The 57,671-nt window shown below is 34.8% G+C and carries 44 protein-coding genes (1 of these 44 running past the window's edge); 34 read left to right on the top strand and 10 right to left on the bottom strand.

The window, feature by feature from the left end; all coding sequences use genetic code 11:
* On the bottom strand, positions 1–1,157 hold the 5' portion of the coding sequence (locus tag IRZ80_RS08395; RefSeq protein ID WP_194641112.1) for a rhamnogalacturonan acetylesterase. The gene continues 205 nt to the left of window position 1, outside the view; only the first 1,157 of its 1,362 coding nucleotides appear in the window; it begins with the start codon at positions 1,155–1,157; its stop codon lies beyond the left edge, outside the window.
* Between the two features lie 294 nt (positions 1,158–1,451).
* On the opposite strand from IRZ80_RS08395, the gene IRZ80_RS08390 reads away from it, so the two are divergent.
* The 6 genes from IRZ80_RS08390 to IRZ80_RS08365 all read left to right on the top strand — a co-directional run bounded on the left by IRZ80_RS08390 (position 1,452) and on the right by IRZ80_RS08365 (position 12,560).
* Positions 1,452–5,087, top strand: coding sequence for a DUF4450 domain-containing protein (locus IRZ80_RS08390; RefSeq protein WP_194641111.1), 3,636 nt, complete (start codon positions 1,452–1,454; stop codon positions 5,085–5,087).
* A gap of 84 nt (positions 5,088–5,171) precedes the next feature.
* Complete coding sequence (locus IRZ80_RS08385) at positions 5,172–7,367, top strand: hypothetical protein (RefSeq protein ID WP_194641110.1); 2,196 nt, start codon at positions 5,172–5,174, stop codon at positions 7,365–7,367.
* A 105-nt stretch (positions 7,368–7,472) separates the two neighbouring features.
* Positions 7,473–9,332: a rhamnogalacturonan lyase gene (locus IRZ80_RS08380; RefSeq protein WP_194641109.1), complete on the top strand. Its 1,860-nt coding sequence runs from the start codon at positions 7,473–7,475 to the stop codon at positions 9,330–9,332.
* 132 nt (positions 9,333–9,464) lie between these two features.
* Positions 9,465–9,845, top strand: coding sequence for a hypothetical protein (locus IRZ80_RS08375; RefSeq protein WP_194641108.1), 381 nt, complete (start codon positions 9,465–9,467; stop codon positions 9,843–9,845).
* Between the two features lie 164 nt (positions 9,846–10,009).
* The gene (locus IRZ80_RS08370) at positions 10,010–11,341 is read left to right on the top strand and encodes a BNR repeat-containing protein (RefSeq protein ID WP_194641107.1); all 1,332 of its coding nucleotides are present in this window, start codon (positions 10,010–10,012) and stop codon (positions 11,339–11,341) included.
* 4 nt (positions 11,342–11,345) lie between these two features.
* On the top strand, positions 11,346–12,560 hold the full coding sequence (locus tag IRZ80_RS08365; RefSeq protein ID WP_194641106.1) for a glycoside hydrolase family 88 protein: 1,215 nt from the start codon (positions 11,346–11,348) through the stop codon (positions 12,558–12,560).
* Between the two features lie 45 nt (positions 12,561–12,605).
* Here IRZ80_RS08365 and IRZ80_RS08360 read toward each other — a convergent pair whose 3' ends face one another.
* The 5 genes from IRZ80_RS08360 to IRZ80_RS08340 all read right to left on the bottom strand — a co-directional run bounded on the left by IRZ80_RS08360 (position 12,606) and on the right by IRZ80_RS08340 (position 17,799).
* Positions 12,606–13,163, bottom strand: coding sequence for a hypothetical protein (locus IRZ80_RS08360; protein WP_194641105.1), 558 nt, complete (start codon positions 13,161–13,163; stop codon positions 12,606–12,608).
* Positions 13,164–13,202: 39 nt separating this feature from the next.
* Positions 13,203–13,574 (bottom strand): DUF2809 domain-containing protein, encoded by a 372-nt coding sequence (locus tag IRZ80_RS08355; protein ID WP_194641104.1) that lies wholly within the window; start codon positions 13,572–13,574, stop codon positions 13,203–13,205.
* 320 nt (positions 13,575–13,894) lie between these two features.
* Positions 13,895–14,782: a hypothetical protein gene (locus tag IRZ80_RS08350; protein ID WP_194641103.1), complete on the bottom strand. Its 888-nt coding sequence runs from the start codon at positions 14,780–14,782 to the stop codon at positions 13,895–13,897.
* Between the two features lie 255 nt (positions 14,783–15,037).
* The gene (locus tag IRZ80_RS08345; RefSeq protein ID WP_194641102.1) at positions 15,038–16,729 is read right to left on the bottom strand and encodes a glycoside hydrolase family 28 protein; all 1,692 of its coding nucleotides are present in this window, start codon (positions 16,727–16,729) and stop codon (positions 15,038–15,040) included.
* A 29-nt stretch (positions 16,730–16,758) separates the two neighbouring features.
* Complete coding sequence (locus tag IRZ80_RS08340) at positions 16,759–17,799, bottom strand: GntR family transcriptional regulator (protein WP_194641101.1); 1,041 nt, start codon at positions 17,797–17,799, stop codon at positions 16,759–16,761.
* A 522-nt stretch (positions 17,800–18,321) separates the two neighbouring features.
* Here IRZ80_RS08340 and rhaT point away from each other — a divergent pair.
* From rhaT to kynU, 17 genes are all read left to right on the top strand, one after another.
* Positions 18,322–19,371 (top strand): L-rhamnose/proton symporter RhaT, encoded by a 1,050-nt coding sequence (gene rhaT, locus IRZ80_RS08335; protein ID WP_194641100.1) that lies wholly within the window; start codon positions 18,322–18,324, stop codon positions 19,369–19,371.
* Positions 19,372–19,406: 35 nt separating this feature from the next.
* Positions 19,407–21,548, top strand: coding sequence for a bifunctional aldolase/short-chain dehydrogenase (locus tag IRZ80_RS08330; protein WP_194641099.1), 2,142 nt, complete (start codon positions 19,407–19,409; stop codon positions 21,546–21,548).
* Positions 21,549–21,663: 115 nt separating this feature from the next.
* Positions 21,664–22,938 carry a TIM barrel protein gene (locus tag IRZ80_RS08325; RefSeq protein ID WP_194641098.1) on the top strand — a complete coding sequence of 425 codons (1,275 nt, stop codon included), beginning with the start codon at positions 21,664–21,666 and terminating at the stop codon, positions 22,936–22,938.
* A gap of 6 nt (positions 22,939–22,944) precedes the next feature.
* Positions 22,945–24,318 (top strand): FGGY-family carbohydrate kinase, encoded by a 1,374-nt coding sequence (locus IRZ80_RS08320; RefSeq protein WP_194641206.1) that lies wholly within the window; start codon positions 22,945–22,947, stop codon positions 24,316–24,318.
* Between the two features lie 172 nt (positions 24,319–24,490).
* Entirely contained in the window at positions 24,491–25,231 is a 741-nt protein-coding gene (locus IRZ80_RS08315; protein WP_194641097.1) for a (Fe-S)-binding protein, read from the top strand.
* 5 nt (positions 25,232–25,236) lie between these two features.
* Positions 25,237–26,607, top strand: coding sequence for a glycoside hydrolase family 28 protein (locus IRZ80_RS08310; protein ID WP_194641096.1), 1,371 nt, complete (start codon positions 25,237–25,239; stop codon positions 26,605–26,607).
* Positions 26,608–26,617: 10 nt separating this feature from the next.
* Entirely contained in the window at positions 26,618–28,021 is a 1,404-nt protein-coding gene (locus IRZ80_RS08305; RefSeq protein ID WP_194641095.1) for a lactate utilization protein B, read from the top strand.
* Complete coding sequence (locus tag IRZ80_RS08300) at positions 28,008–28,598, top strand: lactate utilization protein C (RefSeq protein WP_228520842.1); 591 nt, start codon at positions 28,008–28,010, stop codon at positions 28,596–28,598. The genes IRZ80_RS08305 and IRZ80_RS08300 overlap by 14 nt, the downstream gene beginning before the upstream one ends.
* A 373-nt stretch (positions 28,599–28,971) precedes the next feature.
* Entirely contained in the window at positions 28,972–29,790 is an 819-nt protein-coding gene (locus IRZ80_RS08295; protein ID WP_194641094.1) for an SDR family oxidoreductase, read from the top strand.
* Between the two features lie 30 nt (positions 29,791–29,820).
* Complete coding sequence (gene uxuA, locus IRZ80_RS08290) at positions 29,821–30,975, top strand: mannonate dehydratase (protein ID WP_228520847.1); 1,155 nt, start codon at positions 29,821–29,823, stop codon at positions 30,973–30,975.
* A 178-nt stretch (positions 30,976–31,153) separates the two neighbouring features.
* Positions 31,154–33,070, top strand: a complete 1,917-nt coding sequence (locus IRZ80_RS08285; RefSeq protein WP_228520841.1) for a DUF3857 domain-containing protein — start codon at positions 31,154–31,156, stop codon at positions 33,068–33,070.
* Positions 33,071–33,077: 7 nt separating this feature from the next.
* Positions 33,078–35,096: a DUF3857 domain-containing protein gene (locus IRZ80_RS08280; protein WP_194641092.1), complete on the top strand. Its 2,019-nt coding sequence runs from the start codon at positions 33,078–33,080 to the stop codon at positions 35,094–35,096.
* Positions 35,097–35,099: 3 nt separating this feature from the next.
* A complete protein-coding gene (locus IRZ80_RS08275) occupies positions 35,100–37,091 on the top strand; it encodes a DUF3857 domain-containing protein (RefSeq protein ID WP_194641091.1) in 1,992 nt (663 codons plus the stop codon).
* Positions 37,092–37,133: 42 nt separating this feature from the next.
* Positions 37,134–37,460, top strand: a complete 327-nt coding sequence (locus IRZ80_RS08270) for a nucleotide pyrophosphohydrolase (RefSeq protein WP_012022600.1) — start codon at positions 37,134–37,136, stop codon at positions 37,458–37,460.
* 81 nt (positions 37,461–37,541) lie between these two features.
* Positions 37,542–38,777, top strand: a complete 1,236-nt coding sequence (gene aroA, locus IRZ80_RS08265; RefSeq protein WP_194641090.1) for a 3-phosphoshikimate 1-carboxyvinyltransferase — start codon at positions 37,542–37,544, stop codon at positions 38,775–38,777.
* Between the two features lie 175 nt (positions 38,778–38,952).
* The gene (gene queA, locus IRZ80_RS08260) at positions 38,953–40,002 is read left to right on the top strand and encodes a tRNA preQ1(34) S-adenosylmethionine ribosyltransferase-isomerase QueA (protein ID WP_194641089.1); all 1,050 of its coding nucleotides are present in this window, start codon (positions 38,953–38,955) and stop codon (positions 40,000–40,002) included.
* A 278-nt stretch (positions 40,003–40,280) separates the two neighbouring features.
* Positions 40,281–41,558: a kynureninase gene (kynU, locus tag IRZ80_RS08255; RefSeq protein ID WP_194641088.1), complete on the top strand. Its 1,278-nt coding sequence runs from the start codon at positions 40,281–40,283 to the stop codon at positions 41,556–41,558.
* 50 nt (positions 41,559–41,608) lie between these two features.
* Here the strand turns inward: kynU and IRZ80_RS08250 are convergent, their stop codons facing one another.
* Entirely contained in the window at positions 41,609–42,256 is a 648-nt protein-coding gene (locus IRZ80_RS08250) for a flavin reductase family protein (protein ID WP_194641087.1), read from the bottom strand.
* 179 nt (positions 42,257–42,435) lie between these two features.
* Here IRZ80_RS08250 and IRZ80_RS08245 point away from each other — a divergent pair, with 179 nt between their 5' ends.
* The gene (locus tag IRZ80_RS08245; protein WP_194641086.1) at positions 42,436–44,826 is read left to right on the top strand and encodes a penicillin acylase family protein; all 2,391 of its coding nucleotides are present in this window, start codon (positions 42,436–42,438) and stop codon (positions 44,824–44,826) included.
* Between the two features lie 2 nt (positions 44,827–44,828).
* Here IRZ80_RS08245 and IRZ80_RS08240 read toward each other — a convergent pair whose 3' ends face one another.
* Together IRZ80_RS08240 and IRZ80_RS08235 are read right to left on the bottom strand one after the other, a co-directional pair.
* Entirely contained in the window at positions 44,829–45,287 is a 459-nt protein-coding gene (locus tag IRZ80_RS08240) for a YybH family protein (protein WP_194641085.1), read from the bottom strand.
* Positions 45,288–45,294: 7 nt separating this feature from the next.
* Positions 45,295–46,803, bottom strand: a complete 1,509-nt coding sequence (locus IRZ80_RS08235) for a helicase HerA-like domain-containing protein (protein WP_194641084.1) — start codon at positions 46,801–46,803, stop codon at positions 45,295–45,297.
* Between the two features lie 363 nt (positions 46,804–47,166).
* On the opposite strand from IRZ80_RS08235, the gene IRZ80_RS08230 reads away from it, so the two are divergent.
* The 8 genes from IRZ80_RS08230 (at position 47,167) to IRZ80_RS08195 (ending at position 54,585) form a co-directional block, all read left to right on the top strand.
* Entirely contained in the window at positions 47,167–47,991 is an 825-nt protein-coding gene (locus IRZ80_RS08230; RefSeq protein WP_194641083.1) for a MotA/TolQ/ExbB proton channel family protein, read from the top strand.
* Positions 47,992–48,037: 46 nt separating this feature from the next.
* Positions 48,038–48,661, top strand: a complete 624-nt coding sequence (locus IRZ80_RS08225) for an ExbD/TolR family protein (protein ID WP_194641082.1) — start codon at positions 48,038–48,040, stop codon at positions 48,659–48,661.
* Between the two features lie 19 nt (positions 48,662–48,680).
* A complete protein-coding gene (locus IRZ80_RS08220; protein WP_194641081.1) occupies positions 48,681–49,250 on the top strand; it encodes an ExbD/TolR family protein in 570 nt (189 codons plus the stop codon).
* A 31-nt stretch (positions 49,251–49,281) separates the two neighbouring features.
* Positions 49,282–50,079, top strand: a complete 798-nt coding sequence (locus IRZ80_RS08215) for an energy transducer TonB (protein WP_194641080.1) — start codon at positions 49,282–49,284, stop codon at positions 50,077–50,079.
* Positions 50,080–50,311: 232 nt separating this feature from the next.
* Positions 50,312–51,235 carry a PstS family phosphate ABC transporter substrate-binding protein gene (locus IRZ80_RS08210; protein WP_194641079.1) on the top strand — a complete coding sequence of 308 codons (924 nt, stop codon included), beginning with the start codon at positions 50,312–50,314 and terminating at the stop codon, positions 51,233–51,235.
* A 25-nt stretch (positions 51,236–51,260) separates the two neighbouring features.
* Positions 51,261–52,931 carry a tetratricopeptide repeat protein gene (locus IRZ80_RS08205; protein WP_194641078.1) on the top strand — a complete coding sequence of 557 codons (1,671 nt, stop codon included), beginning with the start codon at positions 51,261–51,263 and terminating at the stop codon, positions 52,929–52,931.
* A 329-nt stretch (positions 52,932–53,260) separates the two neighbouring features.
* A complete protein-coding gene (locus tag IRZ80_RS08200; protein ID WP_194641077.1) occupies positions 53,261–53,893 on the top strand; it encodes a 7-carboxy-7-deazaguanine synthase QueE in 633 nt (210 codons plus the stop codon).
* 293 nt (positions 53,894–54,186) lie between these two features.
* The gene (locus tag IRZ80_RS08195) at positions 54,187–54,585 is read left to right on the top strand and encodes an energy transducer TonB (protein ID WP_194641076.1); all 399 of its coding nucleotides are present in this window, start codon (positions 54,187–54,189) and stop codon (positions 54,583–54,585) included.
* 69 nt (positions 54,586–54,654) lie between these two features.
* Here the strand turns inward: IRZ80_RS08195 and IRZ80_RS08190 are convergent, their stop codons facing one another.
* Positions 54,655–55,362, bottom strand: coding sequence for a class I SAM-dependent methyltransferase (locus tag IRZ80_RS08190; RefSeq protein ID WP_194641075.1), 708 nt, complete (start codon positions 55,360–55,362; stop codon positions 54,655–54,657).
* A gap of 73 nt (positions 55,363–55,435) precedes the next feature.
* Between IRZ80_RS08190 and IRZ80_RS08185 the strand changes: the two genes are divergently transcribed.
* Together IRZ80_RS08185 and IRZ80_RS08180 are read left to right on the top strand one after the other, a co-directional pair.
* Positions 55,436–55,930, top strand: coding sequence for a YkgJ family cysteine cluster protein (locus IRZ80_RS08185; protein WP_194641074.1), 495 nt, complete (start codon positions 55,436–55,438; stop codon positions 55,928–55,930).
* A gap of 105 nt (positions 55,931–56,035) precedes the next feature.
* Positions 56,036–57,271 carry an ABC transporter permease gene (locus IRZ80_RS08180; RefSeq protein ID WP_194641073.1) on the top strand — a complete coding sequence of 412 codons (1,236 nt, stop codon included), beginning with the start codon at positions 56,036–56,038 and terminating at the stop codon, positions 57,269–57,271.
* Positions 57,272–57,671: the final 400 nt, after the last annotated feature.

The following is a 57,671-nucleotide window of genomic DNA, read 5'->3' as shown; positions in this document are numbered from 1 at the left end:
AATGCTTTTGTCTGCCCTGGAAAAGTATTGGCCGGATATTGTACAAAAGCTTTTCTGGAAACATCATCTCCCCATTTTTCATACAGCACAGTTGTGATTTTAGTTACATCGATAAGGGGCACATTCATTTTTTTTGCAACGGCACGCATAGCATCAGGAAAATCACCGTGTGTTTCTTTTAATGTACCATCAGAATTAAAGGCACGGCGCTGTGTAGGCGTAACCAAAACAGGAAATGCACCTTTGTCCTTTGCTGTCTGAATAAATTCGGCTAATAAATCGGAGTAGGATTTCCAGGCAGTATTTTCAGGCCCTTTTATTTTTTCATCATTGTGGCCAAATTCAATAAACAAATAATCGCCGGCTTTAATCTGAGAACTTATTTTTAACAGACGGTTACTGCTTTTAAAAGAGCTTAAAGCAAGGCCAGAGCAGGCATAATTGGTAATAACAATATTGGTGTCAAAATATTGAGGAATCATCTGCCCCCAGGAAGCCCAAGGCTCTACATCCTGATCGGTTACAGTAGAATCGCCGGCCAGAAAAATGCTGGTTACTTTTTCAAGAGGAATAATTTCAATTTTTTGAACACAGGCAGATCCTAAAAATTCTAAGGTTAGTTTGTTATCCCAATTAAGGTCTCCTTTTTCGCGGTCTTTTAATTTTATCGAATTGGATTCATCAATGTAGCTGCTGCGTACGTTTACATTGAATTCCTGTACAGCAGATTTACCTTTTTTTATAGGAAGCTGGTCAATCATTATTCTTCGGGATTCAGCTTTTACAGTAATATTGGAGTCATTACTATTATTGGCCAAAGTGATTTTTACTTTGTAATTTCCTTCAGGAATTTTTACCGAAAAATAAGTGCTTTTGCTGATGTTTAATCCAGTTGCTGTAAAGACTGCATTCGCATCTGTTTCAAAATCAAAACCATATCCGGTACTTTCTTCATATTTTGATGCAGTAAGTACATTAGTGAATTTGTTATTTTTTTTAGAAGATTCAAAATTAAAAACCTTTGGTTCAACGGGAACAGCTGTGCTTTTTGTATTGTTATTTTTTACAGTTTCAACATCATTTTTACCCATTGATAAAAGAATATTTGAAGAACACAAAACCAATACAAGCAGTGTAAAGATTCTAAAAGGTTTCATTTAATATAAATTTGGTTAATAGATTTTCAAAACTAACTTTTCGCTTTATAAATACTATCCTGTACTATTAGGTTAGCCGAAAACGTTAAAAAAGTGCTGATTTTATATAAATTGCGGGTAGGTACAGGATAGAATTGTGTTTGAAAAACAGCAATATTGCGTTATTAATTATTACTTAAAGTGCGTTTTTTTTACTTTTTAGTAATTAGAAAGCTGATTTTAGTCTCTATTTAAAGAGATATTTAATAGGAATAAAAAAATGTAGAAAAGTTTAATATTGCCTATACACATTTTATGAAAATTAAAGCTGTTTTACTGTTTTGCCTGTTTTTTATTATGCTTTCGACAGTCTTTTTTGGACAGGAAAAAGGCGAAAAGAAAACTGCACCGCGCAAAATTCATTATGTGCCGGATGGTGATGGCTTTCTATTAAAAAATGGCAGCCGAAAATTCAATCGTGCTTTATATGGCTCTAATACTGCTTTCAGAGTGGAAACTGGTGATTTACCGGAATTTGCTATGTATATGCCCGGAATGGGAGGCAATTTAAAATTTGGTTTATCCAATGGAAAGAGCAGTAAATGGATTACCGAAGCCAGTTCTATTACCGCACGATATGCCAATGGAAAAATGTATTATGAAATTCAGGATGCTGTTTTAGGCAGAGGAAAACTGAAACTTGAAATCGCCGCACTGAAAGACGGAGAAGGTTTTGTATTGAAAGTTTCAGGTTTAGATATTGATAAAAACACTTCGCTAATATGGGCTTTTGGCGGAGCGAGCGGAAAGAAATTCAGCCGTGACGGCGATATTGGTGCCGATCCGGAATCTGGTTTTTACTTAAAACCCGAGTATTGTACCAATAATCAATACACGATAAATAAGGATTCTTTTGTATTGGAATATGGTTCCGAAGTGAATAAACAAAAGACAGGAAATGATAAAAGCCTGCTGGGAATGTTTCCGTCATCTGAAGTTCATTTAGCCAATGCAGAAAAGCAAAATTCGCCTTTAGAATTATTTGCATCTGCACCTGACAAACAAAATCTGATTGTGGGTAAAATCAGTTCGATTTCAAAAACAGATTTATATTGGTCGCTGAATGCGAATGCAAAATCTAAAATAAATAATCAGGCAGATTTGGCCAAGCTGTTTACCAAAGCATCACAGGATATGCAGGAATTAGCAAGCCGGGTAAAAGTAACAACACCCGATCCTTACATCAACACATTAGGCTCGGCACTAGCCATTGCAGCCGATGGAATTTGGGAAAGTCCCGCTTATCTGCATGGTGCAGTGGCCTGGCGCATGCAGTTAAATGCTTGGCGCGGAGCGTATACAGCCGATCCTCTGGGCTGGCACGACAGAGCAAAAACTCATTTTATAAGTTATAGCAAATCTCAAGTCACAGAACCCGTTTCTGGGCCTGTCGTTTTTGATGCCGAACGGAATATGGCGCGTCAAAAAGAAGAAATGGGAACATCGATGTTCAGCAGCGGTTACATCAGCCGTAAGCCGGATAATAATACAATTGCCCATCATTACGATATGAATCTGGTTTTCTTTGATCAGATGCTGCGTCATTTTAAATGGACCGGCGATACTGAATTCATGAAAGAAATGTGGCCTGTTCTACAAAGACATCTCGATTGGGAAAAACGAAATTTCGATGTGGATAATGACGGTTTATATGATGCGTATGCATCCATTTGGGCAAGTGATGCTTTGCAATACAGTGGCGGAGGCGTGATTCATTCGTCAGCATATAATTATTATTCGAATAAAACTGCAGCAACAATTGCATCCGCTTTACAGCAAAATCCAAATTCATTTACAAGCGAAGCAGACAAAATTGCCAAAGCCACAGCCAATAAATTATGGCTTCCCGAGAAAGGTATTTTTGCCGAATACAAAGATGCCATGGGCAGGCAGTTATTGCACGAAAACCTGGGAGTTTGGAGTATTTATCACACCATTGATTCCGAATTAGCAGATCCTTTTCAGAATTATCAGATGCTTCGCTATGTTGACACCCAGATTCCGCATATCCCGATTCAGGCAGAAGGTTTGGATAAAAATGATTTGTATGTTATTGGAACAACCAATTGGCAGCCTTATACATGGTCCATCAATAATGTGGCTTTGGCAGAACAATTACACACTTCGCTGGCGTACTGGCAGGGAGGCAATTCTGAAAAAGCGTTTAAAATGTGGGAAAGCGCCTTGGTAGAAAGCATGTACTTAAGTCCTTCACCGGGCGGGTTTGAACAATTGATGTATCAGGATGCCATACGCGGCGAATTGTACCGTGATTTTGCCGATCCAATCGGGATGGCTTCAAGAACATTAGTCGAAGGCCTTTTCGGTATTCAGCCGGATGCATTGGCGCGCCAGCTTACTATTAAACCCGGATTTCCAGAAAAATGGGATTCGGCTTCTTTAGAAATTCCAGACATTTCTTTTTCATTCAAAAGAGAGAAAAATACTGATTCTTATGAAATTACGAATCGTTTAGCGTCAAAAATGGATTTGAAATTCATTGTGAATAGTGCTTTTGAAAAAATAAACAGCGTAACCATTAATGGAAATAAAGCCAATTATACCATTACAAAAAACGGAATCGGCAAACCTGAAATTATAATTGAAACACCATTTTCCGAAAAATATAGCATTGTAATAAATTGGGATACCAAGGCTTTAGAAGAAATAAAAACAAAAGAAATTTTCAATCCGAAGGATGCTTTTGTATTGGAAACTAAAAATGCCAAAATCATTGAAATTTATGATCCGCAAAAAGTTTTAAATTCTATTTCCAAAATCGAAAATAAAGTCAGTGGCATTATAAACAGCATCGGAAATAAAACGTTATTTGTACAATTACAGCAAGGCGAAATGATTTGGTGGAAACCTATCGCTATTAATTGTAAGCTAAGATTTGAAGTAACTGTAAAAGAAGTGAATTCGAATGATTTACTGCTTTCTGTTCAAAATAATTCAGATAAAAATGGTGACGGAAAATTGATTTTTAATCCTATTGAAAAAGAAATTCCGCAGGCAGTTTCAATTAAAGCCAGCAGCACTGAAACTATCGCAGTTCCATTAAAAAATCTGATTACAGGAACTAATAATTTCCAATTGAAAACTGCTGATGGCGAAGTTTATCCGTTATCATTTATCAGCTGGGACATTCCTGAAAACAAAATTGTAACAGCAGAAACAGTTTCATTGACACCTTATTTTAATGCAAAAGTGACGGATATTTTTAAACAAAAATATGAATCACCTCGTCCAAAAACGCCTACGCTGCAACTGCCTTTGCAGGGAATTGGGAATTGGTGTTATCCGATGATTAATCCAGAAATTGATGATTCCGGGCTGCGTGCTAAAGCCAAAGCAACAGAGAAAATTACGACTCCGGAAGGCATCGTTTTTGAAACACCGTCAGATGCTGCTAAAAATAATATTGTCTTTACTTCGATGTGGGACAATTATCCTGAAAAGACTGTAATTCCGCTAAAAGGAAAAGCCTCACATTTGTATCTGATGTTGGCGGGTTCGACCAATCCGATGCAGAGCCGAATGACCAATGGTAAAATAATCGTTAATTATACCGATGGTTCTTCAGAAGAATTGGAACTGAAAAATCCGGAAAACTGGTGGCCGATTGAGCAGGATTATTTTGTTGACGGACTGGCTTTTACTACCAATGCCCCGAAACCACCGCGCGTTTATCTGAAGTCAGGAATTATTTCCCGCACTTTCAACGATTATAAAGCCATAAAAGGATTTGCTAATAATGGTATTGACGGCGGGACAGGAACGATTTTGGATCTTCCTTTGAATACGTCTAAAACACTGAAAAGTCTTTCGATACAAACCATCGCCAATGATGTAGTTATTGGCCTGATGAGCGCGACATTAATTAGATAAATTAAATAAAAAAGAAATACACGGATTTAAAAAAAAACTGCTGAATCTGCGAAATCTGCGTGCTATTTTAAAAATAAAAAAGTTATGAAAAAATATTCGATTATTTACATTTTATTGTTTTCTGTTGGGATGATCGCTCAAGAAAAAATTGACCGTAAGGCAGTGGTAACGAGACACGATGTCAAGATTACCCAAGTCGATACTCTGGCTTCCCTGAGTGTGGGGAACGGTACTTTTGCTTATACTGCTGATGTAACAGGAATGCAGACTTTTCCAGAAAAATATCAAAGGGGAATTCCATTAGGAACTCAGGCTGAATGGGGCTGGGACAGTTATAAAAATGTAAACGGATATAAGTTTTCGGAAACTTTGAAAGAGGTCGATCAGTACGGAAGAAAAGTTTCGTATTCGACACAGATTAAAGAACCTGCACACAAAAAAGAAGCTGTCGAATGGTTTCGTCAGAATCCGCATTTACTACAATTGGGAAATATTGGTTTTGAAATCACCAAAAAAGACGGCAGTTTAGTTCAGCCAGATGACATCAAAGCGATCAATCAGAAACTGAATTTATGGACAGGAAAAATTGAAAGTTATTTTGAAATCGAAGGAACTTCGGTAAAAGTAATTACAGCCTGCGATCAGAAAAAAGATGCTTTGGGTTTTAAAGTTGAATCGGATTTAATCAAACAAGGCCGTTTGAAAATTCGTGTCCGCATCCCGTTTCCAACAGGACTCTGGGGCGATATGGGGACAAAATGGGAAGAAAAACAAGAGGTAAATAATTCGGCGGTTGCTATTGCAGGAACTGATATGGGGGAAAAATGGCGGGGAAAACAGGATTATAAAAGCAATCTGAAAATCAAAAACAAATCGGAAGCCACTATTACTCACTTGATGGACAGCATTTCGTATGATATTAATCTGAAATGGAAAGGAACAGCATCAGTGAAAGAAAAAGCAAAACATTATTTTTTACTGGAGCCATCAAACAGCAGCAGTTTAGAATTGAGCTGTTCGTTTATTCAGACCGAGAAAAATAAAGAATCCATTCCAGATTTTACAGCTATTGAAAAAAGCAGTATTGCCGGCTGGGAAAAATTTTGGACAAGCGGTGCCGCAGTTGATTTTGCAGGAAGCACCGATAAACGCGCTAATGAATTGGAGCGCAGAATTGTACTTTCGCAATACCTGACCAAAATACAATGTGCCGGTTCTCTGCCTCCGCAGGAAACAGGACTGACTTACAACAGCTGGTACGGAAAACCGCACTTAGAAATGCATTGGTGGCACGGGGTTCATTTTCCGCTTTGGAACAGACCGGAATATTTAGAAAATACTTTAGGCTGGTACCAAAATGCATTTGATAAAGCTAAAAAAATAGCACAAAGACAAGGCTTTGAAGGAGCAAGATGGCAGAAAATGACCGATCCTGACGGAAACGAAAGTCCGTCGTCTGTAGGGGCGTTTTTAATTTGGCAGCAGCCACATTTTATTACTTATGCTGAGTTATTGTACGAATCATCTAAGTCGGAAACTACATTGAAAAAATACAGCGAACGTGTTTTTGCTACTGCTGATTTTATGGCTTCATTTGCTTTTTATGACAAAGAAAAAAAGCGTTTTATGTTAGGGCCAGGAGTAATTCCGGCGCAGGAACGTTTTGTTGCGATGCAGACTTTTAACCCAACGTATGAATTGGCCTATTGGAACTGGGCATTAAAAACCGCTATTGCGTGGAAAAAGAAAATGAATCAAGCTGTTCCTGAAAAATGGGAAGCAGTATTGCGTGATTTGTCTCCGCTGCCTGTTCAAAACGATGTGTATCTGGCGGCTGAAAGTGCTCCCGATTCGTATACTAATCCAGAATTCAAAACAGATCATCCGTCGGTTTTGGGAACTTTCGGAATGCTTCCTGAAACTTCTTTATTGGATAAAAAAATAATGAAAAACACTTTCGATCTGATTTGGGATACCTGGTCATGGCAAAAAACGTGGGGATGGGATTTCCCTATGACCGCTATGTCAGCAGCTCGTTTAGGACTTCCTGAAAAAGCAATTGACGCTTTATTTATGAATGTAACTACCAATACGTATCTAAAAAACGGACACAATTATCAGTCAGAAAGACTGACGCTTTATCTTCCAGGAAATGGAGGATTACTGACGGCTATTGCCATGATGTGCGGAGGCTGGGAAGGTACGACCGAAGCGAATCCGGGATTTCCGAAAGACGGTTCTTGGAAAGTAAAAAGTGAAGGTTTTCAGAAAATGTTTTAAACCATCCATTCAATAAACAGTCTAGTATAAAAGATTGTCTTTCTATGGAAGGAGAAATTCACTACAATAAATTTTCTTATACTAATTCGTTTTAAAAGATAAAATATGTCAAAAGTTAAGCCGCTAAAATGGAATCTATTGTTGTTTCTAATTGGGTTTTCTGTTTTTGGTCAGAGACAGATGGAAAATTTAGACAGAGGAATTATTGCCATCAATCAAAATGGAAAATTCTTTATCAGCTGGCGGGTTTTAGGAACAGATCCTGACGATTTAGCTTTTAATTTATATCGAAAAAGCGAAACAGGGAATGCCGTTCTGCTTAACGAAAAGCCAATTACCGGAGCGGCCAATTTCAGTGATGAAACTGCTAAGGCTAATGAAAATAATACCTGGTTTGTAAAAACGGTTCTAAATGGTAAAGAAAACGAAGAAAAAGGAAGTTTTACTATTACAGCCAATGTAGCAGTAAAAGACTATCTGTCTATTCCGCTGAAAGCCATAAACGGATATACTGCCAATGATATTTCGGCAGGAGATTTGAACGGCGACGGGCAATACGAATTAGTAGTGCACATGACGGGAGTCGGACATGATAATTCACATAAAGGACTGACAGATCCGGTTGTTCTGCAGGCTTATACGCTTGAAGGCAAATTTTTATGGGAAATAAATTTGGGTAAAAACATTAGAGAAGGAGCACATTACACTCAGTTTATGGTATACGATTTAGATGGTGACGGTATCGCCGAAATTGTCTGCAAAACCGCCGATGGAACTGTGGACGGAACTGGTAAAGTCATTGGCGATGCTTCAAAAGACTGGAGAGATACTGATGAGAAGTCTGGAACTTTTGGTAAAATTTTAAAAGGACCAGAGTATCTTACCGTTTTTGACGGAAGAACTGGAAGTGCAGTTACAACGGTTGATTACATTGCCGAAAGGGGAGACATTGGCGCATGGGGAGGCAGAGGCGGTAACGGAGGAAACGATGCCAGTGGTAACAGAGTTGACCGTTTTACGGCTTGTGTGGCTTATTTGGACGGCGTTCATCCGAGTGTGGTGATGTGCCGTGGCTATTATGGAAGAATAGTTTTGGCAGCATGGGATTTTAAAGATAAGAAATTAACTTCACGATGGGTTTTTGATACCAAAGACGGTAAAAGTCCTTATTCCGGAATGGGTAATCACGGACTTTCAGTTGCCGATGTAGATGCGGACGGGAAAGATGAAATTATTTATGGTTCGATGTGTGTCGATGATAATGGCAAAGGATTGTATACAACGGGCTATCGTCACGGAGATGCTTTGCATGTGAGTGATCTGGATCCAGAAATTCCAGGTTTGGAAGTCTTTGGTGTTCATGAAATTGAAGAAGGAACAAAAGGTCCGGGTGTTGCTCTTTTTTCGGCAGCAAACGGGAAAACATTATTTACAGCCATGAATGACGAGGATGTAGGCAGAGGCGTAGCGGATAATATTGACAATACCAGAGCTGGAGCTCAAATGTGGTGGTCTGGTTCTAAATTTTTGTATGACATAAAAGGAAATGAAATTGGGGAATCTCCAAGAGCTGCTAATTTTTTAATTTATTGGGATGGGGATGCTTCCCGTGAACTTCTCAACTCTAATTATATTGACAAATACGGAAAAGGAAGATTATTTACAGCCGAAGGTGCACAATCCAATAATGGAACGAAATCGACTCCTGGTTTGTCAGCTGATATTTTAGGTGATTGGAGAGAAGAATTAATTTTGCGAAGCACTGATAATACTGAATTAAGAATCTACAGCACTACAATTCCAACGGATATCAGGCAGTATACTTTAATGCACGATCCGCAATACCGTTTAAGCATTGCCTGGCAGAATGTAGGCTACAATCAGCCGCCACATGCTAGTTTTTATATGGGCAAAGGAATGAAACCTGCTCCGAAACCTGATATCGTTTTGGTAAAAACACATTAAAAATTAATTTTTTAAGGATTATGGAAAAGGCAATTTTACGGCTATGTAAAATTGCCTTTTTTTTGCTTTTAATTTTAAATCTATTAACGCAACTATGTCGCATTTTTAGCATCTAGTAATAAAACTCTGATTATGAAAAAAATACTAGTGTTAATTATTTCGATTGCAGTATTCATTAGCTGCTCAAACGATGATGAAGATTCATCTGGATTAAAAATTCGATTGTCCAATGTCAGTCAATTCGATTTTCAAAACATTAAGGTAAATACTACTAGTGGAGATGTAAGCTTCGAGAATTTAAAATCAGGTAAAAAATCGGATTATAAAGTTTTTGCGGCAGCTTATAGATACGCTTTCGTTGAGCTGGTAATTAATGGAAAAACATATACCCTGCAGCCAATAGATTATGTTGGAGAGACACTTCTTGAACCTGGAAATTATACATATCAAATTAATGCGAATGATTCTCAAAACCAATACGGGAAGCTGACTTTGTCACTGATTAAGGATTAAAACAATCTGTTATTATTATCCTTGAATGAGCTGTTTAAATAAAAAGACAAACTAAATTCAGCCATTTTTTAAGATAGACTATCTAATAAAATACTGGTAGGTACAGGTCTGTGTTTTTAAATGTTATAATTACATTTGTTAGTTAATCACCTAACCAAAAAACCATGGACAAAATTTTAAAAAAACAAACCAATAGTAAAGCTGTTATTTCAAATAGTCTTGTTGTGATGTTGCTTTTGTTTACATTTTACAGCAATGCGCAGTTAAAAACAGAGGAAAGCGAGATTGGTTTGGGCTGGAGCAATAATTCTGTTAACACTGTAATTTTTAGAAATAGTGCTTTGACGACTTTCAAAAACTGGCAGTTTACCGCTTATTACAATTCTGAAGGAAAAATGGTTTTGGCAAAGCGTAATTTGAATTCAAAAGAATGGCAGACAGTAATTACTCCGTATGGCGGTAATGTAAAAGATGCTCACAACAGCATCAGTATCGCTGTTGATACAGATGGCTTTGTTCACGTAAGTTGGGACCAGCATGATACCCGTCTGCGTTATGCTAAAGGTAAAACACCTTTTAGTTTAGAACTGAGCGAAGAGCAGCCGATGACTGGCAGTGACGAAGCCAAGGTGACCTATCCCGAATTTCATAATTTGCCAAATGGGAAGCTGATGTTTTGTTACCGATCAGGAGCTTCGGGCAGAGGGAATTTAATTTTGAAAACATATGATGTGAAAACTCAGAAATGGAGTCCGCTGCAGAATAATTTTATTGATGGCGAAAATCAGCGGAGTGCTTATTGGCAGATGTGTGTGAGCAAAAAAGGAATTTATATTTCGTGGGTTTGGCGTGAGAGCTGGGATGTTTCGACTAATCATGATATTTGTTATGCTTTTTCAGCAGATGGCGGGCAGACTTGGGAAAAATCTACCGGCGAAAAATACAGTCTGCCAATAACAAAAACCAGCGCAGAAATTGCCTGGAAAGTGCCTGAAAAAAGCAGTTTAATCAATCAGACTTCTATGACAGTGGATATGCAGGGAAATCCGTATATTGCAGGTTATTGGGATGATAACGGGATTCCTCAGTATAAAGTGGTGTATCTGGATAAGGGAAAATGGAATAAAATTGATACTGATTTTCACAGCAAACCTTTTACGCTGGGAGGAGGAGGAACAAAAAAAAATCCTATTTCGCGCCCTGAAATTTTGGTTAGCAAGTCAATGCTTTATTTACTTTTTAGAGATGAGGAAAGAGCAAATAAAATTACTTTGGCTAGCGCCAATTTAGAAAAAAAGCAATGGAAACTTACGGATGTTATCAATTATTCTGTAGGGCAGTGGGAGCCTAATTTTGATAAAGAATTGTGGAAGGAAAAGTCAGAGCTGCATATTTTTTCTCAAAATGTAAGTCAGGCCGATGGTGAGGGATTGGTAGATACAGAACCTCAAGCCGTGCGGGTTATTGAATTAAAAAAAATACCTATAAATAAATAATTATATGAAGAAGTATTGCTTATTGATAATTGTGGCTGTGTTTTTTGTTTCGGCTGGTTTTCGGAAACAAAATTTAGAAGAAAAAATAAATGTGGCACTGCAGACGGCAATACAGCAATATGCTTATTTGAGCAGACAAGTGAGTGTGGGAAAGTATCCTAAAACTTATTTTGCAGATAAAAATCAACTGGAAACATCTGATTCCGGCTGGTGGTGCAGTGGTTTCTATCCTGGGACGCTGCTGTATCTGGATGAGGCAAAAGGAGCTCCCGAATTAAAAAAGGTAGCACTAAACGTAATGGAAGATCTGAAAAAAGAACAGTTCAATACCACTACACACGATTTGGGTTTTATGATGTATTGCAGTTTTGGAAATGCAGAACGGCTGCATCCCAGCAAAGAGTATGAAGCGATATTAATGAACAGTGCCAAATCATTGGCAAGCCGTTTCAATCCAAAAACAGGCTGTATCAAATCATGGGACAGCGCACCATGGAATCATGCTTCAAATGAAGAATCTCCTGTGATTATTGATAATATGATGAATCTGGAGCTTTTATTCTGGGCAGCAAAACACAGCGGAGACAGTACGTATTATAAAATTGCTGTTCAGCATGCCGATAAAACGATGGTTAATCATTTTCGAAAAGATTACAGCTCCTATCATGAAGTGGTTTACAATACAGAGTCTGGAAAAGTTACCAAACAAATCACTAATCAAGGTGCAGCCGATGATTCGTCTTGGGCGAGAGGACAGGGCTGGGGATTGTACGGATATGTTGTAATGTACCGAGAAACAAAAGATGTAAAGTATTTAAATCAGGCAAAAAACATTGCCAATTATATTTTAAGCCACCCGAATCTGCCGGCAGATAAAATTCCTTATTGGGATTTTAACGCTCCTAATATTCCTAATGCTTTACGGGATTCTTCTGCGGCTTCATTAATTGCTTCAGCTTTATTGGAGTTAGGCGGTTATGCAGATAAAAAAGACGGAATACGTTATTATGATTCGGCCAAAATAATTTTATCTAATTTATTAACGCCGGAATATTTTGCGGCAGTGGGAACGAACGGCGGTTTTTTGCTGAAACACGGAGTAGGGAACATGCCTAAGAAAACCGAAATCGATACACCGCTCACGTATGGCGATTATTATTTGGTAGAAGCGATGATGCGTTATAAAGCACTGGTGAAAACAAATCCGAAGTTTAAATAGATTTGTCAAAAAGTTTAGTTTTTAAGGTTTTAGGGAAAAGCTAGTTTAACGAATGCTGTCGCCTCGAATTATTATTTCGTTTGATTTCTTGATGTTTTCCTCTGATTTACTGATTACTTTTATGACAGTTAGATTTGGATTTTCAAGTTTATTGATAGTTATTTTTAAGATATAATTTTTGTCTATGACATATTTATCATAGTCAGCATCAATTATTTCATTGTCAATCTGATAAATTACGGCGTTTTCCTGCACTGTTGTGTATCTTTTTCTGAGTTCGTTCAGGGAGATTAAATTTGGCTTGTAATCCTTTTTTGTTTCAATTGTAATTTTGCCGGAATATTTAGTGCTGTTTATGTCAATATCTCCTTTTTCAACTTTGACGCTTTCAATTTTATTTGGGTCTAAAAAACTAGAGATACTTTGATTGACAAGTTCTCCATTCAAAAAGTAAGCAGGTTTTTTTCCGCCTTTGTATTTAATTACTTGAACGACTTTAATAATAGTGTCCTGTTCCGAAATTGCCTGTGAATTTTCAGTTTTCTTCTGGCCAAAAGCATTAGCTGTTAAAATTAAAACTACTATGATAATAAACTTTTTCATTTTTTTATTTTTTTGCTGAAAGCTCTTAAATACTGTGTTTCAATTTTTTGCAGAAACTTTCTCTGTAATAAGAACAATAATAATTCCCGCAATATAGCATACTAAATCAATCCAGGCAAATGATGTGCCAATAACTGTTCTGGCCAGCTTTGATTTTTGCAGACCGAGTTTTTCAACAATATTTAAATACTGAAGAAATTCTATACTAAACGAAAATAGTAAAACGAATATTGCAAGGGGTAAAACAGGTAATTTTAAAAATGATTTTATAAAACAGTAAATCAGAATCACAACCAATACATCGCCGATATACGGGCGAATAATCTCATCATGAAGGTATAATGCAATTAAAACCTCTATGATAAAAATTAGAATGGTCAAGCCGAAGTATTTCTTGTTAAATGTTAGCATGATTTTGAGTTTGGCTATGATTAATGGTATACAGATTTGTAGAATTTGGAAACTCCAGAAATCGAATGTTTTTGGTTGAACAGAAATAGGAATTAAGACTATAATTCCACTGAATTTGAATTTTGGTTATATAGTGTTTTACTTATGTAAATACTTGTATAATTCTTATTCCATTATTTTAATTTATTCTATTTCAAAGCGTTAGAAATTATTTGCTACATATTTGTTAATCCTTAAATGTGGCTTCTGATAATCTTTGTTAACAATGAGTTTTAAGAATTTGTAACATAATAAAATATAGCTTTATTAGCGGGTGTTTATTAGCTTTTTTTTAACTGTCGAATTGATGATTCTATCATGTTTAGGTTCGAATAATCAGGAAATAATTTAATTGTATCATTGCTGTCGCTTGTTGGTAGAATTTTTCCTCCTTTATCTATTAAATCTGAAACAGTAGAAATTGAAAGTTTTAATCTTCCTACTGCATCTGAGTCTGCTTCAATTGAATAATGCTCATTAGCAATTTGCTTCGCTTCTGCTTCAAGAATATTTTTTAATTGTTCTTTTTGCGCATTAACAAAATCACCAAGTATTTCGTTTTTTATTGTCAGCGTTTTAGCGTGTTCTTCAAACATTTTAGCTTCGGCCATTTTTTTTCGGACAACAGCGGCTGCCCAGCAAATTGCGGCAATTAAATTTACTGCAGCCATAGAACCGACAGAAACCGTTATCCATACGGATCCGGAATCTGCTCCTTCAATTTTTAAATAACCTTTGTTTTGATCATTGATTGGGAGTTCTAACGCTTTTTTTAAAGAATTTGAAACGCGAGATAAATCATCGAAATTTTCAATTTCCGGAAGTCTAATATTTAACCCATCAATTGGTGCAGCGATTTGTTCACCATAACGTAAAAGGAATTCAATACCAATTGTCAAAGTAGCTACGTTTCCAGAAATGATATTATTGTCCATGTAACCAAATAAATTTTCGTCGTCGTTATTACTGAATAAAGAAGAGTTTTTAAGCATTTCTATTTCTTGGTTCAAAATCGCTATGTCTTCTAAATTGCGTATTGCGGAACGTAATTTTTTCAGATTCTTTGCAAAATAAGGTTTATCTGCATTTTTGGAAGTATCGTAACTTGTTGTGTAATTTAAATCCAAAAGGTATTTTCTTAAAATGGAAAGATTCTCTTTAATGTTCATATTGTTTAGTTATAATATTGATTAAATATCCGCCATAAAATGACTCTAATCTGTGCATGTTGGCGAGCTTTGTGTAATAAAAAAGTCTTTTGTTATGTTGCTAATATATAAAAAAAAAGAACTGTAAATAATTTAAGCTTTTATTGTTAGAAAATTTTCATTACTGACGCTCTTGATTAACAATTAATAATCAAAAAAGGCAATTCTACCCTTCGGTAAAATTGCCTTTTTTTAAATCTTATGAAAATATATTACTTACATTTTTACTGCCCCTTTAACTACTTTATCACCAATCGTGGTTTTTTTGCTAAAGTCAGTTTTTGCATTCGATACCAATTCAATATTCTTGCTGGCTTCACCATCTATCGTAACTGCTTTTGGAGAATCTGAATTGAAACTGATGTTTTTCAGTGACATGTTTTTTCCATTGTAAATATCAAAAATTGTACTGTCTGCAATGTCCAAATTGATGTTGTTAAGTTTAATTCCGTTTGCATCAATGATAGAAAAACCTTTGTCAGCTTTACCTGTTAAATTCGAAATTTCGATATTTTCTAAATTCATTTCTGGCAATCCTTGTAAGAATACTGCCTGCTGTGCGCCATTGATATAAATGTTTTTAATAACGATGTTTTTAAACTGAGGCGTTTTTTCATCAACAGGAATGGCTGTAGTTACGGTGTTTGTTTCTCCTTCGGCTAGTTTTTCGGCAATCGATTTTCCGCCATAATATAAGTCGAATGAAATGGCCTGTGATGGAATACTATTCATATATATATCCGAAATAAAGATGTTTTCTACCACACCGCCGCGTCCGCGGTTACTTTTAAAACGCAGACCAACATCTGTTCCCATAAAAGTACAGTTGGAAACATGCATGTTTTTTACACCACCGGACATTTCGCTTCCTACGGTTACACCGCCATGTCCATGATACACAATGTTGTTTCTGATAATGATGTTTTCGCAGGGAACACCACGATCGCGTCCGTCTTTGTCTTTCCCGGATTTAATGCAGATCGCATCGTCACCAACATCAAAACTGGAATTTTCTACTAATACATTTTTGCAGGATTCTACGTCCAGGCCGTCCCCGTTTTGAGAATACCAAGGGTTACGTACTGTTGTGTTGCGGATAATTAAATCTTCGACCATCAAGGGATGGATGTTCCAGGCCGGTGAATTTTGAAAAACAGGTCCGTCAAATAAAACACGTTTACTGTTTTGAATGCTGACCATTACCGGACGAAGAAAATCGCGGATTTCTTCAAACTGTTCTTTGGTTTTTAAATCAGCGCGTACATTTTGATCAGCGTTTTGGTTTCCTTTTACATATTGCTCAGATGGATACCAGCTTGTTTTTTTATCGTTTAAAACGCCGCCGGATTTTACAAAATCATTCCATTGGCTTTCGGTCAATTTGCCTTTTTTTACCATTCTCCACACTTCGCCCGAACCGTCATAAACACCGTTTCCTGTAAAAGCTACGTTTTCAAGGTTTTTGCCGTAAATAGGAGAGATACAGCGCCAGGTATTTAATCCTTCAAAACTGGTTTGAATAATCGGATACAGATTTTTATCAGTCGAAAATTTAATGAGTGCTCCTCTTTGTGCATGCAGTTCGATATTGCTTTTTAGAATAATTGGACCTGTAAGCCACATTCCCGGAGGAATGATTACTTTTCCTCCTCCTTTTTTGGAAACAGCGTCAATAGCATCTGCAAAAGCTTTTGTACATAAAACGGTACCGCCGTTTACAGCTCCAAAATCTGCAATGTTTACACTGTTATTTGGAATTTTAGGCTCGTTTATTTTGTTCATTTTAAATTCAATGCCGCTATAGGAATCTTTAGCTGAACCATTATTTTGTGCCTGAATGTTTATGGGGCAATTTGAGAATGTGACTGCAAATGCAAGAAATAATAATTGATTTAATTTAAATTTCATTGTTTTGTAAAGTGTTGCTGTTTTAAGTTTTAAATGGATCTTCTGTCGATGAAATTAAACGGAACTTTTACCTGTCCGATTTCTTTGTTTAAAATCATCTGCGCTGCAGTTTCCCCCATTATTTTAAAATCTGTTGATATTACAGTAATGCCCAATAGTTCTTTCAGTGGTGTATCGTTATAAGAGATAACGCCAATGTGTTTGCCTAGTTTCATTTGGTTGTCTCTGATCTGTTTCACCAGATTTACCAGATCTGATTCTTCGATGGTGATGAATAAATCTCCTTTTTTAAGAATAATGTCATCATATATTTCATCTAAAATCTCATAATTGATTTCGAATTCGACGCAGAATTTCTTGAAACCATGAAGGATTCTTCTAGGGTATGGATAGACAGCTTTCTCCGGATATACTAAAATTATCCGGGTATAGTTTTTTATTTTGTCTAAACCTTCTTTCAGTGCATTGTAAATATCATTTTCAAAATCCTGATAAATTTTAATAACATCATTGTTAATTCCCAACTTGATATTATCCATAATAATCAGTTTTTCCTTAGGAATTTTATTAATCGCGTTAATAACCGCATCAGTATAACTGCTGTGTTTTAATTTGTCAGTTTTAAAATGAGTAGTAATTATGTAGTAATCATATGCACCTTCGTATTTGTCAAGGAGATTCAGAAACAGTGTTTCATCACAGTGATAAATCTGAAGATCGGTGTGGGCATTGGCTCCAATGGCATCAATAAAAGAATTATAAGTTGCCATTTTATAGGAACTTAATTTATTATAGACAAACAGCACATTTACTTTCGAAACCAGTTTGGTTTGAGTAATATAATATCCTTTTCCGCGTATTGAAGTAATGATTTTTCGTTCTTTTAAAATGTTATATGCCTTTTCAACAGTATCTCTAGACATATAAAACTCTTCACTAAAACTATTAATCGATGGAATTTTTTGATTTATTTTTAAACTTCCATTGCCAATATTAGTTAAAATTGAATCAACAATCTGCTTGTATTTTGGTACGCGCGAGTCCTCGTCAATGTTAATAATCTTTATCATAGCTTTCGCTTTTAGATGTTTTTTCTCCAAAAATATATAAAGAAAACGAGACTTTAAATTTGTTTTTTATCCCGTCAGCCAATGGCCAAAAATGGTATTTATGGATTTATCTGAATAATCGATTTGTTTTAAAAATATGCAGCAAACTAAATTAAATGTATTGTCTTATCAGCATAAAATCAAACATGTAATCGATTGCACAAATATAAACCTTAAAATTAGTATTTCGTAATAATTACGAATAAAATTTTAATGATTATTTAAAATTAACACTTAAAAATTTAAAGTAAAATAAAATAAGGTTAAAATATCATTATTAGTGTTGAAGCCCTTTTTTTTGGGAGTATTTTATTTTGAATGAGAGGTTTAAAATGCCCTTAACGCTTTTTTTTAAATAAAACTTATTGAATGATGATAAAAAATGATTCAGATTAAAGGATAGTACAGGATAGTTATCTTTTTTCTATTCTATTATTTTACAATCCTAAACTATAACCAATTAACCAAAAAACAATTTAATAAATGGAATCAATACTTGGAATTCTTTTTCATTCTATCGGCGGATTTTCATCGGGTAGTTTCTATATGCCTTTCAAAAAAGTTAAAGGCTGGGCTTGGGAAAGCTATTGGCTGATAGGTGGTTTTTTTTCCTGGTTAATTGTTCCGCCGATTGCGGCTTATCTGACCATACCTAACTTTGCTGAAATTATTAGTGTGGCTTCACCTTCTATAAAAGCGCTTGCTTTTTCGATGGGACTGATTTGGGGAATTGGAGGACTTACATATGGTCTTGGTGTCCGTTACTTGGGAATGTCATTAGGGAATTCAATAGTATTGGGTTTTTGTTCTGCTTTTGGAGCATTAGTTCCGTCAATCTATTATAATTTTTATCCATCTGAAGGGAAAGTTTCTTTTACAGAAATGCTTGCCAGCTCTGGAGGTAAATTGGTTTTGCTTGGAGTTTTGGTCTGTTTGATTGGAATTGCGATTTCTGGAAAAGCTGGAATGCTTAAAGAGAAAGATTTTGCAGTAGGACATGAGGATAGAGACAGGGATTTTAGTTTAGTAAAGGGTTTGATTATTGCAGTGATTTCTGGAATATTAAGCTCTTTTTTCAATTTTGGAATAGAAGTAGGGAAACCTCTTGCTGAAGCAGCTGTGGTTAGCGGCTGTAATCCTTTGTTCCAAAACAATGTAACTTATATCGTTGTGCTTTGGGGCGGATTGACTACAAACTTTATTTGGTGTATCTATCTTAATTTTAAAAACAAAACTTTTGGTGATTACACTAATACGGCAGCTCCAATAAGTAAGAACGTAATGTTTTCGGCTTTGGCAGGAACGATGTGGTTTTTGCAGTTCTTCTTTTATGGTATGGGTGAAAGCAAATTAGGAAACGGAGCAAGTTCTTGGATTCTGCACATGGCAACAATTATTTTGACTGCTAACTTCTGGGGATTTTATTTAAAAGAATGGTCTGGAGTTTCCAAAAAAACATTTAATACTTTCTTATTAGGAATTGGATTGATTATGCTTTCGATTGTATTAGTAGGAATTGGCAATTCACTATAATAACACACAATAACAAAATTTAAAAAACACATATAATGTCAAATATAAATACTGGGAATATGACTTTTAAGCACGTAAGTTATCTTTGGGATGAGGCTAAAGCACAAGAATTAGCTGGGGATGAAGTAGCGCTTTTTATTTATCGCTCTAATATATTAGGAGCTGATTTAAGATTAACAAATTATGGAGGTGGAAATACTTCAGTAAAAATTACAGATAAAGATCCTTTAACGGGTGAAGCATCTGAAGTAATGTGGATTAAAGGGTCGGGCGGCGACATCGGGACATTGACAAAATCAGGCTGTGCGGCTTTATATTTAGAAAGACTTCGTAATCTTGAAAATGTATACAGAGGAATAGAATTTGAAGATGAAATGGTGGAATTATTCAACCACTGTATTTTTGATTTGGCTTCAAAAGCTCCTTCGATTGATACGCCTTTGCACGGATTTTTGCCATTCAAACATATTGACCACTTACATCCGGATGCGGCTATTGCGATTGCAGCAGCAAAAGACGGAAAACAAATTACCGAAGAATTATTCAACGGAGAAATTGGCTGGGTAGGATGGCAGCGTCCTGGCTTTGATCTAGGACTGCAAATGCGCGCATGCCTAGAGGAAGCTGAAGCCCGCGGGAAAAAATTAAAAGGGGTAATGTTAGGTTCTCACGGTTTGTTTACCTGGGGAGATACATCTTATGAAAGTTATATAAATACACTTGAGGTAATTGAAAAATGTGCCGAGTATTTAGAAAGCAATTATGGTAAAAAACGTCCAGTTTTTGGAGGTCAGAAACTAGAGAGTTTAAATCAGGAAGCACGTCAGCAGCAGGCTGCGAAAGTAGCTCCGATTTTAAGAGGTTTCTGTTCATCTGAAAGAAAAATGATTGGTCATTATACAGATGATGCAAGAGTATTAGAGTTCATCAATTCTAATGATTTAGAGAAATTGGCTCCTCTGGGAACTTCATGCCCGGATCACTTCTTGAGAACAAAAATCAGTCCTTTGGTTTTAGAATTAGATCCAAACGAAGATTTATCTGATTTGAATGCCATCAAAGCAAAATTAACTCCAGCTTTTGAGGCGTACAGAAAAATGTATGCTGCTTATTACGATACTTGTAAAAAATCGAATTCACCTGCAATGCGTGACCCAAATCCAGTGGTAATTTTATACCCAGGAGTAGGTATGTTCACTTTTGCAAAAGATAAAACGATGGCTCGTTTGGCATCTGAATATTATATCAACGCTGTAAATGTAATGAAAGGAGCTGAAGCAGTTTCTGAATACACTTCATTACCGCGCCAGGAAGCTTTTGACATTGAATACTGGCTGTTGGAAGAAGCTAAATTACAGCGTATGCCAAAACCAAAAGCATTGTCTGGAAGAGTAGCACTTGTTACTGGTTCAGGAGGCGGAATTGGTAAAGCTATCGCTAAAAAATTCGCCGAAGAAGGTGCATGTGTTATCCTTAATGATATTGATGAAGAGCGTTTAGCAGGTGCTAAGGCTGAATTTGTTAAGATGTTTGGAAAAGATGCAGTATCTAGTACTCTTTTAAATGTAACAAATGAAGGAAGTGCCGAAAAAGCGTATGATGCATCAGCATTAGCTTTTGGCGGTGTTGATATTGTTGTAAATAATGCAGGTATCAGTATTTCAAAATCTATTGCAGAACATTCTCTTGAAGAGTGGGACAGATTGTATGATATTTTGGTGAAAGGACAATTCATTGTTTCAAAAGCTGGAATTGAAGTAATGCGTAAACAAGGTTTTGGCGGTGATATCGTAAACATTGTATCTAAAAATGCTGTAGTTGCAGGACCAAATAATCCTGGATATGGCTCAGCCAAAGCGGCTCAGGCACATTTAACACGTTTGATGTCTGCTGAATTAGGAGCTGATAAAATCCGTGTAAATACTGTAAATCCTGATGCAGTAATCTCTGATTCAAACATTTGGTCAGGCGGATGGGCAGAAGGCCGTGCGAAAGCATACGGTGTTACGGTTACAGAATTGCCGGCATATTATGCAAAACGTACTTTATTAAACGAAATTATACTGCCAGATGATATTGCTAATGCTTGTTTTGCATTTGTTGGAGGTTTGTTGAGTAAATCAACAGGAAATGCTCTGAATGTAGACGGAGGAGTAGCAATGGGCTTTTATAGATAATATTGATTTGGTTGGTTTATTGGTTTAACCAGAAGTAGCTAACGTTTGATGGTTTCAAACGTTAGTTTACTTTAAAATCACGTAAATTGCAAACTCTAATAATACAAACAAGATTATGTTAATAGAATCAAACAAAATAGCTTCACATAATGACGATTTACTAAAAAGTCATTCCAATAAATTAATTTTTACCGTTTCTGAAATAGCAGACAACGAGGCAATTATTCAAAAATTAATTGATTTTCAAATTGCAATTCCATCTTGGGCACTAGGAACAGGAGGTACTCGTTTTGGACGTTTTGCCGGAGGAGGAGAGCCGCGCTCATTAGAAGAAAAAATAGAAGATGTAGGTTTGCTTCATGCACTTAATAATGCTTCGGGAGCTATCTCGCTGCATATTCCGTGGGATATTCCGCAAGATCATAAAGCCATAAAAAGCTTAGCGGCACAGCATAACTTATTGTTTGATGCGGTGAATTCCAACACTTTTCAAGATCAGGCTAATTCTGAATATTCATATAGATACGGTTCTTTACAAAATGTAAATAAAGCGGTACGTAAACAAGCTGTAGATCATAACATCGAAGTGATCAAACAAGGTATTGAATTAGGATCTGAATCATTGACTGTTTGGTTAGCAGACGGATCTAATTTTCCAGGTCAATTAAATTTCAGAAAAGCTTACGAAAATACTTTAGAAAGTTTACAGGAAATTTATGCAGCTCTTCCATCAAACTGGAAACTGTTTTTAGAATACAAATGTGCGGAGCCTAATTTCTATTCTACTACTGTTGCCGATTGGGGACAGTCGTATTCGTATGTAAAAAAATTAGGGGACAAAGCAAAAACATTAGTTGATTTAGGACATCATCTGCCAAATGCAAATATTGAACAGATTGTTTCTTTACTGCTGATGGAAGATAAATTGGGTGGATTCCACTTCAATGATTCAAAATATGGCGATGACGATTTAACAGCTGGAGCTTTGAAACCATACCAATTATTCTTGATTTTTAACGAATTGGTTGAAGGTATGGATGCAAGAGGAATGAATCACGCCAAAGATTTAGGCTGGATGATAGATGCTTCACACAATATCAAAGATCCTTTGGAAGATTTATTGCAGTCTGTTGAAGCGATTATGATTGCTTATGCGCAAGCACTTTCGGTAGACAGAAAAGCATTAGAAATTGCACAAGCAGAAAATGACGTAGTAAAAGCTCAGGAAATTTTGCAGAATGCTTTCCGCACAGACGTTCGCGCATTAGTTGCTGAAGCTCGTTTGCGCAATGGAGCAGCATTAAATCCTGTTGCATTGTACCGTAATCTGAATGTAAGAAAAGAACTTATTGGTGAAAGAGGACTTAAAACAATGGCTACAGGCTTATAAGTTATGATGATTAAGGTAAATGCAGTATTTGATATTGGGAAAACGAATAAAAAGTTTTTTCTTTTTGACGACGACTATAATGAAGTATATCGCGATTACGTAAATCTTCCGCTTACAGTAGATGAAGACGGTTTTGAAACCGAAGATTTAGCAGCATTGAAACGTTGGATAAAAGATACTTTTGATTCTGTTTTAGAGTCCGCAGAATTTGATGTCAGAACGTTGAATTTTTCGTCTTATGGCGCAAGTTTGGTTCATCTGGATTATAAAGGAAAACCGCTAACGCCGCTTTATAATTACATAAAAGAGCTTCCAGAGGAAATTCTGGAGGATTTTTACAGCAAATATGGAGATGCTCTTACATTTGGTGCCGAAACTGCTTCGCCGCCACAATCAGGATTGTTGAACTCTGGTATGCAGCTTTACTGGATCAAAAAAACCAAGCCTGAAATATTTGCTCAGATAAAATGCAGCCTGCATCTGCCACAATATCTGTCTTATTTATTTACAGGAATTCCTGTGAGTGAATATACCAGTATTGGATGCCATACTAATTTATGGAATTATGAGCACGAAGAGTATCATAAATGGGTTCATGATGAGGGTATTGATAAAATACTGCCTCCAATTGTTCCAACTTCTGCCAGTATTAATACGATATATAAAAATAAAAAAATAAAAATTGGAGTGGGGATTCATGACAGTTCCTCTGCCTTGCTGCCTTATGTTTTAAGTAAAAAGAAACCATTTTTACTGCTTTCAACAGGTACTTGGAGCATTGCGCTGAATCCTTTTAATTCCGAAAATTTAAATAAAGAAGATATCTCAAACAATTGCTTGAATTATCTGCGTATTGACGGTAAAAGAGTTAAAGCTTCCCGTTTTTTTATGGGTAATGAATACCGACTGCAGGTTGAAAAACTTTGCGAATACTATAAAAAGGAGTACGGTTATCACCGCGAAGTAAAATTCGACCAGAATATTTATTTGAATTTAATTGAAAAACCAGCAGTTTACTTTAAATTTGAGGGGATTTCTCTGCAGCGTCTGCCACAAAAAACAGAATTGAATTTATTCGATACTTTTGAAGAGGCTTATCATCAGTTAATGATTGAGTTAATGGAACTGCAGGTAGATACTATCAATAAAGCTATTGGAAATAGTAAAATTAAAAAGATATTTATTGACGGCGGATTTACTGATAATGATGTTTTTATGAAATTGATGTCACATCATTTCAGTTCATTTAAAGTTTTATCTACACACTCGCCATTAGGTTCCGCTTTAGGAGCAGCAATGGTTATTTCAGAAAAACAAATTACATCCCAGTTTCTTAAAGAAAATTATAGGATGAAAAAATTGGTTCCTTTATTATTTTAATATCGGAACCAATAAAATTTTAATCTCTATGAGATGAATATTGAGAATATCGTGATGCGTTATTCTTAAAAAAAATATTTCCATATGAAATGAGCAGAACAGAAAATTGATCTGAAATACCAATGAAGTTATGCGAATTACATATGACCAATAAAAAAATAAATATCTCCATATGAGAATTGGACTTTTTATTCCCTGCTATGTAGACCAATTTTACCCAAAAATTGGTATTGCTACACTTGAGTTATTGCAAAAATTAGGCTGTGATGTTGATTTTCCAATGAAGCAGACATGCTGCGGACAGCCGATGGCAAATAGCGGTTATCAGCATTTAACAGAAGGATGCGATGCTAATTTCATTGCTAATTTCACCGGTTTTGATTACATTGTCTGTCCTTCGGGAAGCTGTGTGATGCACGTAAAAGAACATCTGCACAGCGATACCAACAAAGAATTAGCTGCAAAAATCCGATCTACTGTTTACGAGTTAACCGAATTTATTACTGATGTTTTAAAAATTGAAAGTATAGAAGGTGATTTTCCGTTTAAAGTAGGAATGCATCAAAGCTGTCATGGACAGAGAGGACTGAAACTTTCGCAGATGAGTGAATTAAATGCTCCGTCCTTTTCAAAACCCGGACAGTTATTAACCAAAATTAAAGGGATCGATTTGGTATCCTTATCCCGAAAAGATGAATGCTGCGGTTTTGGAGGTACTTTTTGTGTGACCGAAGAAGCCATTTCTGTTAAAATGGGGCAAGACCGAATCAAAGATCACGAAAAACATCAGGTTGATTATATTACTGGTGCAGACATGTCCTGTCTAATGCATTTGGAAGGTATTCTGCGAAGACAGCAAAGCCCGATAAAAACTATTCATATCGCAGAAATTTTAAATACTTTAAAAAGGTAAACACGATGAAAAAGGTAATCTCAATTTTATTAGTCGTTTGTGCCTTTTGTTTTTTTTCATTTAATGCTGAAAAAGATACAGTTACTTTAATTGGAGTAAAAGTAAAAGCTCCATTTGAAATGCCTGAAATTTTCATTCCAAATTTTAAGAATTGTAAAAAGTTAACCATTACTGATTTTGGTGCGGTACAAGGCGATAAAAATAAAAATTCAGAAGCTATAGCCCAAGCTATTGATAAGGCTAATAAAATGGGAGGCGGTATTGTAGTAATTCCAAAAGGAGAATGGATTACCGGTAAAGTTCACTTTAAAAGCAATGTTAATCTGCATTTAGAAAAAGGCGCTGTTCTTTTATTTTCAGAAAATCCTAATGATTATCTGCCTGCTGTCAAAAGTACTTGGGAAGGTTATGAATGTTTAAATTATTCTCCATTAATTTATGCCTATCAATGCAAAAATGTTGCTATCACTGGTGAAGGAGAATTGAAAGCGAAGATGGATGTCTGGACCGAATGGTTTAAACGCCCTAAAGCGCACATGGAAAGCCTTAAACGATTATATTATCTTGCTTCTTATGAAAAGCCGATGGAAGAGAGATTAATGGTGAATGACACTGCTCATCTTCGCCCTCAGTTTATTCAGTTTAACCGCTGCCAGAATATATTGATGGATGGCGTTTCAATCACCAATAGCCCGTTTTGGACCATTCATCCTTTTTTATCCAAAGATGTTGTGCTTAGAAACCTTAAAGTATATGCACACGGACATAATAATGATGGTGTCGATCCAGAGATGGCCCAAAATGTGTTAATCGAAAATTGCGTATTTGACCAGGGGGATGATGCCATTGCTATAAAATCAGGCTGCGGACAAAATGCCTGGCGATTAAATACACCTTCAAAAAATATTGTTATCCGAAATTGCACGGTCAAAAACGGCCACCAATTGGTCGCAATAGGAAGTGAATTGTCCGGAGGTATCGAAAATGTATTTATCGATAAATGCAATGTAGTTGACGGTGCAAAGCTAAATCATCTATTGTATATAAAAACCAACGAACGAAGAGGCGGATTTGTAAACAATATTTATGTCAGCAATGTAGCTTCTGGTAAAATCGATCTGGGAATACTTGGGATTGAGACTGATGTATTGTACCAATGGAGGGATTTGGTGCCGACCATTGAAAGAAGACTCACACCAATAAAAAATGTATATCTCGAAAATGTGAATGCTGCGAATGTGAAATTTACTGCACGAATATTAGGTCAGAAAGAATTACCCGTAGAGAATATATTTCTAAAAAATGTAAAAGCAGAAACCATTACTGATAAAAAATACATTACTGAAAACGTATTGAATTTTTCTGATAAAGAATAAAAAAGGCAAAATGAGTTCAAATAAAACGATACCGCACAGTGAAGCCGCTGCCATTTTTAATAAAAATGTAGAGCGTGTCAATTGGCATGACGAAACGCTTTGGTTTGTTCGTGAAAAAAGAGATAGATCTGCACATCAGATTCCGGAATGGGAACTGCTTAGAGAAACAGCATCAAAAATAAAATTCAATGTGCTTTCAAATATCCATGATTATTTGGTGGAATTTGAAACCAATGCTCAAAAGAATGGAATTATTGTTCACTGGGCTGCCAATGCCGAGGAGCATAATGTTATTGTTCATTCGATATTAGAAAAGCATAACATCAAGCAAATGGTAAAATCTAAATCGATGCTTACCGAAGAATGCCATTTGAATGATTATCTGACAGAGCGAGGCATTGATGTTATAGATTCAGATTTAGGAGAGCGCATTGTTCAGCTTCGTAACGAACCGCCAAGCCATATCGTTCTGCCTGCTATTCATCTAAAAAAAGAAGATGTAAGTGAAACTTTCCATGAACATCTTGGAACAGAAAAAGGAAATATTGATCCGCAGTATTTAACCGAATCTGCCCGTCATCATTTAAGAGATGTTTTTTTGACGCGTAAAGCTGCCCTAACAGGAGTAAATTTTGCAGTTGCCGAAACTGGTGAATTCGTGGTTTGTACCAATGAAGGAAATGCAGATATGGGTGCGCACTTAGCTGACGTTCATATAGCCTGTATGGGATTTGAAAAATTAATTCCGCAGCGTGAGCATTTAGGGGTTTTCCTGCGATTATTGGCAAGAAGCGCCACTGGACAGCCTATAACAACGTTTTCCAGCCACTTCAAAAAACCAAGAGACGGCAAAGAGATTCATATCGTTATCGTTGATAATGGAAGAAGTGAGCAGTTAGGAAGAGAAGATTTTAGAAATTCATTGAAATGCATCCGCTGTGGCGCCTGCATGAATACCTGCCCAGTGTACAGACGAAGCGGAGGACATAGTTACCACAATGCAGTTGCAGGACCAATTGGTTCGATTTTGGCTCCTAATCTGGACATGAAAAAGAATGCTGATTTACCTTTTGCCAGTACTTTATGCGGTTCCTGCACAAATGTATGCCCTGTAAAAATTGATATTCATGATCAGTTATACAAATGGAGACAGGTTTTAGTAAAAGAGGGTTATACTCCAAAAGCCAAAACGATAGCTATGAAAACTATGGCAACAGTTTTAGCTAATCCTACGGTATTTGAAATTGCTGGTATATCCGGCCGTTTTGCAATGAAGAATCTGCCTGGTCTGGTAAATAATAAACTGAATAAATGGTACGACCAGAGGGAAATGCCTAAAGTTCCTGAAGAATCTTTTAGGGAATGGTACAAGAAAAACGGTAAAGCAGCTAAAGGGAAAAATGATGAGCAGTAAAGAATCTATTTTACAAAAAATAAAACAGAATCAGCCAAAAGAGCTGAATGAACTTCCAAGTTTAGAACCTTTAAAAGAATCTGATTTGGATGTTTTAGAGCAGTATAAAACGATTTTAAAAGGCATTGGAGGGGATTTTGAAGAAGTATCAAGTTATGCTGAAATTGTTACTTTTGTTAAAGAAAATTTCGATATCAGTAAACGTATACTAACGACTCTTCCAGAACTTTCTGAAGTTGCAAATTTGGATTGGACCAACGACGATCCTCATTCTCTGCAGAATGCCGAACTTATTCTCGTTAAAGCGCATTTTGGCGTAGCCGAAAACAGTGCACTTTGGGTTACAGATGACTTAATGGGACAAAGGGTTTCGACTTTTATCCCGCAGTATTTAGCAATAGTTGTTAATAAAAAAGATATTGTTGCCAAAATGCATCAGGCTTATGACCGTATTGGTAATCAGGAATATGGTTTTGGAACCTTTATCGCAGGACCTTCAAAAACGGCCGATATTGAACAGTCTTTAGTTTTAGGGGCGCACGGAGCAAGAGGACTGACTGTTTTTTTAATGGAATAACCGCTTTTTGTTTTTTTTCAGATTTTTAATAGTCACAATGGCTGAGCTGTTTTGTCGATTCAGTTGAGATTTCATGATTATAGCTGTGCGCGTGCATTTTTTTATCACGGCATTTTTTAAAAGTTTCTGACACGAATTACACTAATTTGCACGAATTAAGATTGCTGTTTAATTACACAAAATATTCGAAACTGTAAAAAGTTGTAAAATTTGATTTCAATTTTGATAAGAATTAGTGTTAATTGGTGAAATTCGTGTTTATCTTTTTTTAAATGCGAATGCCGTGCTTTTTTATGCGGAACAATTTCCTTTCCTAATAAAATCCGTATCTTTCGAGACTTAAAATTAAAATACTAATTAAAAATAACCAAAATTGAAAACAGATTTCTTATTAAAAGATAAAGTTATTGTAGTTACAGGTGCTACCGGAATTCTAGGCGGTGCATTTGTGGATGGAATTGCCGAGGCTGGAGCAACAGTTGGAATCTTGGGCAGAAATGAAAAAGTAGCAAATGAGCGTGCAAAAGAGATTACTGATAAAGGCGGAAATGCAATTGTATTAATTGCTGATGTTACCATAGAAGCAGATTTAATTGCTGCTCGAGATTTGGTCATTTCTAAATATGGCAAAATAGACGGTTTGGTGAATGCAGCCGGCGGGAACATGCCGGATGCTGTTGTACAGCCCAATCAGGATATTTTTAAATTAAATATAGATGCATTACAGCAGGTAATTAATCTTAATTTATTTGGAACTCTATTGCCAACTCAGATTTTTGGTGAAGCTATGAAAGACACTGCTGGGAAAGGAAGCATTGTGAATATTTCTTCGGTATCTACAGTTGCAGCAATGACCAAGGTTTTAGGATACAGCTTGGCAAAATCAGCCATTGATTCTTATACAAAATGGTTTGCGGTAGAACTTGCTAAACGTTATGGCGATAAAATCCGAATGAATTCAATAGCTCCTGGTTTCTTCTTAACAGAACAAAACAGAACTTTATTGACCAACGCTGACGGCAGTCTGACTGAAAGAGGTAATTTGGTAATTCAAAATACTCCTTACGGACGTTTTGGTAATCCAGAAGAGTTGATTGGAGGTTTGGTTTGGCTGTTAAGTGATGCGTCTAAATTTGCAACTGGATCAAAAGTAACTTTGGACGGCGGTTTTACAATTTTTAGCGGAGTTTAATATTTTTTAAAAAGAACAATTATGTATAAAATGAAACAAACGTGGAGATGGTTTGGACCAAATGATCCCGTAAGTTTATCCTATATTAAGCAGACTGGCGCAACAGGAATTGTATCAGCGCTGCATCACGTTCCTCACGGTGAAGTTTGGACAATTGAAGAAATCAATAAAAGAAAAGCCGAAATTGAAGCATCTGGTTTAGTATGGGATGTGGTAGAAAGTATCACAGTTCATGAATCTATTAAAACCAGAACAGGAAATTATCAGGAATACATTGATAAATACAAAGAAAGTATCCGCAATGTTGCAGCCTGCGGTATCAAGGTAATCACTTATAATTTTATGCCGGTAAACGACTGGACAAGAACACAATTGGATTATGTGATGCCGGATGGTTCGGAAGCTTTGTATTTTAATTGGGTGGATTTGGCAATTTTCGATATTTATATTTTAAAAAGAGAAAATGCCGAAAAGAGTTTTCCTGATAATATAGTAGAGAAAGCCAAAGAGCGTTTTTCCACAATTACAGAGCAAAGATTACAGGAAATAGCAGGCACAGTGATGTTTGGAATACCTGGAGAAAAAAAGATAACTGTTGAGTGGATGCGCAATGCCTTGAAGGCTTATGATAACATTGACAGAGATGCTTTAAGAAGCAATCTGAGTTATTTTCTAAATGAGATCTGCCCGGTTGCTGATGAAGCGGGGGTACAGTTAGCTATTCATCCGGACGATCCGCCATTTGATATTTTAGGTCTGCCAAGGATTGTAAATTCAATGGAAGATTATGATTATATCTTGTCGAATGCGCCATATAAATCAAACGGAATTTGTTTTTGCACAGGTTCTTTAGGAGCTTCGAAAGAAAATGATTTACCAGAAATGGTTAAAAAATTAGATGATAAAATTCATTTTATTCATTTAAGAAATGTTCGCAGTGATGAAGAAGGTAACTTTTTTGAAGCCGATCATTTAGACGGAAATACTGACATGTATGCTGTAATGAAAGAATTGTTATTAATTCAGAAAAAATATAAAACTTCAATTCCTTTCCGTCCCGATCACGGGCACCAAATGTTAGATGATTTAGGAAAACAAAACAATCCTGGATATTCGGCTATAGGAAGACTTAGAGGTTTAGCAGAATTAAGAGGATTAGAAGAAGGTATTGTCCGTTCGTTATAAAAAGCGGGAACTCTTTCTATCCATAAAATTAATTTCCTGTAATAGAAATTATTGCAAAGCTGTCCATATAAAGGGCAGCTTTTTTTGTTTTCAAATTCTGTGAAGTCTGTAAAATAAATAAGTAAATTAAGTTTCTTTTAAACGAAATTTTCTTATATTTCACAACCAAATTTTTTTTATGATTTACAGATTTTTCTCAGCAATGACGGTTGTTTTGCTGTTTACTGCCAGCCCTATTTTTTCTCAGAAAGCTGATTATAGTGTTCTGACTATTTCAGACAGTCTCAAAGAAAATGCTAATGCTATTGTCCGTTTGAATCAAACGGATATTGTAATTACATCTCAGCGCAGCATGAATATTAAAACCAAAAGAGTTGTAACTGTGCTGAATGAACATGGGTTTGAAGCTGTCGAAGCTTATGAGCATTATGACAAGTCCAGCTCTGTCAAAAATATTCTGGCAACGATTTATGATCCCTTTGGTAAGGAAATCAAAAAGGTAAAGAAATCTGATTTTAGAGATGTAAGTGCTGTAAGCGGGAGTACTCTTTTTTCAGAGAATCGATTCATGTATCTGGATTATACTCCAACTCAATTTCCGATTACAGTTGTTTTTGAAAGTGAAATACAGACTACAAACACTGCTTTTATTCCACAATGGCAGCCGTTGGGCGATTATGCTGTAAGTATAGAAAAAAGTATTCTTAATTTAAGTTATCCTTCAAACCTTGGATTTAAATATAAAGAGTTTAATTTCTCCAATTTTAATGTAAAGAAAACACAGGAAAGTACTACTGGTATTTCTTTTGAGGCTGCAAAAATAATGGCACAAAAGGAAGAAACATCCAGTCCGTCTGTGAGTTATCTTTTTCCAAGACTAATGATGGGATTAGAGCTGTTTCATTTGGAAGGAGTTGATGGAAATGCTAAAAACTGGATTGAATTTGGAAAATGGTACAATGAAAAAATTCTGACTGGAACTACTGATCTGCCAGAAGAAACTAAAGCAAAAATAAAAGCTTTGGTTGGTACAGAAACCGATCCTATTAAGAAAGCCCAGATTATTTATAAATATGTTCAGGAAAAATCACGATATGTTAACATAAGTATCGGTATTGGCGGGTGGAAACCAATGCTGGCCAGTGATGTAGACAGATTGGGGTATGGAGACTGCAAAGCTCTGAGCAATTATACAAAAGCGCTTCTAAAAGCAGTTGATGTCCCTTCTTATAATACTATTTTATACGGTAATCCAAGAAAACGTGATATTGAAGCTGATTTTGTTTCCATGCAGGGAAATCACATGATTTTGGCTGTGCCAAATAAAGATTCGTATATTTTTCTGGAATGTACCAGTCAGGTAGATCCTTTCGGGTATCAGGGAACGTTTACAGATGATAGAAATGTTTTGGTTGTAAAACCTGAAGGCGGTGAAATTGTTCATACCAAAATTTATGAAGATACAGGAAATGTCCAGATTAGTAAAGGGGGCTATTCTATTGCCGAAAATGGTGATTTCTCTGGTAAAATTGGAATTGTTTCAGAGGGTTCTCAGTATAATCAAAAATTCCATAATGATAAGCTTTCACCAACTGAAATGGAAGCTTTTTATAAAGATTACTGGAGCACTATTAATAACTTAAAAATTAAAAAAATCACATTTAAAAATGATAGTGATAAAATAAGTTTTACCGAAAATGCAGAAATATCAGCGGCTAATTATGGGAACATATCTGCTAATAAAATGATGTTTGCTCTAAATGCTTTTAACCCATTAACCCAAAGTGTAAAAAGAATCAGAAACAGGAAGAATCCATTAGAGATTCAAAGAGGATCTGTAGATATTGATGAAATTGAAATTGCTTTACCGGCTAATTTTTCAATCGAATTTCTTCCAGCTAATGTTGAAATTAATGGAAAATTTGGGGAATACAAAATAGAGATCATAAAAAACAGCAGTAATAATATCGTTTATAAGCGAAAGTTTTTTTTGAAAAAAGGATTATACACCAATAAAGAATACGATGAATTTCGTCTTTTTATGGAACAGATTTCAAGAAACGATAATGCCAAAATAATTTTAACCAAAAGCTAATAACCAAATGAAAATTAAAAACTTAACCCTGCTGTTTTTTATAGTATTATTTTGTTCCAATGCAGCTGCCCAAGAATTTAAATTAGGTAAAGTCTCCATTGCCGAATTAGAACAAAAAGTGCATCCCAAAGATTCAGCTGCTGTTGCAGCTATATTGTTTAAAAAAGGACAGAGTCATTTTGAATTTTCGCAAAGTGAGGGATTTTTAGTGGTTTCGGAGGTAGCTATGCGTATTAAAATTTATAAAAAGGATGGTTATGATTGGGCAAATCAATCGGTACGGTATATTTTAGGAAGTACTAATATTACAGAGAAAGTTTCTTTCTCGGATGCAGCAACTTATAATTTAGTAGGCGGTAAAATTGAAAAAACAAAATTGAAATCTGAAGGAGAATTTCAGGAAAAAATTAATAAATATTGGAGCAGAAAAAAAATAACTCTGCCGAATGTAAAAGAAGGCTCAGTGTTAGAGTTTAAATACACCATTCGTACTAATAATATTGGAATGCTGAGAGATTTTGATTTCCAGACGGATATTCCTGTCAATTATGCTGAATATGTGTCTTCTGCACCAGAATATTATGTTTATAACAGCAAAATGAAAGGATATATAGCACCAAAAGTAGTTGTCGAAAATTCCATGCAGTCATTTACTATTAACAGCAAGGAGAGATCAATGGGAGTTGGCCCTACAACCACTACTTTTAACCAGGATAAAATAGATTATAAAGAAAAGAAAACAACCTACACTGCTATAGATCTGCCAGCAATGAAAGAGGAGGAACTTGTAAATAATATTGATAATTACACTACTAGTCTAGTGCAGGAGTTATCGCTTATTCAATATCCAAACCAGCCAGCTAAATTATATTCGACAGACTGGAATTCTGTAGCCAAAACAATTTATGAGTATGATGATTTTGGTCCAGAGCTGAATAAAACAGGTTATTTTGAAGACGATTTAAAAGCGGTTGTCGCAGGATTGACTTCACAGAATGAAATTGTTTTAGCGGTTTTAAATTATGTAAAAGCTGCAGTGAAATGGAATGGAGATTATGGCTATTCCTGTGATAATGGAGTTAAAAAAGCATATAAAGATAAAACTGGAAATGTAGGCGATATTAATTTAATGCTTACCGCTATGCTGCGTACAGCTGGCTTAAAGGCAAATCCTGTTTTGGTAAGCACCCGATCTAATGGAATTTCAATTTTTCCTAATAGAACTGCTTACAATTACGTGATTGCTGCAGTAGAGACTTCTGAAGGCTTGATACTGGTAGATGCAACAAACAAATATTCTAATCCAAATGTATTGCCTTTTAGAGATTTAAATTGGTTTGGTAGATTGATAAGAAAAGATGGTTCATCAGAAGATGTTGATCTGATGCCTAAAATGGCTTCAACTGACAATGTATTAATGATGTATTCTATCGAGAGTAACGGAAAAATTACTGGAAAATTAAGAAGACAGAGAACTGATCAGAATGCAATGAGTTTCAGGGCGAAAATTGAGAATGTAAAAGAGGAAGAATATCTGGAAAAATTAGAAAATGAAAATCAAAAAATTGAAATTGCAGATTATTCCAGAACCAATGAGAAGGATGTGAAATTACCAATTATAGAAACGTGTTCTTTTACAGGTACCAACCTATGTGAAGTTATAGGAGAAAAAATATATATTAATCCATTGTTATTTTTTACCAAAGAGCACAATCCTTTTAAACAAGAAACTAGAGAATATCCTATTGATTACGGTTTTCCTTTTATAGAAAATTACAATATCAATATTAATATTCCTGACGGATATGTCGTAGAAACGCTGCCAAAGTCTACTCAGTTAAATATGGAAGAGAATATAGGCGGGTTTAAATTTAGAATAAATGCTGCTGAAAATAAAATACAGCTGATTATTTCCCATCAGATAAATACTCCAATCATATCGTCAGAATATTATTCTATGATAAAAGACTATTATCAGGGAATGATTGCCAAACAAACCGAAAAAATTGTTTTGAAAAAAGTGTAAATAATGAAAAAAATTAAAACTTTTCTTGGATTGTTGATATTGTTTTCATTTGTAAAAATAAATGCTCAAAATTTTGAATTAGGGAAAGTATCAATTGCAGAATTAAAAGAAAAACAGCATCCTAACGACTCAAGTGCGGCAGCTGCAATATTATTTAAGAACGGTAAAACTAGTTTTGAATACAACAGAGATAGAGGATTTACAGCAGTCACTGAAGTTTCCATGCGGATTAAAATTTATAAGAAAGAAGGTTATAATTGGGCCAATTTTACTGTGCCATATTATGTGGGATACGAAAATTACAATGACGATATTGTCGCTTTTTCAAGTGCTGTAACCTATAATTTAGAAAATGGTGCAATCGCTAAAACTAAACTCAACAATGAAGGCAGTTTTAAGAAAAATGTAAACGAATATTGGAATGAAGCTACAATAACATTGCCAAATATAAAAGAAGGCTCAGTGATAGAATTTAAATATGTTTTGAAAACGGAGAACATAGTTAAATTTCCGGTTTTTTATTTTCAAGATAAAATCCCAGTAAATAAAGCTGAATACACTACTAATATCCCTTATTTTTTTACTTACAAACCTATTCAGGTTGGTTATGTAAATCTTAAATTAGATTCAAAAGTTACAAACGGAAGTCTTAATTATGATAATCAATATCATCAATCGGTTAATTTGAGTTTTGATCAGATTAAAAATAAATACAGTGCAGAAAATATTCCAGCATTAAAAGAAGAGGATTTTGTTGATAATATTCACAATTACCAATCGTCATTGCATCATGAGCTTGAAAAAACAAATTTTCCTGATGAAAAAGAAAAGAATTATTCCAAAGATTGGGATGGTGTAGCCAAAACTATATATGCAGATAAAGGATTTGGAAAAGAGTTAGAAGATAGCTCTTATCTTCTGGAAGATGCTAGATTGATTTTAAAAGGAATTGATTCTAAGGAAGAAAAACTTGCAATAGTTTTTAAATTCGTTCAAGACCGTATGCATTGGAACAATGATTATGGATATTATATAGATAAAGGCGTAAAACAGGCGTATAATAATAGAACGGGAAATGTAGCCGAAATAAATTTTATACTTATCTCAATGTTGAAATTAGTAGGACTAGATGCAAATCCTGTACTAGTAAGTACCAAAGAACATGGATTGCCTGTTTTTCCAAATAGAACTGTTTTTAATTATGTTATTGCCTCCGTGAATATTGATGGAAAGCAGATTTTATTAGATGCGACCCATAAATATACCACACAGAATATTTTGCCATTGAATGTTCTAAACTGGAAAGGAAGGCTTCTTAAGCAAGAAGGAATTTCTGAGGAAGTAGAATTAGTACCTGTAAAGAATTCGATTAAGAATCATACCCTGATGGTAAAATTAGATAAGTCTGGCGGGATAGAGGGGAAGTGCCGATCACAGCTGACAGATTATGAAGCCTATAAATTTAGAGATAAATATGCAGAAATGGATACTGATAATTATCTCGAAAAAGTAGAAAACAATTTAAATGGAATTAAAATCCAAGGGTATGTTATTGATAATAAAAAGACTCGTTTTGAGGATCCTATTATAGAAACATTCGCTTTTTCTGGAAACAATCAATGTGATATTATTGGCGATAAAATATATTTTAACCCCGTTTTGTTTTTTACAGAATCACATAATCCTTTTGTTCAGGAAAAAAGGGAAATGCCAATCTATTTCGGCTATCCCAAATTAGAAAAATATAATGTCAGTTATGAAATTCCAGAAGGTTATACCGTAGAATCAATTCCTAAATCTATCAAGATTTCTACAGAAGGAAAGGAATTGTCTTTTTCGATGAATATCGTCTATGAACAGAATAGGATACAGATTTTAATGACCAAAGAAGTTAATATGGCTATCGTTTCAGCTGATTTTTATGAATCTATCAAAGATTTTTATCAAAAGATGATAACGAAAGAAACTGAAAAAATAGTTCTTAAAAGAATATAGCAAAACTTCGCCCGTTTGTATATTTGTCATAAAAATTTACAAATGGATTTAAAAAATGCACAATTAGACGTAGATACCTGGATTAAAGAACACGGAGTCCGCTATTTCAATGAACTGACTAATATGGCGCAGCTTACCGAAGAAGTAGGTGAAGTGGCCCGAATCATAGCACGCCGTTACGGAGAACAATCCGAAAAAGAGAGTGATAAAAATAAGGATCTTGGGGAAGAATTGGCTGATGTAGTTTTTGTAGTATTGTGTTTGGCGAATCAGACAGGAATCGATTTACAGGCCGCTTTTGATAAGAAAATGGATCTGAAATCAGTTAGAGACAAGGACCGCCACAAAAACAACGATAAACTAAAATAATGTTATAAGTTACGGCAAAACTTTGGTTGTTACTTTTTTTAAAATAAATTTGCCAAAAGACCAATTACAACGTATTCAAAAATGAATTTACTAGTTCAAACTTCCCATCTCGATTTACAAGATCAAATTGCAATAACAGGTTCCAAAAGCGAAACCAATAGACTTTTGCTGTTGCAGGCTTTGTTTTCCAATATTACTTTGGCCAACACATCAAATTCTGATGATAGTGAAGTGATGCAAAAAGCATTGAAAGGCGATGATGAAATTGTAGATATCCATCATGCAGGAACAGCAATGCGTTTCTTGACAGCTTATTTTGCAGTAAACGAAGGCCGTGAAGTGGTTTTGACAGGATCTCAAAGAATGACTGAACGCCCGATTAAAGTTCTGGTAGAAGCTTTAGTACAGTTAGGTGCAAAAATTACTTATGAAAAAGAAGAAGGTTATCCGCCTATTCGAATCAAAGGACAAAAAATAACTGCAAACAAAGTCAGCATTCCTGCGAATGTAAGCAGTCAGTATATATCGGCATTGCTTTTAGTAGCGCCAAAATTAGAGAACGGAATCGAACTGACTTTAGTGGGCGAAATAACTTCTGTTCCATATATTAAAATGACTTTGGCTCTGCTAAATGATTTAAATATTGAAACTAGTTTCGTTGGAAATGTAATAACAGTAAAACCTAAGAAAGAAGTAGAGACAAAAGTAATGACAGTGGAATCCGACTGGAGTTCAGCTTCTTACTTTTTTAGTTTAGCTGCATTGGCAAAAACGGCTTCCGTTTCGCTGACAAGTTATAAAGAAACAAGCTTGCAGGGAGATTCTGCTTTGGTTGAAATCTATAAACAAATGGGGGTTTCTTCCCAATTTGAAGGCAATAAAATTATTTTGACAAAACAAGAAGGTTTCGATTATAAAGACATTACTTTCGACTTAAATAATACGCCGGATATTGCACAGACTATTGTAGTTACCTGTTTAGGACTGGGAATTGGCTGTCACTTAACCGGTTTGCATACTTTAAAAATTAAAGAAACTGACAGGCTGGAAGCACTCCGAATTGAATTAACAAAATTGGGAGCAAACATTTCCGTAACCAATGATAGTTTAACATTAGTGGCAACAGATAAGATTAATGAAGAAATAAGAATTGATACTTACAACGACCACAGAATGGCAATGGCATTTGCACCATTAGCATTAAAAGTGCCGATTATTATCAATAATGCCGATGTGGTGTCAAAATCATATCCTGATTTTTGGGATGATTTAAAAAGACTGGGCTTTTTTGTTGTTCAAAAATGGTCATTTACCTAGACGATTGTTGAGTTTCAACTCCCTTTCCTTTGGAGAGGGCTGGAGTGAGGTAAAAATAAACACCTAAACACTTGACAACGCCTGTTTCACAATCGTATATTTGCACCCGAAAGATTTTTAAGTTCAGGCTGAACAGTCTGTGACTTGAATTTTTAAACTTTTTAAAAAACAGCAAATGAAATTATCCCACTTTAACTTCAATTTACCAAAAGAACTTCTTGCAGAATATCCAGCCGAAAACAGAGACGAATCTCGTTTGATGATTGTAGACCGTAAGAATCAGACGATAACACATAAAATGTTCAAAGATGTTATCGATTATTTTGATGATGGTGATGTTTTAATTTTGAATAATACTAAAGTTTTTCCAGCCCGTTTATATGGGAATAAAGAAAAAACTGGTGCAAGAATTGAAGTGTTTTTGTTAAGAGAGCTAAACGCAGAACAAAGACTTTGGGATGTATTAGTTGATCCGGCTAGAAAAATCAGAATCGGGAATAAATTATACTTTGGCGACGATGATTCATTGGTGGCTGAGGTAATTGACAATACAACTTCACGCGGAAGAACATTGCGTTTTCTTTATGATGGATCTTATGAAGAATTCAGAAATAAATTGACTGAACTAGGAGAAACTCCTATCCCAAAATACATTAACCGTGAAGTGACTCCAGAAGACGCTGAGCGTTACCAGACGATTTATGCTAAAGAAGAAGGGGCTGTAGCAGCACCAACTGCTGGTCTGCACTTCTCTAAACATTTATTGAAAAGATTAGAAATTAAAGGAGTTAAATTTGCAGAAGTGACGCTTCACGTTGGTTTAGGGACTTTCAATCCAGTTGAGGTTGAAGATTTGTCAAAACACAAAATGGACTCCGAAGAGCTGAAAATTACTCAGGAAGCCTGTGATGTTGTAAACACGGCAAAGGCAGCAAAGAAAAGAATCTGTACGGTAGGAACTACTTCTATGCGTGCTGTAGAAAGTTCAGTTTCGTCACAAAACACGCTGAATCCTTATGATGGATGGACAAACAAATTCGTTTTCCCTCCTCACGATTTTGCTATTCCAACTTGTATGATTACGAATTTCCATACTCCAAAATCTACTTTGTTAATGATGGTTTCTGCTTTCTGCGGACACGATTTAATGAAAAGAGCATATGAAGAAGCAATCAAAGAAGGATATAAATTCTATTCTTATGGAGATGCCATGCTGATTATCTAATCGCATATTCAAAATTAAATACAAAGTCTCGTCAGCAATGACGAGATTTTTTTTGCACTAAATTGAGCGAAGCAAACATACGGTTAAACAAAAAACTGAATACAGTCATCTGATATCTGCTATTTAATTATGGCCCTAACACAATTTGTTTTTCATAAGAAGATTGCTGCTTTAAGTTTGAAATTTGATTTAAAATAGATTGATTTGTTGTTGAATTATCTTTGTTAACGACTGATTTGTTTTATTTTTTCTATTTTTACGGCATAAATAATAAAAAAATGGATTTCGAAAACACTCTGGAATTTGCTCAAAAATTAGATATTCAAGACTATTTACGCAAATACCAAGATGAATTTATTTTTCCAAAAGTAAACGGGAAAAGGGTGATTTATTTTACAGGAAATTCATTGGGATTGCAGCCCAAAAGAACCAAAAAGTATGTAGATGAAGTAATGAGTGATTGGGCAGATTTAGCTGTTGAAGGCCATTTTTATGCCGAAAAACCCTGGTGGGACTATCATGAGCGTTTTGCAGATCCATTGAGCAGATTAGTAGGTGCTTTGCCTTCAGAAGTTACTGTTATGAACACGCTGACAGTGAATCTTCATTTGCTGATGGTATCATTTTACAGACCAACAGCTAAACGATACAAAATCATTTGCGAAGAAAAAGCATTCCCTTCCGATCAGTATATGTTTCAGAGTCAGGTGAATTTTCACGGCTATAAACCAGAAGATGTTATTGTAGAAATCAAGCGCCGTGAAGGAGAACACAACATCAGGCAGGAAGATGTTTTATCAAAAATTGAAGAAGTCGGAGAGGAGCTGGCTCTAGTTTTAATAGGCGGAGTGAATTATTATACGGGTCAGGTTTTTGACATGAAAACAATTACCGAAGCTGGTCACAGACAAGGCGCTTATGTAGGCTGGGATTTGGCTCACGCTGCAGGAAATATTAAATTAGAACTGCACGATTGGAATGTTGATTTTGCGGCTTGGTGCAGTTATAAATACATGAATTCAGGACCAGGAAATGCATCGGGCTGTTTTGTTCATGAAAAACATCACAATAATAAAGAACTGCCTCGTTTTGCCGGCTGGTGGGGTCATAACAAAGAACGTCGTTTCAAGATGGAACCGGTTTTTGATCCTGTTCAGGGTGCAGGAGGCTGGCAGATAAGCAATCTGTCTATTTTATCTTTGGCGCCATATTTAGCTTCTGTCGAAATGTTTGACGAAATTGGAATGGATCAATTAATCTTAAAAAGAGATAAAATAACATCTTATTTAGAGTTTATTCTAAATGAAATCAGCAAAGAAGTTCATGGATCTTTTGAAATTATTACACCAGTAAACCCTTCCGAAAGAGCATGCCAATTATCTGTTTTTCTTCATGGAGAAGGCCGTAAGCTGTTTGACTATTTAATGAAGAACGGAGTAATTACAGATTGGCGTGAACCCAATGTAATTCGATTAGCACCAGTTCCATTATACACTTCCTATGAAGATATGTTTCACTTTGGCCAGATTTTGAAAAGAGGAATAATAGAGAAATAAAAAAACGGGAATAGTTCTAAATGCTGTTCCCGTTTTCGGTTAATTAATTTTTATTCTTTGTCTCTTCTCAAGGATTTTGTTGGAACGTCTTGCTGCGCTTGCTGGAACCGATCGATAAGTTTTGGTAAAAAATAACCGTCCGCACCATTTAGTGTAACAATATTTCCTTTGTCTAGCTGCAGCCAGCCGTCTTTATGTTCCAGTATTTCGTCAAAAAATATGTTTTCAATGGATGCTATAACATGTATCGTATTGTTTTCTTTGATTATGTATTCATTTACAAATTTACAGTAGAGCTGTACAGGACTCCCTTTTACAAACGGAATGCTGATTCCATCTTTATATTCTTCTTCAAGATTGGTTTTGTCAAATTCGGAGAGTCCGGATTCATAATTAGCCGATGTGTGATGTGCATCAGCAATCATATCGATTGTAATATGGTTTATTGTGAAATAGCCGGTTTCCATGATGTTTTTATAAGTGTCTCTAGGAGTAGTGGTTGGACGTACAATAAAACCAATCAGGGACGGACTGCTTCCCAAGTGAGTGACACTGCTGAAAATAGCAACATTGGTATTGCCCTCAATAGATTTTGTAGCAATGAGATTGGCAGATTTAAATCCGGTACATGAATTAATTAAATTTAATTTCTCAATCTTATCCATTTTTAAAATGGTTTCTTTTGAAATGCTTTTCATGTGTTTCTGTGTTTAAACAAATATAAGGAACGGTTGTTTAATTGTATTCATTTTTTGAAGTAAAAAATGACAATAATGTTTAAAAGGGTTTGTCTGCATTTTTTAAAGATATTTTAGAAAATACGTGTAAAGTATAATGATTTTATATAAGTTTGAAAAATTCTATAAAATTGCTTCTGATGAAAATATTGAAAAAGATCTTGTTTGCTTTTATTTTTTTACTGATTGCTCTATTGATTTTATTTGCAGTGTACAGAGAATATCAAAAGCCCAAATATGAAGGAGAAATTTATTTAAAAAATATTCAAAAGGAAACTACAGTTTATTTTGATGAGTTTGGAGTGCCTCATATTTATGCAGAAAACTCCAAAGATGCAATGACAGCTTTGGGATATGTGCACGCTCAAGACCGATTATGGCAAATGGAACTGCTAAGGCGGATAGTTCCCGGGAGATTGTCCGAAATTTTTGGTTCAGTCGCTTTAAAGAATGATAAGTTTTTTGCTGGCTTAGGAATTGAAGAAGCTTCTCAAAAAGCAATCGCTGATTTAGATAAAAAGAGTCCGGCATATCAATTAATGATGGGATACCTCGATGGGATTAATCAGTATATGGATGAGGAACCAGCACCTGTGGAGTTTCAATTGTTAGGAATCAAAAAAGAGAAATTTACGGTGCAGGATGTGTATAATATTTTTGGTTATATGTCTTTTAGTTTTGCAATGGCTCAAAAAACGGATCCTTTACTCACAGATATCCGTAATAAATTTGGAATAAATTATCTTAAAGACTTTGGTTTAGAAGGACAGTTCAATACAGTTCAGATTAAGAATGCTAAACAGTATCAGAAGGAATATTCAGTTATATCACAATCTATCGCTTCACTATTAGATAAATCGCCAATCGCTCCTTTTGTAGGCAGTAACAGCTGGGTGATTGCTCCGCCAAAAACAAAAAATAAAAAAGTAATTTTTGCCAATGATCCTCATATTGGATTCTCGCAGCCTGGAACTTGGTACGAGGCTTATGTAGAAACTCCTGATTTCGAATTATATGGCTGTTATCTGGCAGGCGCTCCTTTTCCTTTATTAGGGCATAATCACGAATATGCTTATGGTTTGACGATGTTTGAAAATGATGATGTAGATTTTTACCAAGAGGAAAATAATCCAGAAAACAATAATCAATATAAAACCAAGAAAGGATTCCGTAATTATGAAATCAGAAAGAAAACGATTAAAATAAAAGATTCTTCTGATGTTGTTTTGAATATAAAAATAAGTCATCACGGTCCTGTTATGAATGATTTATTGGAGGGTTTGGAAAAAGATAAACCTGTTGCGATGTCTTGGATTTATACACAGTATCCCAATCATAATATTGAAGCTATTTATGCTCTGTCACATGCTAAATCTATTTTCGAATTTGAAAAAGGTGTTGCGCTTATACATGCGCCGGGACTGAATGTGATGTATGGCGATGCCAAAGGAAATGTGGGCTGGTGGGCAACGGGAAAATTATACAGACACAGGAATGGTGTGAATACTAATTTTATACTGAATGGATCAAATGGTAAAGATGATGATCTCGAATATTTAGATTTTTCAAAAAATCCTTCAGCAGTCAATCCAGAGTGGAATTATGTTTATTCTGCAAACAATCAGCCCAGCGCCATTGATGGTTTTGTTTATCCGGGATATTACCTGCCGGAAGACAGAGCAAAAAGAATTACACAATTATTAGATTCAAAATCCAATTGGGATAAGAATTCTGTTGGTGAGATGATTAATGACAATACATCTGCTGTTGCACCCGAAATGGTGAAAAAATTAATTGCAGGTTTAAGTTTAAAATCACTTTCTAAAATAGAAATGGAAGCAATAATGGTTTTAAAATCATGGAAAGGAACCAATAATCTGGATGATGCAGCTCCCGCAATTTATAATAAATGGATCTATTTGTACTTAAAGAATACTTTTCATGATGAATTAGGTGATGAAAAGTTTAAACAGTTTCTAGGAACTCATCTTATGAAGCAAATTACTGCAAGACAGATTTCCTTTGAAAATTCTCCGTGGTGGGACGACATTACAACGAAAGATAAGAAAGAAACAAGAAATGAGATACTAACAAAATCATTTGTAGAAGCAATAACAGCTTTAGAAAAACAATTAGGAAATTCACCTTCGGATTGGAAGTGGAAAAAAGTTCACACAGTAGAATATCAGCACCCAATTGGTAAATTGGCAGCGCTAAGACCATTTTTTAATGCAGGCCCTTTTGAAGTTTCAGGATCGAATGAAGTGATAAATAATCAGTTTTTTGATTTTGCTGACAATGGTTTTTATAAAGTAAAAGGAGGACCTTCAAGCAGAAGAGTAATAGATTTTTCAGATATTGAAAATAGCTGGGGAATTTTACCAACGGGTCAATCCGGGAACCCGTTTAGCAGTCATTACAGTGATCAGGCTGAACTGTATAATTCAGGAAAATTCAGAAAAATGAAATTGAATAAAAAAGAAATTATACAGTCTTCTACAAAGCTGGTTTTTTATCCTGCAAAGAATTAATTTTAATCCCAAATGTATTTCCAAGTGCGGTCTTTTTGCCTTTTCCAGACAGTATGAAAAACGCCTTTAGAAACCTGTAATTTTCCAGAGGAATCTTTTGAAGTCCAGACGTATTTGCCGTAGCTTGAAGCCATGTCGCCAGCATCGGAAACAGTTACAGCATCAGGAGACCAAGTAACTGTTACGTTTTGATATCTAGGATTGGAATAATAATTTCTAATGTTGGTTTTTCCAATGATTAAAGTGTCGTGTTCTCTTTTGATAACGGCATTGGAATCTGCAAATTGATAAAATCCTTCCGCTGGTCCTTTTTCGGCTACTAATTTTTCAAAGTCCTTTTCAGTTTTGACAATCTGTAACTTGACATAGGCTGGATTTTTTGTTTCTGATTTTGGAGAACAGCTATTCAAAACTAAGAGAAGAATAAAGATATTGATAAAGGGGTTTGTGATTTTTTTCATCTTGCAGTTATTTTTTTAATAGTTTAGAAAGTATTCCAAATGCTCCTCTTATAAACGTAGCGCTAGTCACAACTTTCAAAACTGATTTTGTAACGACACTTGCAGTACTTGGTTCATTGCTCGTTTTTTTAGTTTCTTCAACAACGGCAGTTTGTTCTTGAGCAGATTCTATTTTTTTAGTAAGCATTTCATATGCGCTTTCACGGTCAAGGGCTTCGCTGTATTTTTTAACTAATTTAGATTTGTCGTTGATTTCCTGAATTTCAGCATCAGTTAAGATATCCATTCGGCTCATAGGAGCACGCATCATTGTAGCTGCAAGCGGTGTTGGGATTCCTTTTTCATTTAAGGCAGTTACAAAAGCTTCGCCTATTCCTAAACTGGTCAATACTTCATCAGTTTTGTAATACTCGGATGTTGGATAATTAGCAGCTGATTGTTTGATAGCCTGCCTGTCATTGGCAGTAAAAGCTCTTAATGCGTGCTGAATTTTGAGTCCAAGCTGAGCCAAAACACCTCTTGGAATATCCATTGGATTTTGAGTGATAAAATAAACGCCAATTCCTTTGGAACGGATTAATTTTATTATGGTTTCTATTTGTTCTAATAATGCCTTGCTGGCTTCATTAAAAATCAGATGTGCCTCGTCTATGAATATGACTAATTCTGGTTGGTCTGCATCTCCTTTTTCAGGCATCTGCTGGTATATTTCGGCCAATAAGCTCAGCATAAAAGTCGAAAATAATTTAGGTTTATCCTGAATGTCTGTGAGTCTCATGATATTAATGTAACCTTTGCCATTTTCGTCAATACGCAGTAAGTCATCAATTTCAAAAGACAATTCTCCAAAAAACAAATCACCGCCCTGCTGTTCGAGTTCAATTATTTTTCGTAAAATAGTCCCTGTAGTCGAAGTGGAGATCTTGCCATAACTTTCTTCAATTTCGGCTTTTTCCTCGTCAGTTATATAATTAATGACTTTTTTGATGTCTTTTAAATCCAGCAGAGGCATTTTGTTGTCGTCACAATACTTAAAAATAATTGAGACAACTCCTGCCTGAGTATCATTTAAATCTAAAATTCTGGAAAAAAGAACAGGACCAAATTCTGAAACTGTAGAACGGAGTCTTACGCCATCCTGTTTAGAGAGCGTCATTAATTCAACAGGGAAACTTGATACAGAATAAGGAATCTTTAATTTTTCATGGCGTTCTTTTATAAAATCTTTCTCTTCGCCTTCTTTGGCAACACCGCTAAAATCACCTTTAATATCCATCATTAAAACAGGGATTCCATATGAGGATAATTGTTCAGAAAGTACTTGAATCGTTTTTGTTTTTCCTGTTCCTGTAGCGCCAGCTATTAAGCCGTGTCTGTTTAATGTTTTTAATGGAATTTTTATAAAAGTATTGGGTAAAACTTCGCCGTCAAGGATTGCGGCACCAAGCGTTATGCTCTCTCCTTTGGATAAATATCCGTCAGTTATCTGCAAAATAAAATTTTCCTTTTTGCTCATGTTTTGCTGGTTTAGATGTTAACTGCAAGGTATTAAATATTCTTTAAATGAAATAATCAAGTGTTTCTTATAAATAATATCACAAAAAAGCATTGATTTGATGAATTTATCTCTTTATTTTGTTTTGATTGTTTTTTGAATAAAAACATCCAGAATGCTTAAAAACGCTTTTTTTTTGAATAATTTAGAAAGTATTTTTAGAAAAAATATTCAATTATTCTTAAAAAAAGCTGCAGTACAGTTTTAACAATAAAATAAATTGTGAGATTACTTAAAAAAAAGTTTTTTTATTTCAACTAAAAAATTAAATTTGCTCCTATACAAGTTTATTAAAACTAAAATAAATATTTAAAATTTAAAAAAATGGCAAACGTTAAAGTTAAAAAAGAAAGCACTTCAAAAGGTGGAGGAATGGTTTCAGGAATTATTATTGCATTATGTATTTTTGTTGGTTGGTTGGTTTGGTCTCAAGTAATGGGTGATCCAACGAATTTTGAAGGAGGGGATATTGAAAAAGGGCACCCGTTAAATACATTAGGACAAGTTTACAAAGGAGGATTTATAGTACCAGTATTATTAGGTATGTTATTAATGGTTATTGTTTTCTCTATCGAAAGATTTTTTGTTATTACAAAAGCTGCTGGTAAAGGAAATTTAGATAAATTCATGCAGGCAATTCAAGTAAGTATTAAATCTGGAGATATTGATGGAGCTATTGTTTCATGTGATAAACAACAAGGTTCTGTAGCAAATGCAATTAAATCTGCATTAGTTAAATACCAAGAAGTTAAAAAAGAAGGATTCAACAGTGAAGAAGCTGCTGAAACGATTCATAAAGAAATTGAAGAGATTACAGCACTTGAAATGCCAATGTTAGAAAAAAACATGACTATTATTTCTTCTTTAGTTTCTTTAGGAACACTTGGAGGATTATTAGGAACTGTATCAGGGATGATTAAAGCGTTTGGTGCTTTGGCTTCTGCTGGAACTCCAGACCAAGCAGCTCTTGCGGTTGGTATCTCTGAGGCTTTGATTAATACAGCTACAGGTATCTCTACTTCTATTACTGCAATTGTTGCTTACAACTTCTTTACTTCAAAAATTGATGATTTAACTTATTCTATTGACGAAGCAGGAACTACAATCGTAAATACTTACAGACATTTTAGAGGTAGTTTAAAACAATAAATTAAATTTTGATATTGTAAAATATGTCAAATAAAAGATAAAAATAATGGGAAAAATAGTAATGAAGAAAAAGTCCACATCTACCGATATGACGGCGATGTGTGATGTTGCGTTTCTTTTGCTGACGTTCTTTATTTTGACTGCCACTGCTAAAACACCTGAAGTATTACCGGTTGATACTCCGCAATCTACTGTTCAGACTAAATTGCCTGCAGATAATCTGTCAACGTTGACAATTGGTAAGGTAGAAGGAAAAACAGCTGTATTTTTTGACCTAAAAGGTAAAGATGTTCGTAAAAAAGCACTTGAATTTATGGCTGATAAATATAATGTTGCTTTTACTGAAAAAGAGTCAGAAGAATTTGCATTAATGGAAAGTTTTGGTGTGCCAATTCAAAATTTAAAACAAATTTTGAATATGAAAGGGTCAGATAGAAGTAAAGCAGGTCAGCCTGGAATACCGAAGGATTCTTTAGATAATCAATTGAAAGATTGGATTCTTTATTCTCGTAAAGCAAATATTGAGGTTAATGACAAAGAATTGAATTTTGCAATAAAAGGAGATGCGAAGGAGCAGTATCCTGCAATAAAACAAATAATGGATATGTTGCAAGATCAAAAGGTTAATAGCTTTAACTTGGTTACAGGTTTAAGAGGGAAGAATTTTTAATTAAAAAAGATACACTAAAATGGCTGAATTAAATACCGACAGTGGCGGTGGCAAAAAAGGTGGCAAAGTAAGAAGTAAAAAACAAAACTCTAAGGTAGATTTAACTGCCATGGTGGATTTGGCTTTCTTATTAATCACATTCTTTATGCTTACTACTACTTTGTCAAAACCACAATCCATGGATTTGACGTTGCCAGATAAGGAGGATAAAAGTGAACCAACAAATAACATTAAAGTCGATGAAAATCGTACAGTAACTTTATTGCTTGGTGAGAATGGCAAATTGGTACGTTATATGGGGATGTTGGAGAAGCCTCTTGTGGCACCGAAAGATTTCTCATATGGTAAAGATGGAATTCGTAAAGATTTATTGTCTAGAATGGAGCAGGTTAAGCAATATTCAACAGCAAAAGGAAAACCTAATGATGGTATGATTGTAATTATCAAACCAAGTAAAAAGTCGACTTATCGTAATCTGGTGGACGTTTTGGATGAAATGGCAATTGTTGGTGTAAATAAGACTGGTTCTTATGCAATAGTGAATGAATTTACACCTGAAGAAGTAAAATTGTTAGAAGTAAAAAAATAATTTTTTACTAATAACCTAATAATTATAAAAAATGAAATTAGATTTAATAAAAAATCAATGGATTGAGATCGTTTTCGAAGGTCGTAATAAACTTTATGGTGCATACGAACTTAGAAAATCGAATCGTAAGACTTCTATGCGGGCTCTTATCATTGGCAGCGTTCTTTTTAGTCTAGCTATCAGTGCTCCTCTTATTGCAAGTTACTTGCCAAAGGGAGGAGAAGAAGAAGACATGGATAAAAAGATTGTCACCGTGAAGCTTCCTCCTAAGAAGAAAGTTGAAGCTCCTAAAGATCTTGCGCCGCCGCCACCGCCGCCGCCGAAACAGGATCAGGTTAAGTTTGTGAAACCTGTTGTTGCAAAGGCTGAAGACGTTACTGAAGATCCACCAAAAATGGATGATATCAAAGACAAAAAAACTGGAGCAGAAACTATCAAAGGAGATCCAGATGCTCCTCTTACAGTTGAAGAAGTAGGTAATGGTCCAGTAGTTGAAGTTATTGCAGAAGATACTAGTGTACACTCTTTAGCGGGTATCGAGCAAAAACCTGAATTTCCTGGGGGAATTGAGAAATTTTATGCTTTCGTAGGTAAAAATTATCAAGCTCCTGAAGAAGAAGGTCTTAAAGGAAAAGTTTATGTAACATTTGTTGTTGAAAAAGACGGATCATTAACAGATATCAAAGTAGTTAGAGATATTGGTTATGGTACAGGAAAAGAGGCAATTAGGGTTTTGAATAAATGTCCAAAATGGCTTCCAGGTGAGCAAAATGGTAAAAAAGTGAGAGTTTTGTATTCTTTACCGATTACCATTCAATCAGCAGAATAATGTTGAATAATTTATTTAACAATTTGAAGGAGAAATCGCTTATTGAGCGATTTCTTCTTGTTATAACCATATTGGTTTTCTTAGCTTATTTTTTTTTAGGAATAATGGTTATTTTTTGGGATAAGTTTCCATTTAATATGCAGATGCAATATAGAATAGCTTTAGGCGTTGTATTAATTGTTTATGCTATTATTCGGTTCTTTCGAGTTTATAATGCTAATAAAGATTGATTATGTCTAGATTTAATGTTTATTTAGTTTTGGGGTTATTTATTTTTCTTTTTTTTAATTGTAAAAAAGATGAAAGCGCCGCTATCAATGATGAGACAATTTTAAAAGGAAAGGCGAGTATTTATGTTGATGAAACTGTTACTCCTTTAGTTGAGGAGGAAGTTATGGTGTTTGAAGGCTCCTACGACGCAAAATTTACTTTAGTTTCTAAATCGGAATCTGAAGTTTTAAACTCATTATATAACAAAAAAGCTAGTATTGTTGTAATAGCCCGTAATTTGTCAAAAAAAGAGTTAAATCTTTTTGAGCAAAGAAAAATAGTTCCTAAAATAACTAAATTTGCTACTGATGGTATAGCTTTTGTTTCTAATAAATCTAGCAGCGATACATTAATTGCCTTGAAAGATGTTATTGGTTTTATGAAAGGGGAGAGAGGTTCTAAGATTAAAGGTTTAGTTTTTGATAATCCAAATTCAAGCACTGTGAATTATATGAATAATTTATCAGGACTGAATGGTTTGCCAGAGAAGGATGTGTACACTTTTAAAACGAACAATGAAGTTTTGAAATTTGTATCTGAAAATAATGGGATGATTGGTGTTGTGGGCGTTAACTGGTTGTCACAGCCTAATCCATCAATGGACCCTGTTATTAAAAACATCAATGTTTTAAGTGTTAAAGGGTTAGCTAAAGAAGGATATTTCGCTCCTTCTCAGAATAATTTTGCAGAAGGATCTTATCCATTATTGAGGGATTTGTACGTTGTGAATTGTCAAGGGTATTCTGGTTTGGGAATGGGATTCTCTTCATTCGTTGCGGGTGATATTGGACAAAGAATTGTTTTAAAATCAGGTTTGTTGCCATTTGAGATACCTGCAAGAAAATTAAATATTATTCGAGGTAAGACTAATAGTGAAAAGAAATAATTGAAATTAATTTAATGTAATAAAGATGAATAAAGTTAAATTTTTAAGTATTGCTTTATTGGCAGTTGTGGCAACTGGCCGAGCGCAAGATCTTAATCAAGCAAAGAAAGCAATCGATGCTGAACAATTTGAAAGTGCAAAATCAATTTTAAAATCTATAATTGCAGCAAAACCTACAAATGGTACAGCTGATTTTTATTTGGGTAATGTCTATTTACTGCAAAATAACGCAGATTCTGCAAAAATTTATTACCAAAAAGGGCTTACTGCATCAGAAGGGGCAAGGTTAAATAATATTGGTCTAGGTTTGATCGATTTAGACAATGGAAATGCTGCCGCTGCTGAAGAAAAATTTGCTTTGGCTATTAAAGATATAAGAAAGAAAGATATTGAAGAGTATATTTTTATAGGTCGGGCTTATACATTTTCGAATAATCCCGATTATAAAAAAGCATTAGAATATTTAAATAAAGCTAAATTGATTAATCCTCAAGATGCTCAATTAAATTTAGCATTAGGGAATGCTTATTTTGGAGACAAAAATCAAAACGAAGCTTATTCAGCTTATAGAAATGCGTATACTATTGATAATACAATGATCAGAGCAAAAATGCAGCTGGGTGTTTTGTTAAAAGGAGCTAAAGCGTATACTGAAGCAGTAAAAGCGTATGACGAGGTTATTGCTATTAATGCAAATTATGGTCCAGTTTATCGTGAATTGGCTGAGACATATTATTTATGGGGAAGAAATGAACCTTCTAAATATAAAGTGTATATTGAAAAAGCTTTGCTTAATTATGAAAAGTATTTGAGTTTGACAGATTATTCAGTTAGTTCAAGAATGCGTCATGCTGATTTCTTAGTTTTAGCGGGCGAGTATAAAGCTTTGGAAGTGGAAGCAAATAAAATGGTAGAGCTTGACAAAGTGAATCCTAGAATTCTTCGTTATTTAGGTATTTCAGCATATCAAAATGGTAATTATGAGGTTGCAATAAAATCTTTAGAAAGTTTTATTTCGGATGCTGCTAATAAAGTTATTGCTTTTGATTATCAAGTTTTAGGTTTTTCTAAAATTAAAAAAGCAATAGGTGAAGACGGAAAAAACCTTGACACTGCTTTATTTGATAATGGTCTCTTGGATGTAAAAAAATCTGCTGAGATGGATGCGAATGGTTTGGCTCCGAACATTAGTGATATTGGAAAAAAGTTATATGAATTAAAATTATTTAAACAGGCTGCTACAATTTATGAAATTGCTGTTGCAAATAAAGAATCTAAAAACTATACTTTGGACAACTTCTATTTGGGAAATAGCTTGTATTTTGATAACACTAGAAAAGATGTGAAACCAGATCCAGTTGCTTTGCAAAGAGCAGATTTGGCTTATGCTGCCGTAATTGAGGCATCACCTAAGACACAAGATGCATACTTGTACAGAGCAAGAACTAACAGTTTATTGGAGAACGATGAAATGACAATAAAATATTATAATGATTATGTTAATATAGTTACTGAAAAAGGTGCTGAAGAATTAGCAAAACCTGCTGTAATTAAAAAATTAATTGAAAGTTATAATACTGCTGGGGCTAGTTATGCAAATTCGGACAAAACAAAAGCAATAGAGTATTTTAATAAAACATTAGTTATTGATCCAGCAAATCAATATGCTTTGGATTCATTGAAATCTTTAAAATAATTTTTTTTTTTAAGAACGGCAATTAGAAATAGTTGCCGTTTTTTTTTGTTATAAATTATTGATTAATACCTTAATATTGATTGTGTTTTCACAGTATTCGCATTTAAAAAAAAGATAAACACGAATTTCACCAATTAATACTAATTCTTATCAAAATTGAAATCAAGTTTTACAACTTTTACAGTTTCGAATATTTTGTGTAATTAAATAGTAATCTTAATTTGTGCAAATTAGTGTCAGAAACTTTTAAAAGCGAATGGCGTGTTGTGTTTTCTGCTGATTCTTTAGGTTTCTTTTAATTGCGTATATTTGTAGCTTAAATTTATACAATGTTATCTAAAGAAGTTCAATTAGAAGTTAATAAAGGAACTATGCTTCCGCTAATGGAAGAATTTTATACTATTCAGGGGGAAGGCTTTCATACTGGAACAGCTGCTTATTTTATTAGAATAGGCGGATGTGATGTTGGCTGTCATTGGTGTGATGTTAAAGAAAGCTGGAATGCGGAGCTGCATCCGCCTACTAAAATAGATTTGATAGTCGAGAATGCTGCAAAATATGCTGATACAATTGTTATAACAGGAGGTGAGCCTTTAATGTGGGATATGGGTTCATTGACTCAAAAACTAAAAGAGAATAATTTAAAAGTCCATATTGAAACGTCTGGTGCATATTCTTTAAGCGGTACTTGGGATTGGATATGTCTTTCGCCAAAGAAAAATAAATTACCAACACAAACAGTTTATGATAATGCAGATGAACTCAAAGTGATTATATATAATAAACATGATTTTGTTTTTGCAGAAGAACAAGCTGAAAGGGTTAATTCAAATGCAATTCTTTTTCTTCAGCCAGAGTGGAGTAAAAAGGAAGAAATGACTCCTTTAATTGTCGAATATGTCATGAATAATCCAAAATGGCGTGTATCATTGCAGACACATAAGTATTTGAATATTCCATAAAATATAATTACAGCTTATATTTTTATCATTTTTTAGGATATTGTTAATTACTAAGACGTTTGTCGGGTAATTAACAATATTTTTTTTAATTTATTTGTAGTTGTTTATTTGGCTGTAAATTAGGCACTTTGGTTTCTTTAAATATTAATTGTTATGTGTGAAATATAATTTTATGATAATTTATTGTTTTCTTTTTGTTATTTTTGCACAATATGTTTTTATAAGTATATTTTTTTATATATTTACCAAAACCTACTTTTAGAATATAATTATAAACATAATTCAATTAGCCCATGAAAAAATTTCTACTTTCTGTAATTACTTTGTTTATTGTGGATTTTGCTTCGGCACAGGTAACTGCCACTATTGTTGATGATGCCCCTTATAGTTATGAGGAGGTAGAAGTGAGACCAGAGTTTCCAGGAGGAAACGCTGCATTCTTGACTTTTATCAGCAGTAATTTTCAAATGCCGGAATACGATGGCACCGGAGGGACTTTAAAAGTTGCTTTTATTATCGAAGTTGATGGTAGTGTAACTAATGTTAATGTAGTAAAAGATCTTGGCGGAGGCACTGGTGCTGAAGCAAAGAGAGTTATTAGTAAGTCTCCTAAATGGACCTCAGGAGAAACCAGAGGAAAAAAAGTTAGGGTTCTATATGAAGTGCCTATTAAAATTGCGGGTCAAGGTTAATTGGAGTTTTGAAATATAAGAAACCTTTTTTTATAGAAAACCAAATGTTGTTTAACATTTGGTTTTTTTTTAGATTGAAAGTCTGGCTAAATAGTCATAATGCTCTCCTTCAAGGAGTATCTCACATTGAAGGCCATTTGCGAAAGCGGCATTTTGCAATGTGTTATAATCTAGAAATAACCAGTCCAAAGGATCTTCTTTTTCTCCTTTGTATGTTATGTTAAAAATGGTTTCGCCATAATATTCATTTTCTGTTGGAATCCATCTCCCGCCATCTTCATCCTCGTCAAACATATAAATGATGTCTGAGCTATCCATTAAAATCTGCCCCCCTTTATTTAATAGCGATTTTAATTTCAAAAGAAATTTAGAAAGATTTTTTAATTTGCCACAAATTCCTGGCCCATTCATTAGAACAATGATGGTGTCGAACTTGTCATTTTCAAAAGTCATTAGGTCTTGTGCTTTAGCATTCTTTAATCCGCGGAGTTTACAAGTTTTAATTGCATTTTCCGAAATATCGATAGAAGTAACATCAAGCTGTCTTTCGTTTTGCAAAGACAAACTGTGACTTCCTGCTCCGCATCCCACATCAAGGATTCTTCCTTTGGCTAGCTGTAATGCTTTTTGTTCTATTTTAGGCATTTCGGCATAGCTGCGAAATAGATAAGCGACGCTCATTTCATCTGCTTCAGAAATGGAAGTTTCGGTTATTAAATCCTCAGGTTCGTTATTGGTTTGGTAGTCAAGCATTGCTTTCCCAAAAAGATCTTTCATAAATTTAGGTTTCAGTTTAAATTTCCGAGTTTAAAGTTTGTTACTTTTGCGTATTCATTATCAAATCTCAAAATTGAAACCAGCTTTAAACGAATTAGGAAAACTTGCCAAAGATAAGCATATCGAAAACAAAAAGTATTTCGATAAGTTAAAAAAGAAAACACCTAAGAATCTAGATTATATAATGGCGGATATTCATGAAGCCGAATTTAAGAAAACGGATTGTTTAAAATGTGCTAATTGCTGTAAAACTACTGGGCCGCTATTTACTTTGGCGGACATTGAGAGAGTTTCTAAGTTTTTAAGATTAAAATCACAACAGTTTATCGAACAGTATTTGCGTATAGATGAAGATAGAGATTATGTGTTGCAAAAAGTTCCCTGTGCTTTCTTAGATTTTGAAAATGCCTGTATGATCTATGATGTACGCCCAAAAGCATGTAGAGAATTTCCGCATACAGACCGAAAAAAATTTCAGCAGATTACAGATTTAACGCTTAAGAATGTTGCAATATGTCCAGCAGCATTCAATATTGTTGAAGAAATGAAAAAAAAATTACCGCTCTAAGTATTATTTATAAAACAAGTTTGTAGTTCAAAGTGTTTAAAAGGTTTAACGGGGCCTTAATTAAAACTTTATGTATATTTGCTTAGTTCCTCAAAATAAATCGATTTGAATTTAGAATATTTTATAGCCAAAAGGCTTATTACTGCCAAAGATTATAAAAGCAGTATTTCGGCTCCAATAATCAACATTGCTATCTCGGCTATTGCTATTGGTATGGTCATGATGATTGTTTCAGTGGCAACTGGTATAGGATTGCAGAATAAAATCCGAGAAAAAATAGCTGCTTTTAATGGGCATATTATAATTTCGAACTACGATAATAACCAATCCGAAATTACATTATCGTCTATTGATAAGAATCAGGGTTTTTACCCAAAGTTTAATACTGTTCCGGGAGTAAGTCATATTCAGGCAATAGCAAGTAAGTCTGGAATTGTTAGAACAGAAACTGCATTTGAAGGGATTATTTTCAAAGGAGTTGGAAATGATTATCAATGGGGGAACATAAAAGAGTATTTAGTTTCTGGAAGATTGCCTGATTTGTCTAAAAATGTTACTCAAGAAGTAGTAATTAGTCAATTCTTAGCTAATCGTTTACAATTAAAAGTTGGTGATTTTTTTAATACCTTTTTTATTAAGGAAAATCAAAATCAATTGCCAAATGTTCGAAGATTTAAAATAGTTGGAATTTTTAATTCCGGATTTCAGCAGTTTGATGCTACCTATATAATAGGTGATATTAGGCATATTCAGCGGATAAACAAATGGAGTTCAAATCAAATTGGTGCATTTGAAGTTTTTGTAAAAGATTTCAATACAATAAAAGAAACAGGGGAGCAGGTATATAAATCAACATCCTCAAATCTGGACACCAAGACAATCATTGAAAAGTACAGTTATATATTCGAATGGCTGCAGCTTTTTGATTTTAATATTATCGTAATATTAGTGGTGATGATATTGGTTGCAACCATAAATATGGTAGTTGCGTTATTGGTATTAATACTTGAACGCACACAAATGATAGGAATTCTAAAGGCATTAGGTGCGGATAATTGGTCAATCAGGAAAGTTTTTCTTTATAATGCGTTCTATCTTATAGTAAAAGGATTGTTTTGGGGTAATCTCATTGGGGTTTCGTTGTTGCTGTTGCAGCATCAATTTGGAGTCATAAAATTAAATCCTGAAAACTATTATGTAAATCAAGCGCCAGTATACCTTGATTTAGGATATATCTTAGCGTTAAATTTTCTTACAGTAACAATTTGCGCACTTGTATTATTGATACCGTCATATATAGTCACAAAAATTTCTCCGGTCAAAGCTATTCGATTCGATTGATTAATTTTAAGAAATCAGTAACTTCATCCTGCTATTGACTTCCATGTTGATTGCTGAATTATGGTTTTTTCATGATTTCCGTTTCTATTAGGGCTTTTGTGTTAGAGAAGATAGTCGGTACTTATATGTATGTATATGTTATTTTGAAAAGAAAAACAAGTAAAGTCCGCTCAGATTCCCCTCCAAAGGAGGGATACTCGCAGGACAGGACTATTCCTTGGTTCTGAATAATCGCTAAAGAACTCCCTGGAATCCTGCCAAAAACGACAAAACCCGCCCAGATTACCTTCTGTAATTCAAAAATCCTCAAAAACGGTAATTATAATCCCAAGGTTACCAGAGTGTTAAAAAATAAACAGAAAATAATCGAAAAAAGGCATTGTTTAAACGGAAAAAGGGA

It is taken from the genome of Flavobacterium sp. HJJ (assembly GCF_015351475.1).
Classification (GTDB): Bacteria; Bacteroidota; Bacteroidia; order Flavobacteriales; family Flavobacteriaceae; genus Flavobacterium; species Flavobacterium marginilacus.
This window is presented reverse-complemented; position numbering and strand designations above follow the sequence as displayed.

Excerpts from the sequence above, each read along its gene's own strand:
- IRZ80_RS08390 (WP_194641111.1), top strand. The coding sequence starts at position 1,452 with ATGAAAATTAAAGCTGTTTTACTGTTTTGCCTGTTTTTTATTATGCTT.
- IRZ80_RS08190 (WP_194641075.1), bottom strand. The coding sequence starts at position 55,362 with ATGAAAGATCTTTTTGGGAAAGCAATGCTTGACTACCAAACCAATAAC.
- IRZ80_RS08285 (WP_228520841.1), top strand. The coding sequence starts at position 31,154 with ATGATTTACAGATTTTTCTCAGCAATGACGGTTGTTTTGCTGTTTACT.
- IRZ80_RS08365 (WP_194641106.1), top strand. The coding sequence starts at position 11,346 with ATGAAGAAGTATTGCTTATTGATAATTGTGGCTGTGTTTTTTGTTTCG.
- IRZ80_RS08320 (WP_194641206.1), top strand. The coding sequence starts at position 22,945 with ATGATTAAGGTAAATGCAGTATTTGATATTGGGAAAACGAATAAAAAG.
- IRZ80_RS08200 (WP_194641077.1), top strand. The coding sequence starts at position 53,261 with ATGTTATCTAAAGAAGTTCAATTAGAAGTTAATAAAGGAACTATGCTT.
- aroA (WP_194641090.1), top strand. The coding sequence starts at position 37,542 with ATGAATTTACTAGTTCAAACTTCCCATCTCGATTTACAAGATCAAATT.
- IRZ80_RS08325 (WP_194641098.1), top strand. The coding sequence starts at position 21,664 with ATGTTAATAGAATCAAACAAAATAGCTTCACATAATGACGATTTACTA.
- uxuA (WP_228520847.1), top strand. The coding sequence starts at position 29,821 with ATGAAACAAACGTGGAGATGGTTTGGACCAAATGATCCCGTAAGTTTA.
- queA (WP_194641089.1), top strand. The coding sequence starts at position 38,953 with ATGAAATTATCCCACTTTAACTTCAATTTACCAAAAGAACTTCTTGCA.
- IRZ80_RS08275 (WP_194641091.1), top strand. The coding sequence starts at position 35,100 with ATGAAAAAAATTAAAACTTTTCTTGGATTGTTGATATTGTTTTCATTT.
- IRZ80_RS08235 (WP_194641084.1), bottom strand. The coding sequence starts at position 46,803 with ATGAGCAAAAAGGAAAATTTTATTTTGCAGATAACTGACGGATATTTA.
- IRZ80_RS08370 (WP_194641107.1), top strand. The coding sequence starts at position 10,010 with ATGGACAAAATTTTAAAAAAACAAACCAATAGTAAAGCTGTTATTTCA.
- IRZ80_RS08380 (WP_194641109.1), top strand. The coding sequence starts at position 7,473 with ATGTCAAAAGTTAAGCCGCTAAAATGGAATCTATTGTTGTTTCTAATT.
- IRZ80_RS08385 (WP_194641110.1), top strand. The coding sequence starts at position 5,172 with ATGAAAAAATATTCGATTATTTACATTTTATTGTTTTCTGTTGGGATG.
- IRZ80_RS08305 (WP_194641095.1), top strand. The coding sequence starts at position 26,618 with ATGAGTTCAAATAAAACGATACCGCACAGTGAAGCCGCTGCCATTTTT.
- IRZ80_RS08310 (WP_194641096.1), top strand. The coding sequence starts at position 25,237 with ATGAAAAAGGTAATCTCAATTTTATTAGTCGTTTGTGCCTTTTGTTTT.
- IRZ80_RS08270 (WP_012022600.1), top strand. The coding sequence starts at position 37,134 with ATGGATTTAAAAAATGCACAATTAGACGTAGATACCTGGATTAAAGAA.
- IRZ80_RS08345 (WP_194641102.1), bottom strand. The coding sequence starts at position 16,729 with ATGAAATTTAAATTAAATCAATTATTATTTCTTGCATTTGCAGTCACA.
- IRZ80_RS08315 (WP_194641097.1), top strand. The coding sequence starts at position 24,491 with ATGAGAATTGGACTTTTTATTCCCTGCTATGTAGACCAATTTTACCCA.
- IRZ80_RS08205 (WP_194641078.1), top strand. The coding sequence starts at position 51,261 with ATGAATAAAGTTAAATTTTTAAGTATTGCTTTATTGGCAGTTGTGGCA.
- IRZ80_RS08225 (WP_194641082.1), top strand. The coding sequence starts at position 48,038 with ATGGGAAAAATAGTAATGAAGAAAAAGTCCACATCTACCGATATGACG.
- IRZ80_RS08300 (WP_228520842.1), top strand. The coding sequence starts at position 28,008 with ATGATGAGCAGTAAAGAATCTATTTTACAAAAAATAAAACAGAATCAG.
- rhaT (WP_194641100.1), top strand. The coding sequence starts at position 18,322 with ATGGAATCAATACTTGGAATTCTTTTTCATTCTATCGGCGGATTTTCA.
- IRZ80_RS08280 (WP_194641092.1), top strand. The coding sequence starts at position 33,078 with ATGAAAATTAAAAACTTAACCCTGCTGTTTTTTATAGTATTATTTTGT.
- IRZ80_RS08210 (WP_194641079.1), top strand. The coding sequence starts at position 50,312 with ATGTCTAGATTTAATGTTTATTTAGTTTTGGGGTTATTTATTTTTCTT.
- IRZ80_RS08245 (WP_194641086.1), top strand. The coding sequence starts at position 42,436 with ATGAAAATATTGAAAAAGATCTTGTTTGCTTTTATTTTTTTACTGATT.
- IRZ80_RS08240 (WP_194641085.1), bottom strand. The coding sequence starts at position 45,287 with ATGAAAAAAATCACAAACCCCTTTATCAATATCTTTATTCTTCTCTTA.
- IRZ80_RS08350 (WP_194641103.1), bottom strand. The coding sequence starts at position 14,782 with ATGAACATTAAAGAGAATCTTTCCATTTTAAGAAAATACCTTTTGGAT.
- IRZ80_RS08355 (WP_194641104.1), bottom strand. The coding sequence starts at position 13,574 with ATGCTAACATTTAACAAGAAATACTTCGGCTTGACCATTCTAATTTTT.
- IRZ80_RS08220 (WP_194641081.1), top strand. The coding sequence starts at position 48,681 with ATGGCTGAATTAAATACCGACAGTGGCGGTGGCAAAAAAGGTGGCAAA.
- IRZ80_RS08360 (WP_194641105.1), bottom strand. The coding sequence starts at position 13,163 with ATGAAAAAGTTTATTATCATAGTAGTTTTAATTTTAACAGCTAATGCT.
- IRZ80_RS08215 (WP_194641080.1), top strand. The coding sequence starts at position 49,282 with ATGAAATTAGATTTAATAAAAAATCAATGGATTGAGATCGTTTTCGAA.
- IRZ80_RS08250 (WP_194641087.1), bottom strand. The coding sequence starts at position 42,256 with ATGAAAAGCATTTCAAAAGAAACCATTTTAAAAATGGATAAGATTGAG.
- IRZ80_RS08230 (WP_194641083.1), top strand. The coding sequence starts at position 47,167 with ATGGCAAACGTTAAAGTTAAAAAAGAAAGCACTTCAAAAGGTGGAGGA.
- IRZ80_RS08330 (WP_194641099.1), top strand. The coding sequence starts at position 19,407 with ATGTCAAATATAAATACTGGGAATATGACTTTTAAGCACGTAAGTTAT.
- IRZ80_RS08375 (WP_194641108.1), top strand. The coding sequence starts at position 9,465 with ATGAAAAAAATACTAGTGTTAATTATTTCGATTGCAGTATTCATTAGC.
- IRZ80_RS08340 (WP_194641101.1), bottom strand. The coding sequence starts at position 17,799 with ATGATAAAGATTATTAACATTGACGAGGACTCGCGCGTACCAAAATAC.
- IRZ80_RS08195 (WP_194641076.1), top strand. The coding sequence starts at position 54,187 with ATGAAAAAATTTCTACTTTCTGTAATTACTTTGTTTATTGTGGATTTT.
- kynU (WP_194641088.1), top strand. The coding sequence starts at position 40,281 with ATGGATTTCGAAAACACTCTGGAATTTGCTCAAAAATTAGATATTCAA.